The organism is Acidovorax sp. Leaf78 (assembly GCF_001422735.1).
Lineage (GTDB): Bacteria > Pseudomonadota > Gammaproteobacteria > Burkholderiales > Burkholderiaceae_C > Acidovorax.
Genome location: NZ_LMLZ01000001.1, coordinates 57,353 through 113,546 on the forward strand (window position 1 = coordinate 57,353; position 56,194 = coordinate 113,546).

At 66.2% G+C, this 56,194-nt stretch carries 53 protein-coding genes and 3 tRNA genes (2 of these 56 cut by a window edge); 30 read left to right on the forward strand and 26 right to left on the reverse strand.

Features of this window, described 5'->3' with window-relative positions:
- From ASF16_RS00250 to nudB, 14 genes are all read left to right on the forward strand, one after another.
- Positions 1-971 carry the end of an FAD/FMN-binding oxidoreductase gene (locus ASF16_RS00250; RefSeq protein WP_056161312.1) on the forward strand. The gene continues 2,968 nt to the left of window position 1, outside the view, so the window shows 971 of its 3,939 coding nt (coding positions 2,969-3,939); the start codon falls outside the window, past its left edge; its stop codon occupies positions 969-971.
- On the forward strand, positions 972-1,415 hold the full coding sequence (locus ASF16_RS00255) for an HIT family protein (protein WP_056161314.1): 444 nt from the start codon (positions 972-974) through the stop codon (positions 1,413-1,415).
- Between the two features lie 85 nt (positions 1,416-1,500).
- Entirely contained in the window at positions 1,501-1,923 is a 423-nt protein-coding gene (locus tag ASF16_RS00260) for a gamma-butyrobetaine hydroxylase-like domain-containing protein (protein WP_056161316.1), read from the forward strand.
- Positions 1,924-2,104: 181 nt separating this feature from the next.
- Positions 2,105-2,836, forward strand: coding sequence for a bifunctional demethylmenaquinone methyltransferase/2-methoxy-6-polyprenyl-1,4-benzoquinol methylase UbiE (gene ubiE / locus ASF16_RS00265; RefSeq protein WP_056161318.1), 732 nt, complete (start codon positions 2,105-2,107; stop codon positions 2,834-2,836).
- A 36-nt stretch (positions 2,837-2,872) separates the two neighbouring features.
- Positions 2,873-3,919, forward strand: a complete 1,047-nt coding sequence (locus ASF16_RS00270; RefSeq protein WP_056161320.1) for a Tim44 domain-containing protein — start codon at positions 2,873-2,875, stop codon at positions 3,917-3,919.
- A 55-nt stretch (positions 3,920-3,974) separates the two neighbouring features.
- A complete protein-coding gene (locus ASF16_RS00275) occupies positions 3,975-4,598 on the forward strand; it encodes an SCP2 domain-containing protein (protein WP_056161321.1) in 624 nt (207 codons plus the stop codon).
- Positions 4,595-6,178 carry a ubiquinone biosynthesis regulatory protein kinase UbiB gene (ubiB, locus tag ASF16_RS00280; RefSeq protein ID WP_056161323.1) on the forward strand — a complete coding sequence of 528 codons (1,584 nt, stop codon included), beginning with the start codon at positions 4,595-4,597 and terminating at the stop codon, positions 6,176-6,178. Before ASF16_RS00275 ends, ubiB begins: the two co-directional genes overlap by 4 nt.
- Positions 6,179-6,259: 81 nt before the next feature.
- Positions 6,260-7,705: a sodium:solute symporter family protein gene (locus ASF16_RS00285; protein WP_056161325.1), complete on the forward strand. Its 1,446-nt coding sequence runs from the start codon at positions 6,260-6,262 to the stop codon at positions 7,703-7,705.
- Between the two features lie 126 nt (positions 7,706-7,831).
- A complete protein-coding gene (locus tag ASF16_RS00290) occupies positions 7,832-8,194 on the forward strand; it encodes an FmdB family zinc ribbon protein (protein WP_056161327.1) in 363 nt (120 codons plus the stop codon).
- A gap of 12 nt (positions 8,195-8,206) precedes the next feature.
- Entirely contained in the window at positions 8,207-8,830 is a 624-nt protein-coding gene (locus tag ASF16_RS00295; protein WP_056161329.1) for a DUF502 domain-containing protein, read from the forward strand.
- Between the two features lie 41 nt (positions 8,831-8,871).
- Complete coding sequence (gene aspS, locus ASF16_RS00300; RefSeq protein WP_056161331.1) at positions 8,872-10,677, forward strand: aspartate--tRNA ligase; 1,806 nt, start codon at positions 8,872-8,874, stop codon at positions 10,675-10,677.
- Between the two features lie 146 nt (positions 10,678-10,823).
- Positions 10,824-11,633, forward strand: a complete 810-nt coding sequence (locus ASF16_RS00305; protein WP_056161333.1) for a curli production assembly/transport component CsgG — start codon at positions 10,824-10,826, stop codon at positions 11,631-11,633.
- A 168-nt stretch (positions 11,634-11,801) separates the two neighbouring features.
- The gene (locus ASF16_RS00310) at positions 11,802-14,474 is read left to right on the forward strand and encodes a cache domain-containing protein (RefSeq protein WP_082516661.1); all 2,673 of its coding nucleotides are present in this window, start codon (positions 11,802-11,804) and stop codon (positions 14,472-14,474) included.
- A complete protein-coding gene (gene nudB, locus ASF16_RS00315; RefSeq protein ID WP_056161337.1) occupies positions 14,474-14,953 on the forward strand; it encodes a dihydroneopterin triphosphate diphosphatase in 480 nt (159 codons plus the stop codon). Before ASF16_RS00310 ends, nudB begins: the two co-directional genes overlap by 1 nt.
- A gap of 33 nt (positions 14,954-14,986) precedes the next feature.
- On the opposite strand, the gene ASF16_RS00320 is transcribed toward nudB, so the two are convergent.
- Positions 14,987-16,738 carry a response regulator gene (locus tag ASF16_RS00320; RefSeq protein WP_056161339.1) on the reverse strand — a complete coding sequence of 584 codons (1,752 nt, stop codon included), beginning with the start codon at positions 16,736-16,738 and terminating at the stop codon, positions 14,987-14,989.
- Between the two features lie 115 nt (positions 16,739-16,853).
- Here ASF16_RS00320 and ASF16_RS00325 point away from each other — a divergent pair, with 115 nt between their 5' ends.
- From ASF16_RS00325 to ASF16_RS00350, 6 genes are all read left to right on the forward strand, one after another.
- Positions 16,854-17,591 (forward strand): endonuclease/exonuclease/phosphatase family protein, encoded by a 738-nt coding sequence (locus ASF16_RS00325; protein ID WP_056161341.1) that lies wholly within the window; start codon positions 16,854-16,856, stop codon positions 17,589-17,591.
- Positions 17,592-17,733: 142 nt separating this feature from the next.
- Positions 17,734-18,975, forward strand: a complete 1,242-nt coding sequence (gene clsB / locus ASF16_RS00330) for a cardiolipin synthase ClsB (protein WP_082516663.1) — start codon at positions 17,734-17,736, stop codon at positions 18,973-18,975.
- Positions 18,976-19,241: 266 nt separating this feature from the next.
- Positions 19,242-19,967: a GTP cyclohydrolase I gene (folE, locus tag ASF16_RS00335; protein WP_056161343.1), complete on the forward strand. Its 726-nt coding sequence runs from the start codon at positions 19,242-19,244 to the stop codon at positions 19,965-19,967.
- A 3-nt stretch (positions 19,968-19,970) separates the two neighbouring features.
- Complete coding sequence (locus tag ASF16_RS00340) at positions 19,971-20,393, forward strand: BLUF domain-containing protein (protein ID WP_056161345.1); 423 nt, start codon at positions 19,971-19,973, stop codon at positions 20,391-20,393.
- A gap of 246 nt (positions 20,394-20,639) precedes the next feature.
- The gene (locus ASF16_RS00345) at positions 20,640-21,521 is read left to right on the forward strand and encodes a DMT family transporter (protein WP_056161346.1); all 882 of its coding nucleotides are present in this window, start codon (positions 20,640-20,642) and stop codon (positions 21,519-21,521) included.
- Between the two features lie 4 nt (positions 21,522-21,525).
- Positions 21,526-22,425: a DUF429 domain-containing protein gene (locus tag ASF16_RS00350; protein ID WP_235507210.1), complete on the forward strand. Its 900-nt coding sequence runs from the start codon at positions 21,526-21,528 to the stop codon at positions 22,423-22,425.
- A 45-nt stretch (positions 22,426-22,470) separates the two neighbouring features.
- Here the strand turns inward: ASF16_RS00350 and ASF16_RS00355 are convergent, their stop codons facing one another.
- The 4 genes from ASF16_RS00355 to ASF16_RS00370 are packed head-to-tail and all read right to left on the reverse strand — an operon-like array spanning position 22,471 to position 26,557.
- On the reverse strand, positions 22,471-23,181 hold the full coding sequence (locus ASF16_RS00355) for a hypothetical protein (RefSeq protein WP_056161350.1): 711 nt from the start codon (positions 23,179-23,181) through the stop codon (positions 22,471-22,473).
- A 42-nt stretch (positions 23,182-23,223) separates the two neighbouring features.
- Positions 23,224-23,616, reverse strand: coding sequence for a response regulator (locus tag ASF16_RS00360; RefSeq protein ID WP_056161351.1), 393 nt, complete (start codon positions 23,614-23,616; stop codon positions 23,224-23,226).
- 23 nt (positions 23,617-23,639) lie between these two features.
- Positions 23,640-25,889 carry an ATP-binding protein gene (locus ASF16_RS00365; RefSeq protein ID WP_056161353.1) on the reverse strand — a complete coding sequence of 750 codons (2,250 nt, stop codon included), beginning with the start codon at positions 25,887-25,889 and terminating at the stop codon, positions 23,640-23,642.
- A complete protein-coding gene (locus ASF16_RS00370; protein WP_235507211.1) occupies positions 25,886-26,557 on the reverse strand; it encodes a biliverdin-producing heme oxygenase in 672 nt (223 codons plus the stop codon). Before ASF16_RS00370 ends, ASF16_RS00365 begins: the two co-directional genes overlap by 4 nt.
- A gap of 331 nt (positions 26,558-26,888) precedes the next feature.
- Here ASF16_RS00370 and ASF16_RS00375 point away from each other — a divergent pair, with 331 nt between their 5' ends.
- Positions 26,889-27,122, forward strand: a complete 234-nt coding sequence (locus ASF16_RS00375) for a hypothetical protein (RefSeq protein ID WP_056162445.1) — start codon at positions 26,889-26,891, stop codon at positions 27,120-27,122.
- Between the two features lie 122 nt (positions 27,123-27,244).
- Positions 27,245-27,916 (forward strand): histidine phosphatase family protein, encoded by a 672-nt coding sequence (locus ASF16_RS00380; protein WP_056161357.1) that lies wholly within the window; start codon positions 27,245-27,247, stop codon positions 27,914-27,916.
- 6 nt (positions 27,917-27,922) lie between these two features.
- Here the strand turns inward: ASF16_RS00380 and ASF16_RS00385 are convergent, their stop codons facing one another.
- The 10 genes from ASF16_RS00385 to ASF16_RS00430 form a co-directional block, all read right to left on the reverse strand.
- On the reverse strand, positions 27,923-28,828 hold the full coding sequence (locus ASF16_RS00385; RefSeq protein WP_156371819.1) for a hypothetical protein: 906 nt from the start codon (positions 28,826-28,828) through the stop codon (positions 27,923-27,925).
- Between the two features lie 197 nt (positions 28,829-29,025).
- Positions 29,026-29,985 carry a hypothetical protein gene (locus ASF16_RS00390; RefSeq protein WP_056161361.1) on the reverse strand — a complete coding sequence of 320 codons (960 nt, stop codon included), beginning with the start codon at positions 29,983-29,985 and terminating at the stop codon, positions 29,026-29,028.
- 223 nt (positions 29,986-30,208) lie between these two features.
- Entirely contained in the window at positions 30,209-31,555 is a 1,347-nt protein-coding gene (locus tag ASF16_RS00395) for a tetratricopeptide repeat protein (protein WP_056161363.1), read from the reverse strand.
- A 28-nt stretch (positions 31,556-31,583) separates the two neighbouring features.
- Complete coding sequence (locus ASF16_RS00400; protein ID WP_056161365.1) at positions 31,584-32,192, reverse strand: hypothetical protein; 609 nt, start codon at positions 32,190-32,192, stop codon at positions 31,584-31,586.
- 157 nt (positions 32,193-32,349) lie between these two features.
- On the reverse strand, positions 32,350-33,762 hold the full coding sequence (locus ASF16_RS00405) for an amidase (RefSeq protein ID WP_056161367.1): 1,413 nt from the start codon (positions 33,760-33,762) through the stop codon (positions 32,350-32,352).
- A 260-nt stretch (positions 33,763-34,022) separates the two neighbouring features.
- A complete protein-coding gene (locus ASF16_RS00410; RefSeq protein ID WP_056161369.1) occupies positions 34,023-35,513 on the reverse strand; it encodes an ABC transporter substrate-binding protein in 1,491 nt (496 codons plus the stop codon).
- Positions 35,514-35,621: 108 nt separating this feature from the next.
- A complete protein-coding gene (locus tag ASF16_RS00415; protein ID WP_056161371.1) occupies positions 35,622-36,521 on the reverse strand; it encodes an ATP-binding cassette domain-containing protein in 900 nt (299 codons plus the stop codon).
- A complete protein-coding gene (locus ASF16_RS00420) occupies positions 36,518-37,555 on the reverse strand; it encodes an ABC transporter ATP-binding protein (RefSeq protein ID WP_056161373.1) in 1,038 nt (345 codons plus the stop codon). The genes ASF16_RS00415 and ASF16_RS00420 overlap by 4 nt, the downstream gene beginning before the upstream one ends.
- 187 nt (positions 37,556-37,742) lie before the next feature.
- Positions 37,743-38,618, reverse strand: a complete 876-nt coding sequence (locus tag ASF16_RS00425) for an ABC transporter permease (RefSeq protein WP_056161374.1) — start codon at positions 38,616-38,618, stop codon at positions 37,743-37,745.
- Positions 38,619-38,624: 6 nt separating this feature from the next.
- A complete protein-coding gene (locus ASF16_RS00430; protein WP_056161376.1) occupies positions 38,625-39,587 on the reverse strand; it encodes an ABC transporter permease in 963 nt (320 codons plus the stop codon).
- A 216-nt stretch (positions 39,588-39,803) separates the two neighbouring features.
- Here ASF16_RS00430 and ASF16_RS00435 point away from each other — a divergent pair, with 216 nt between their 5' ends.
- On the forward strand, positions 39,804-40,061 hold the full coding sequence (locus ASF16_RS00435; protein WP_056161378.1) for a YfhL family 4Fe-4S dicluster ferredoxin: 258 nt from the start codon (positions 39,804-39,806) through the stop codon (positions 40,059-40,061).
- 269 nt (positions 40,062-40,330) lie between these two features.
- Here ASF16_RS00435 and pth read toward each other — a convergent pair whose 3' ends face one another.
- The 7 genes from pth to ASF16_RS00470 all read right to left on the reverse strand — a co-directional run bounded on the left by pth (position 40,331) and on the right by ASF16_RS00470 (position 46,299).
- Positions 40,331-40,951: an aminoacyl-tRNA hydrolase gene (gene pth, locus ASF16_RS00440; protein ID WP_056161380.1), complete on the reverse strand. Its 621-nt coding sequence runs from the start codon at positions 40,949-40,951 to the stop codon at positions 40,331-40,333.
- A 192-nt stretch (positions 40,952-41,143) separates the two neighbouring features.
- Positions 41,144-41,776: a 50S ribosomal protein L25/general stress protein Ctc gene (locus ASF16_RS00445; protein WP_056161382.1), complete on the reverse strand. Its 633-nt coding sequence runs from the start codon at positions 41,774-41,776 to the stop codon at positions 41,144-41,146.
- A 167-nt stretch (positions 41,777-41,943) separates the two neighbouring features.
- Positions 41,944-42,918 (reverse strand): ribose-phosphate pyrophosphokinase, encoded by a 975-nt coding sequence (locus ASF16_RS00450; RefSeq protein ID WP_056161385.1) that lies wholly within the window; start codon positions 42,916-42,918, stop codon positions 41,944-41,946.
- A gap of 47 nt (positions 42,919-42,965) precedes the next feature.
- Positions 42,966-43,042: transfer RNA gene (locus tag ASF16_RS00455), tRNA-Gln, on the reverse strand.
- A 30-nt stretch (positions 43,043-43,072) separates the two neighbouring features.
- Complete coding sequence (gene ispE / locus ASF16_RS00460; RefSeq protein WP_056161387.1) at positions 43,073-43,933, reverse strand: 4-(cytidine 5'-diphospho)-2-C-methyl-D-erythritol kinase; 861 nt, start codon at positions 43,931-43,933, stop codon at positions 43,073-43,075.
- Between the two features lie 45 nt (positions 43,934-43,978).
- Positions 43,979-44,521 carry a lipoprotein insertase outer membrane protein LolB gene (locus tag ASF16_RS00465; protein WP_082516664.1) on the reverse strand — a complete coding sequence of 181 codons (543 nt, stop codon included), beginning with the start codon at positions 44,519-44,521 and terminating at the stop codon, positions 43,979-43,981.
- The gene (locus ASF16_RS00470; protein WP_056161388.1) at positions 44,521-46,299 is read right to left on the reverse strand and encodes a tetratricopeptide repeat protein; all 1,779 of its coding nucleotides are present in this window, start codon (positions 46,297-46,299) and stop codon (positions 44,521-44,523) included. The genes ASF16_RS00465 and ASF16_RS00470 overlap by 1 nt, the downstream gene beginning before the upstream one ends.
- 29 nt (positions 46,300-46,328) lie before the next feature.
- On the opposite strand from ASF16_RS00470, the gene mutM reads away from it, so the two are divergent.
- The 3 genes from mutM (at position 46,329) to mutY (ending at position 50,283) form a co-directional block, all read left to right on the forward strand.
- The gene (mutM, locus tag ASF16_RS00475) at positions 46,329-47,144 is read left to right on the forward strand and encodes a bifunctional DNA-formamidopyrimidine glycosylase/DNA-(apurinic or apyrimidinic site) lyase (RefSeq protein WP_056161390.1); all 816 of its coding nucleotides are present in this window, start codon (positions 46,329-46,331) and stop codon (positions 47,142-47,144) included.
- A 110-nt stretch (positions 47,145-47,254) separates the two neighbouring features.
- Complete coding sequence (locus ASF16_RS00480; protein WP_056161393.1) at positions 47,255-49,216, forward strand: dynamin family protein; 1,962 nt, start codon at positions 47,255-47,257, stop codon at positions 49,214-49,216.
- Positions 49,213-50,283, forward strand: coding sequence for an A/G-specific adenine glycosylase (gene mutY / locus ASF16_RS00485; RefSeq protein WP_082516665.1), 1,071 nt, complete (start codon positions 49,213-49,215; stop codon positions 50,281-50,283). The genes ASF16_RS00480 and mutY overlap by 4 nt, the downstream gene beginning before the upstream one ends.
- A 42-nt stretch (positions 50,284-50,325) precedes the next feature.
- On the opposite strand, the gene rapZ is transcribed toward mutY, so the two are convergent.
- From rapZ to ASF16_RS00500, 3 genes are read right to left on the reverse strand one after another with little or no spacing between them, the layout of a single operon-like run.
- Positions 50,326-51,189 (reverse strand): RNase adapter RapZ, encoded by an 864-nt coding sequence (rapZ, locus tag ASF16_RS00490; protein WP_056161396.1) that lies wholly within the window; start codon positions 51,187-51,189, stop codon positions 50,326-50,328.
- Entirely contained in the window at positions 51,189-52,865 is a 1,677-nt protein-coding gene (gene recN / locus ASF16_RS00495) for a DNA repair protein RecN (RefSeq protein ID WP_056161399.1), read from the reverse strand. Before recN ends, rapZ begins: the two co-directional genes overlap by 1 nt.
- Before the next feature lie 2 nt (positions 52,866-52,867).
- Positions 52,868-53,764, reverse strand: coding sequence for an NAD kinase (locus ASF16_RS00500; RefSeq protein WP_056161402.1), 897 nt, complete (start codon positions 53,762-53,764; stop codon positions 52,868-52,870).
- Between the two features lie 28 nt (positions 53,765-53,792).
- Here ASF16_RS00500 and hrcA point away from each other — a divergent pair, with 28 nt between their 5' ends.
- From hrcA to greB, 4 genes are all read left to right on the forward strand, one after another.
- A complete protein-coding gene (gene hrcA / locus ASF16_RS00505; protein WP_056161404.1) occupies positions 53,793-54,797 on the forward strand; it encodes a heat-inducible transcriptional repressor HrcA in 1,005 nt (334 codons plus the stop codon).
- Between the two features lie 54 nt (positions 54,798-54,851).
- A tRNA-Ile gene (locus ASF16_RS00510) sits at positions 54,852-54,928 on the forward strand.
- A gap of 216 nt (positions 54,929-55,144) precedes the next feature.
- Positions 55,145-55,221, forward strand: a tRNA-Arg gene (locus ASF16_RS00515).
- Between the two features lie 78 nt (positions 55,222-55,299).
- Positions 55,300-55,866: a transcription elongation factor GreB gene (greB, locus tag ASF16_RS00520; protein ID WP_056161406.1), complete on the forward strand. Its 567-nt coding sequence runs from the start codon at positions 55,300-55,302 to the stop codon at positions 55,864-55,866.
- A 122-nt stretch (positions 55,867-55,988) separates the two neighbouring features.
- On the opposite strand, the gene ASF16_RS00525 is transcribed toward greB, so the two are convergent.
- On the reverse strand, positions 55,989-56,194 hold the end of the coding sequence (locus ASF16_RS00525; RefSeq protein ID WP_056161407.1) for a bifunctional (p)ppGpp synthetase/guanosine-3',5'-bis(diphosphate) 3'-pyrophosphohydrolase. 2,077 nt of this gene lie beyond the right edge of the window; only the last 206 of its 2,283 coding nucleotides appear in the window; its start codon lies beyond the right edge, outside the window; the stop codon is at positions 55,989-55,991.

The window sequence follows — 56,194 nt, forward strand, 5'->3', positions numbered from 1 at the left end:
CTGCGCCCGTCAAGGAGCAGGTGGTCCACTTCATCAACAAGAAGCTGCCCGGTGGCCTGCCCAAGAAGACGGCGCGCGCGCTGCTCGACATCGAGAACAAGGACTATGTGCCCATCATCCGCAACCCGGCCACCACCACGGCCGAGACGGAGGCGGTGTTCTACTTCCCTGGCTGCGGCTCCGAGCGCCTGTTCTCGCAGGTCGGCCTGGCCACCCAGGCCATGCTGTGGCATGCGGGTGTGCAGACGGTGCTGCCGCCGGGCTACCTGTGCTGCGGCTACCCGCAGCGCGGCAGCGGCCAGTTCGACAAGGCCGAGAAGATGATCACGGACAACCGTGTGCTCTTCCACCGTGTGGCCAACACGCTCAACTACTTGGACATCAAGACCGTGGTGGTCAGCTGCGGCACCTGCTACGACCAGCTGCAGGGCTACGAGTTCGGCAAGATCTTCCCGGGCAGCCGCATCATCGACATCCACGAGTATTTGCTGGAGAAGGGCATCACGCTGCAGGGCAAGGGCGCCTACCTGTACCACGAGCCCTGCCACAACCCGATGAAGCTCGGCGACTCGATGAAGACCGTGAAGGCGCTGGTGGGCGAGCAGGTCTTGAAGAGCGAGCGCTGCTGCGGCGAATCGGGCACGCTGGGCGTGACCCGGCCGGATGTGTCGACCCAGGTGCGTTTCCGCAAGGAAGAAGAAATCCGCAAGGGCGAAGCCAAGCTGCGCGAGGTCATGAAGGCCACCGGCGCGGGGCCGGGCGCCGTGGCCGCCCAGGACAACGTGAAGATCCTCACCAGCTGCCCGAGCTGCCTGCAGGGCCTGAACCGCTACCAGGACGATCTGCAGAACGGTTTGCTCGAAGCCGACTACATCGTGGTCGAGATGGCCCGCGAGATCCTGGGCGACAACTGGATGCCTGAGTACGTGCAGCGCGCCAACGGCGGCGGCATCGAGCGGGTACTCGTCTAGATGGCCACCGGCGTTGCCTGCCCCCTGTGCGCGGAAGACGGCGGTGCGCTGGTCTGGCGCGGCGTGCACCTGCGCGTGATCCGTGCCGACGAAGCCGGCTTTCCGGCGTTCTACCGCGTGGTGTGGAACGCGCACTTGGCCGAGTTCTCCGACCTGTCGGCCGCCGAGCGCAGCCACTGCATGGAGGCGGTGACGCGGGTGGAGCAGGCGCTGCGCCAGCATCTGGCGCCCACCAAGGTCAACATCGCAGCGCTGGGCAACATGGTGCCGCACCTGCACTGGCACGTGATTGCCCGGTTCGACTGGGACAGCCACTTTCCGTCGCCCGTGTGGGCCGCGGCCCAGCGGCCAAGCCCGGCCGAACGGGAAGACGCGGTGCGGCAACGGCTGCCGAAGCTGGAGGCGTCCCTGCTGCCCGTGCTGGAATCGCTGCAGCTGCCTTGAGGCGGGCCCTCGTTGACCCTGTCCCCCACAGGCATCGCTGCGGGCGCTCACAATCCACCACACAGTTTTCTCACAGGGGATATCCATGGCAGGTTTGAAAGCGGGTGCGCCCACACCGCAGGCGATCACGGTGCACGAGGCATCGCGGGTGCTGGAGGTCGGGTTTTCTGACGGCGCCACGTTCCGCATTCCGTTCGAGCTGATGCGCGTGTACTCGCCCTCGGCCGAAGTGCAGGGCCACGGGCCCGGGCAGGAAGTGCTGCAGACCGGCAAGCGCGGTGTGGCGCTGGTCAACCTGGAGCCGGTGGGTAACTACGCGGTCAAGCCCACGTTCTCGGATGGCCACGACAGCGGCATCTTCAGCTGGGACTACCTCTACGAGCTGGGGCAACAACAGGACGCGCTGTGGACGCAGTACACCGAGCGCCTGGCCGCAGCCGGCGTGGACCGCGACGCGCCGATGGCGCCCGCGGGTGGGGCAGGCGGGCACGCCTGCGGCGGCCACTGACGGGCGGCGTACAAGCCCTTGTTGACTGATGTGCTATTGAAAGAGGAGCTGCTGGCGCAATATAGGCAAGCGGTAGCGGCTGTTTTCTCTTCGATAGCGTTGTCCTAATTGCGACACAAGCCCCATTTCAGTGCGGGGTTGTCGCTGTACCTCTGGCGCTCGCGCGCCTAGCATGAAACTTATGAGCACCACACATTTTGGTTTTCAGTTGGTCGACGAGCAGGAAAAGGCGCGCCGTGTGCGCGGCGTGTTCGACTCGGTCGCCTCCAAATACGATGTGATGAACGACCTGATGTCGGCCGGCCTGCACCGCGCCTGGAAGGCCTACACAGTGATGGTGGCCAACCTGCGCGAAGGCAGCCAGGTGCTGGACATCGCGGGCGGCACGGGCGACTTGGCGCTGGCGTTTTCCAAGAAGGTGGGCGCCACCGGCCGTGTGGTGCATACCGACATCAACGAAGCCATGCTGCGCGTGGGGCGCGACCGCCTCATCGATGCGGGCGTGGTGCTGCCCACGATGGTGTGCGACGCCGAGAAGCTGCCGTTTCCGGATGCGCATTTCGACGTGGTGAGCGTGGCCTTCGGCCTGCGCAACATGACGCACAAGGACCAGGCGATTGCCGAGATGTGCCGCGTGCTCAAGCCCGGCGGCAAGCTGTTGGTGCTCGAATTCTCCAAGGTGGCCAAGCCGCTGGAGAAGGCGTACGACTGGTATTCGTTCAAGGTGTTGCCTCAGCTGGGCAAGCTGGTGGCCGGTGACGACGCGAGTTACCGGTACCTGGCTGAATCGATCCGCATGCATCCGGGCCAGGAAGAACTCAAAAGCCTCATGCAAAAAAATGGCTTTGGGCATGTGGACTATCACAACATGACAGGGGGCATCGTCGCCTTGCATGTTGGAATCAAGTGCTGAGTGGTTCACTCAGCGATTAACGGAGACGGAGAACTCATGATGAAACTTTGGTCTGTGGTGTTGGTAGCGATGCTGGCGTTTGCGCACGCGGACGCCGACGCCCGGCGTATGGGCGGTGGCAAGTCGGTGGGCAAGCAGTCCGGCAACGTGACGCAGCGCGAGTCGGCCACGCCACCCGCGACGCCTGGCGCACCGGCGCAGAACGCGACCAACGCAGCGGCTGCCAAGCCGGCTGCAGCGGGCGCTGCACCTGCCGCTGCGGCGGCCAAGAAGCCCTGGGGCGCCATGCTCGGTGGCCTGGCCGCCGGTCTGGGCCTGGCCTGGCTGGCGCATTCCCTGGGCATGGGTGCCGGGTTTGCCAATATCTTGATGATTGCGTTGCTCGCCGTGGCCGCTTTTGCCATCTTCAAGATGGTGATGCGCGCGCGCAATGGTGGCGGTGCCAGCAACGGCGGTGCAGCCGCTGGCGGCGCGCCGTTTGCCTTCCAGGGTGCAGGTGCGGGTGCCGGGGCTTCCACCCCTGCGGCCGCTCAGGTGCCACCGCAGTACAGCCCGAACAACGTGGGCAACGACGCGTCTGCTCGCCCTTGGGAGCGCAGCAGCATGGCGTTCGATGCCTCGCGGGCCGCACAGCAGGGTGGTGCGGGCACGGGCGTTGTCATCGGTTCGGGCCTGTCGGGTTCGCAGAACTGGGGCGTGCCGGCCGACTTCGACACCGACGGCTTCCTGTCCGCCGCCAAGCGCAACTTCGTCACGCTGCAGGCCGCCTGGGACCGCTCGGACATCAACACGCTCAGGTCCATGATGACCGACAGCATGCTCGATGAGATCCGCACCCAGCTGACCGAGCGCGAAGCGCACCGTGGCGTGCAGCCCAACCACACCGATGTGGTCATGATCGAAGCCCAGCTGCTGGGTATCGAGGACCTGGGCGAGGCCTACATGGCCAGCGTCGAGTTCTCCGGCATGATCCGCGAAGAGCCATCGGCAGGCCCGAGCCCCTTCCGCGAAGTGTGGAACATGACCAAGCCCAAGGCTGGCAGCAGCGGCTGGCTGGTGGCCGGCGTGCAGGCCCTGCAGTAATTAAGGGCATCGCCCCTCTTGGGGGCTCGCCCAGTTCAGGGAATAATCGGGGACTATGGCAACACCACAGTCCCCTTTTCCTTTTCTGAACGGCCTTTTCGAGCGCGTCGCGGCCGGCCCGCAACCCCCGCAATGGCTGGTGCATGAGGTTCAGCAGCGTGTGGTGCTGTTCCTCAACCACGTGCTGATGCAGGAAAAGGAGGCCATGGACCGCCTGGTGCGCCAAAAGGGCCGCATCGCCCGCGTTCAGTGGCGCGCTTACTCGATGGCCCTGGTGATCACGCCGGCCGGGCTGTTCAACGTGGCGCCCGAGGCCGCAACCCCCGACCTGCGGCTCGAAGTGACCGAGACTTCGCCCTTCGCGCTGGCCCAGACGGCGCTGCGCGGCGACAAGCCCACCATCCGCATCGAAGGCGACGTGCAGCTCGCCGCCGAGATCAACTGGCTGGTCGACCACGTGCGCTGGGATGTCGAGGAAGACCTCGCCCGCGTCATTGGCGATGCCCCGGCCCACACCGTGGCCCAGGTGGCGCGCAAGGCAGCCCAGGCTCTGCGCCAGTTCGTAGGCGCGCGCATGGCACCCTCGGCGGCTGACGCGGCCGTGGTTCCGGTGCCTGTGCCGCCCGTGCCGCCCGTGCACGACGTGCCCGCCAGCGGCCCAGACCGGTCCGGCGCATGAAGCAGTTCGTGAGGGGGGGCGCCATCCTGTGGGTGGTGTTCCGGTACGGCCTGGACGGCCTGTTGCTCGACAGTTTTCAAAAACCCTGGCTGCGCGCGGTGTCGCGCGTGCTGTCGGTGGGGCGCAATCTGGACGCACCGCGCGGCCAGCGCCTGCGCGAGGCGCTGGAGCAGCTGGGCCCCATCTTCGTGAAGTTCGGCCAGGTACTGTCCACCCGGCGCGACCTGCTGCCGCCCGATGTGGCCGACGAACTGGCCCGGCTGCAGGACCGCGTTCCGCCCTTCGATCCGGATATCGCGGTGGCCACCATCGAGCGCGCCTACCGCCGCCCCATCGGCGAGGTCTTCACCTCGTTCGACCGCGTGCCCGTGGCCAGCGCATCGATTGCGCAGGTGCACTTCGCCACGCTGCGCGACCGCCACGGCATCGAGCGCGAGGTGGCCGTCAAGGTGCTGCGCCCGGGCATGCTGCCCGTGATCGAAAAAGACCTGGGCCTCATGCGCATGATGGCCGGCTGGGTGGAAGGCCTGTCGGCCGACGGCAAGCGTCTGAAACCCCGCGAGGTGGTGGCCGAGTTCGACAACTACCTGCACGACGAGCTGGACCTGGTGCGCGAGGCGGCCAACGCCGCGCAACTGCGCCGCAACATGCAGGGCCTGGACCTGGTGCTGATCCCCGAGATCTTCTGGGACTTCTGCCACGCCGAGGTCATGGTGATGCAGCGCATGAACGGCGTGCCCATCAGCCAGATCGGCCGTCTGCGCGATGCGGGCGTGGACATCCCCAAGCTGGCCCGCGACGGCGTCACGATCTTCTTCACCCAGGTGTTCCGCGACGGGTTCTTTCACGCCGACATGCACCCGGGCAACATCCAGGTCAGTCTGGACCCCGCCACCTTCGGCCGCTACATCTCGCTCGATTTCGGCATCGTCGGTACGCTGACCGAATCGGACAAGGAATACCTGGCGCAGAACTTCGTGGCGTTCTTTCGCCGCGACTACAAGCGCGTGGCCGAGCTGCACATCGAAAGCGGCTGGGTGCCGCCCGAGACGCGGGTCAACGACCTGGAGTCGGCCATCCGCGCGGTGTGCGAGCCGTACTTCGACCGGCCGCTCAAGGAAATCTCGCTGGGCATGGTGCTGATGCGCCTGTTCCAGACGTCGCGCCGCTTTCATGTCGAAATCCAGCCGCAACTGGTGCTGCTGCAAAAGACGCTGCTCAACATCGAAGGCCTGGGCCGCGAGCTGGACCCCAACCTCGATCTGTGGAGCACCGCCAAGCCCTTCCTGGAGAAGTGGATGCTCGAGCAGATGGGCCCGCAGCGCCTGTGGCGCGAACTGCGCGCCGAGGCGCCGCACTACGCCAAGCTGCTGCCGGAGCTGCCGCGGCTGGTGTACGACTACCTGCGCCACAAGCCGCAGGACCACCGGCGCGAACTGATGGAGCTGCTGGCCGAGCAAAAGCGCACTAACAAGCTGCTGCACGCCATCATTTATGTGGGCGTGGGTTTCATCGCGGGCTTCCTGTTCTTCATGCTGGTACAACAGTTGCAAGTGCTGTACCGGTTCCGGGTGTTCTAGTCCCCACGTTTCTCGGCTTTCCCGGTTTCCCCCTTTTTCCGGTTTTATGACCTTCCACTTCGCGACATTGAGGAGCATGCCGTGCTGCTGACCCTGGTTATCGTTTACCTGCTGATCACCATCGGCATCGGCCTGCTCGCAGCCCGGCGCGTGAACAACGCCGCAGACTTTGCCATTGCAGGGCGGCATTTGCCGCTGTACATGATCATCACCACGACGTTCGCGACGTGGTTCGGTTCGGAGACGGTGCTGGGCATTCCGGCCAAGTTCATCGAAGGGGGCCTCGGCAACGTGGTGGAAGACCCGTTCGGCGCGGGCTTCTGCCTGATCCTGGTGGGGCTGTTCTTTGCGGGCAAGCTCTACCGCATGACGCTCTTGACCATCAGCGACTACTACCGCGAGCGCTACGGCCGCACGGTCGAAGTCGTCTGCTCGCTCATCATCATGCTGAGCTACCTGGGATGGGTGTCGGCGCAGGTCACGGCGTTGGGGCTGGTGTTCAACCTGCTGTCGGGCGACGCGATCAGCATTCCGGTGGGCATGGCGATCGGCGTGGTGTCCATCCTGGCGTACACGCTGTTCGGCGGCATGTGGTCGGTGGCGGTCACCGACTTCATCCAGATGATCATCCTGGTGGTGGGCCTGGCCGTGATCGCGGTGTTCGCTGGCAACATGGCCGGCGGGGCCGACAAGGTGATCGAGTTCGCATCCAGCCGCGAGCTGTTCCGCTTCCTGCCCGAGCCCAAGTTCCACGACGTGGTGTTCTTCATCGCGGCGGGCATCACCATGATGTTCGGCTCCATCCCGCAGCAGGACGTGTTCCAGCGCGTGATGTCGGCCAACAATATCAAGGCCGCCACGCGCGGCCCGGTGATCGGCGGCATCTGCTACATCCTGTTCGCCTTCGTGCCCATGTTCCTCGTGGCCAGCGCGCTGATCATCATGCCCGGCGAGACTGCGGCGCTGCTCAAGGAAGACCCCCAGAAGGTACTGCCCACGCTGGTGATGGCCAAGATGCCGTTCATCATGCAGGTGCTGTTCTTCGGCGCGCTGCTGTCGGCGCTCAAGTCCACCGCGTCGGCCACCTTGCTGGCACCCAGCGTGACTTTCACCGAAAACATCTGGCGCCAGTTCAAGCCCCACAGCACCGATGCGGAGCGCCTGCGCACCATGCGCATCACCACGCTGGTCTTCAGCGCCTGCGTGCTGGCCTATGCCATCTACATGCAGGGCACTTCCATCTATGAACTGGTGTCGGGCGCCTATCAGGTGCCGCTGGTCGGTGCCTTCGTGCCCCTGGTGTTCGGCCTGTACTGGAAGCGCGCCACCACGCAGGGCGCCATCGCGGCCATCTTGCTGGGCCTGGGCACCTGGCTGCTGTTCCTGGCCACGCCTGTGGGTGCCGTTTTCCCGGCACAACTGGCCGGGCTGCTGGCGGCGCTGGCGGGCATGCTGGTGGGCTCGCTCGCCCCGCAGGGCATCCGCAACAGCCACTCGCCGCACCACCCGCTGGTCGGCGCAGACTAAAGCGCGCCGGACCCTGTGCGTCGGGGCGCGTGCATTGCCGCAGGCGCCCTGCACGACGCCTCTGGAGGGTAGGGGTATGGCGCCGCCTATAATTGAGGGTTTTGCACTTTCCCTCCACACTCTGACATGCCTATTTACGCCTACAAATGCGGCTCCTGCGGCCATGCCAAGGATGTGCTGCAAAAAATTTCCGACACCCCCCTCACCGTGTGCCCTGCCTGCGGTGCCGAGGCATTCTCCAAGCAGGTGACGGCTGCGGGCTTTCAGCTCAAGGGCTCGGGCTGGTATGTGACGGATTTCCGGGGTGGCAACAGTGGCGGCGGAGCCAGTGCTGCGCCAGGCGCCGACGGCAAGACGGAGTCCAAGTCCGATTCCAAGTCCGATTCGGCAGCACCCGCCAGCTCTGGCGACGCCCCCAAGAAAGAATCGACGGCTGCCAGCCCCACGCCTGCCAGCACCGGCGGCTCCTCCACCTCTTCCACGAGCTGATCGAGCGCCCACATGTCTGCTATGCGCAAATGGCTGCTGACCGGCCTCCTGGTGATCGTGCCCGGTGTCATCACGGCGTGGGTGCTCCACTGGATCGTGAGCACGCTCGACCAGACCCTGCAGATCCTGCCGGTCGCGTGGCACCCGGACAAGGTGCTGGGCTTTCACATACCCGGCTTCGGGGTGGTGCTCACGCTGCTGATCCTGCTGGTGGTGGGTGCGGTGGCCAGCAACTTCGCGGGCCGCAAGCTCGTGCAGTGGGGCGACGCGGTGGTGCACCGCATCCCCGTGGTGCGCTCCATCTACTCCAGCGTCAAGCAGGTCTCGGACACGCTGTTCTCCGAAAGCGGGAACGCGTTTCGCAAGGCGGTGCTGGTGCAGTGGCCGCGCGAGGGCGTCTGGACCGTGGCCTTCGTTACCGGTGCGCCCAACGGCGAGGTCGCGGCCTACCTGCGTGACGAATTCGTGAGCGTGTACGTGCCCACCACGCCCAACCCCACGGGCGGCTATTTCGTGATGCTGCGCAAGAGCGACTGCGTCGAGCTCGACATGAGCGTGGACTCAGCCCTCAAATACATCGTTTCCATGGGCGTGGTCGCTCCGGCGGACCCCACGCTCGTTTCTCCGGGTAAGTGAATCCCTTTTAATGCGCCCCTCGGGCGCCGGAAGTTTCTGCCATGGCCATGCGTTCCCACTATTGCGGTCTTGTGACCGAAGCCCTGATGGGCCAAACCGTCACCCTGTGCGGCTGGGTGAATCGCCGCCGCGACCACGGCCAACTGATCTTCGTCGATCTCCGCGATCGCGAGGGCATCGTGCAGGTGGTGTGTGACCCCGACCTGCTCGGCGAGCAATTCAAGCGCGCCGAAGGCATGCGCAATGAGTTCTGCGTGCAGGTCAAGGGCGTGGTCAAAGCCCGCACGCCTGAGACCATCAACGAGAAGATCCCGAGCGGCAAGGTGGAAGTCTTCGCGGCAGAGCTGGAAGTGCTGAACCCGTCGGTCACTCCCCCGTTCCAGATGGATGACGAGAACCTGTCGGAGACCACCCGTCTCACGCACCGCGTGATGGACCTGCGCCGCCCGCACATGCAGCGCAACATGATGCTGCGCTACAAGACCTCCATCCAGGTGCGCAACTTCCTCGACAAGGAAGGCTTCATCGACATCGAGACGCCCATGCTGGGCAAGAGCACGCCCGAAGGCGCGCGCGACTACCTGGTGCCCAGCCGCGTGCACGACGGCCAGTTCTTCGCGCTGCCGCAGTCGCCCCAGCTGTACAAGCAGATGCTGATGGTGGCCGGCTACGACCGCTACTACCAGATCACCAAGTGCTTCCGCGACGAAGACCTGCGTGCCGACCGCCAGCCCGAGTTCACCCAGATCGACTGCGAGACCTCGTTCCTGGGCGAGGAAGAGATCCGCGCCATCTTCCAGCGCATGATCACCGAGGTGTTCCAGCAGCAACTGGGCGTGGACCTGGGCGAGTTCCCCATCATGACGTACCAGGAAGCGGCGTTCCGCTTCGGCTCCGACAAGCCCGACCTGCGCGTGAAGCTCGAATTCACCGAGCTGACCGAAGTGATGAAGGACGTGGACTTCAAGGTGTTCTCCGCCCCCGCCACCACCAAGGGTGGCCGCGTGGTGGCCCTGCGCGTGCCCGGCGGCTCGCAGATCTCGCGGGGCGAGATCGATGCCTACACCGAGTTCGTGAAGATCTACGGCGCCAAGGGCCTGGCCTGGATCAAGGTCAACGAAGTGGCCAACGGCCGCGAAGGCCTGCAGTCCCCCATCGTCAAGAACCTGCACGACGCAGCCATCGCCGAGATCTTGAAGCGCACCGGCGCACAGGACGGCGACCTGCTGTTCTTCGGTGCCGACAAGGAAAAGATCGTCAACGACTCCATCGGCGCGCTGCGCCTGAAGGTCGGCCACAGCGACTTCGGCAAGAAGAACGGCCTGTTCGAAAGCCGCTGGGCACCGTTGTGGGTGGTGGACTTCCCGATGTTCGAGCACGACGAAGAGAACGACCGCTGGGCCGCCGTGCACCACCCCTTCACGTCGCCGAAGGATGGCCACGAAGACCTGATGGACACGGACCCTGGCAAGTGCATTGCCAAGGCCTACGACATGGTGCTCAACGGTTGGGAGCTGGGTGGTGGCTCGGTGCGTATCCACCGCGCCGATGTGCAAAAGAAGGTGTTCGATGCCCTCAAGATCACGCCCGAAGACGCACAGGCCAAGTTCGGTTACCTGCTGGACGCGCTGCAGTACGGCGCGCCCCCGCACGGTGGCCTGGCCTTTGGCCTGGACCGCCTGATCACGCTGATGACCGGCGCAGAGTCGATCCGCGACGTGATCGCCTTCCCCAAGACCCAGCGCGCACAGGACCTGCTGACGCAGGCCCCTTCGCCGGTGGATGAAAAGCAGCTGCGCGAGTTGCACATCCGCCTGCGCAATGTGGACGCCGTCAAAGCGGCCTGAGCCCGGTAGAACGGCTTCACCCCTGTCATTGCCATGACCGGGCATGCCTGAGACAAAAGCGGTAGCGGCCCCAGGGCTGGTACCGCTTTTTTCATGGTGCTGCCCTTGTCGCATCTGAATTTCTTGAATCGAACCGAGGCTCGTTCATGCGTTCTTCCGTGAAGACATCCCTGGCCCTGGGCGCGGCCCTGGCCGCCTTGCTGGTTGCAGGCTGCGGCGAAAAGAAGACCGAGTTGGGCGAGGGCGGCTCGGTCGTGTCCGGCTCGGCAGGGCCTGCCGGTGCGCAGGGGGCCGACAAGGCGCTGACCACCTGCCCTGCGCCCGTGGCCACGCTCGCCCTGGCCGAGAACCCGAACGGCTACACCGTGTCCAGCAGCTACAACCTGCCGGCGTCGCCCGTGCCGCTGATCCGGCTCATCGCCCAGCAAAGCGGCTGCTTTCGGGTGGTGGACCGCGCGGCCGGCCTGCGCGGCACCATCAAGGAGCAGGAACTGAAGGACGCTGGCGTGCTGCGTCAGAACTCCACGGTGGCCAAGGGCAAGGGCTACGAGGCGCAATACACGCTGACCCCCAGCCTCACCTTCAGCGAGCAGGACGCGGGCCGCAGCATTGCCGGTGTGATCGCGATGATCCCCGTGCTGCGCGACATCGCGGGCCTGGCGGGTCTGGCCGAGCAGGTCAAATTCAAGGAAGCGCAGACAGCCTTGCTGCTCACCGACAACGAAACCACCGAGCAGGTGGCCGCCGCCACCGGTGCGGCACGCACCACCGACCTGGGCGCGGCCGGCCTGCTGTGGGGCCGCATGGGGGGCGCGGGTGGCGCGGGCTGGAGCAACACGAACGAAGGCAAGGTCATCGCCGCCGCCTTCTTCGACTCGCACAACAAGCTGGTGACCCAGGTGCAACTGCTGCAGGCCAAGGAGCTGCCGCCGCCGGTGGCGACGCGCAAGCCGTAGCGGTTGGGGGTGTTGGGGTAGCGCGGGTGTCGGGCCCTTCGCCGGCGCCTGCGCAGCGCAGAGACCGCACGATCTGCGGCCGTGCAACATGTCTGTTTGTGCTTTGCCGGGCAGGCCGCACAATGTTTGGCCAGGCGCTGTCGCACCCTTCGCACAAAGGACTTTCTCGTGTCCCAATCGCTGAACTCCCCCGAACAATGGTTGCGGTACATGCCCGCGGCGCAGCACCAGCGCCAGGAGCTGCGGCTGGTCGAAAACGCCTGGGACCAGTTGTCCTTGCTGTCGTCGTTATCGCTGCTGTCGTCCAAGGCATCGTCCGGGGGCGACTTGGCCCAGGCGCGCCGCGACTTTGCCGCGCTGTCCACCGACCTGATGCGCGGCTTGGCCAGCGAGGCCCTCAAAAACCGCACCGACGACCTTGTGGCCCGGGCCCAGGTCTGCATCGACGTGCTGGTGCGCAACCTGTTCGAGCGCACGGCGGACATCGGTTTTTTCGCCACTGATGGCGGCGTGGCCGAGTACCTCTGCGACCCGGCGCCCGACCTTCGCCCGGCTATCGAGTCGCGGCTACGCGAGTACGCCAGCAAGTACACGGTGTACGACAACATTTTTCTCTTCGACACCGCTGTGCAGCAGTGTGCCAGCCTGCATGCCGTGCCGCACGCGGGCGGCGGCCTGCAGGAGGAGGCCGACCACGCATTCCTGCAGTCCGTGCTGCGCGGCGATGTGCCGTACGTGGAGCACCACGCGGTGCACGGGTTTTGCGGCAGCGCCGAGCCCACCCTGGTGTACGCCCAGCGCGTGCTGTCTGGCGGCAGGCCGGTGGGCGTTATGTGCCTGGCGTTCAAGCTGGCCGACGAAATGCCGGCCATCTTCGGCTCGGTGCAGCTCGATGATGCGCAGGGCAGCGATGTGGTGCTGGCGCTGCTGGATGCGCGCGGGCAGGTGCTGGTGTCGGGCGATACGCTGCAGCTGCCCGTGGGCTGGCTGCTCCCTCAGGCCTCTGGTGCAGGTGTGCAGCTGGTGCGCCACGCCAGCCGGCGCTACCTGATGGCGGTGTGCGACACGCAGGGCTTTCAGGGCTACCGCGGCCCCGGCTGGCGCGGCGTGGCGCTGCTGCCGCTGGACCTGGCGTTTGACGAGTCCACACAACACGACGACCGCAGCGCATTGGCGGGCCCGGTGCCCGGCGAGCTGGCGGGCCAGGCCGAGCTGCTGTCGCAGGAGCTGCGCGAGATTCCACGGCGCTCGGCCGCCATCCAATCGGCGCTGGAGCGTTCGGTGTGGAACGGCCTGCTGGAGCTCAACCACCTGGGCACCGGCAAGGGCACGGATGCCGCAGACGCCGCGCCGCGCGAGCTGCTGTTCGCCAAGACGCTGCTGTCAGAGATCGGCGCCACGGCCCGCAAGACGGCCCAGGCCTTTTCCGGCGCGCTGCAGGATTTGTACGGCGTGGTCATGCAGTCGCTGCTGCGCGACGCGCAAAGCCGTGCGTCCCTGGCCATGCAGATCCTGGACCGCAATCTGTACGAGCGCGCCAACGACTGCCGCTGGTGGGCGCTGACCCCGCAGTTCGCGCACACGCTCGAGGCCGGCGTCGTGGGGTGTGACAAGGCTACGGCAGTGCTTGCTGAGATCAACGGCCTGTACACCGTGTACGCCTGCCTGGTGCTGTTCGCGGCCGACGGACGTGTGATGGCCGCGTCGCAGCCCGCGCAGGCGCATTGGGTGGGTACGGTGCTGGACGAAGACTGGGTGCGCCAGAGCCTGCGGCTGCGCGGCAGCCAGGGCTACACCGTGAGCCGCTACGAAGACAGCCGCTTTTATGACCAGGGCCCCACGTTCGTCTACGCCGCGGCAGTGCGCGGTGAACAGCGGGCTGGCACGGCGGGGCCCACCAGCAGCGCGCCGGTGCTGGGCGGGATCGCCGTGGTGTGGGACGCTGCCAACCAGCTGCAATCCATTCTGGACGACTGCGGCGTGGGCGCCACCCAACGCGACGCGCTGGCATTTGTCGATGCGGCAGGCCGTGTGCTGCGCGCCAGCGGCGATGTGCAGGCTGTCATGGCACCCGATACCGTGGCCGCCAGCCGCCAGGGCGATCGCACGGCGGCGCTGGCGGGCCACCTGTACGGTGTGGGCTTGGCGCGCGGGCAGGGCTACCGGGAGTTCCGCGTGAGCGATGGCTACGACCATGGGCTCAGCTGCCTGGTGCTGCGCCACCTGTGCGAACGCCGCCCGGCGTCACCTGCAGCGCTGCTGCTGGCCACACCGGTCGCTGCGGCGCGCATTGCGGTGGAGCACCGCGTGCAGATGGCGACCTTCCTGGTGGGATCGCACTGGCTGGGCGTGGATGCTGCGCACGTGGTGACGGCGGCGCCCGATGCGACGGTGCTCAATGCGGGCGGGGCGCGTGCGCCGTTCCTGGGGCTGGCGCAGATTGGCGAGCGGGTCTACTCGGTGGTGGACCTGCGCAGCGTGGTGGTGGCGGGGCCAGAGGGCGTGGCGGCCTCGCGCACGACGGACCCCCATCGGCAGATGGTGCTGGTGCGTGTGCCGGCACCCGAGGGCGGCAGCGCGCGCGAATTCATCCTGCGGGTCGATGCCCTGGGCGCCATGCTGGACCTGGACCGGCGCGCCGTCCGGCCGGTGGCCATGGCGGGTGGGGCGGGCTCGGGCGTGTCCCTCATCGATGCCGTGGTGCCTGTGCCCACTGCGGGTGACAAAGCAGGGCAGGGCATGCTGTGCCGCATCTCTGCGCAATGGCTGGAGCAGTGCGCGCTGGGCGCCCTGGCCGATGAGCCCGCGCAGGATGTGGACGCCCTGCTGGCCGCGGCGTGATGGCGGTGGCATCTGAGGGGGCGGCGGCGCAGCGGCCGTTCAAGATCCCGGAATCGGTGCTGGTGGTGATCCATACGGCAGCACTCGACGTGATGCTCATCGAGCGTGCAGACGGCATGGAGCACTGGCAGTCCGTCACAGGCAGCAAGGACCGCCTGGACGAACCCTGGGCAGAGACGGCAGCGCGCGAGGTGGGCGAGGAAACCGGCATCGACGTGAACGCCCCGGGCTGCGTGCTCACCGACTGGTGCCTGGAGAACGTGTACGAGATCTGGCCGCAGTGGCGCCACCGCTACGCACCCGGCGTGGTGTTCAACCGCGAACGCGTGTTCGGGCTGTGCGTGCCCGAGCACACGCCGGTGGTGCTGAGCCCGCGCGAACACGTGGCCTGCGCATGGCTGCCATGGCGCGATGCGGCCGACCGCTGCTTTTCAGCCTCCAACGCCGAAGCCTGCCTGCTGCTGCCGCGTTTTGTGTAGCGTGGCCGCCGCGCAGGGCATGCACGCGGTGCATCACGGTGGCCGCAGGCGCAGGGGATCGGACGGGTCCACCAGGTCTTCCGGCGCGGCCGCAAAGGTCAGGCTGTCTCGCGGTGCCGCCGCGATGCGCGAGGGCTCGTCCGCATTGCCGCGGGTGCGCAGCACCACGCCGCCGGGGCGGCGGTCGTTGTCCTGCCCCAAGGTGGCGCGTGACGGGGCTGTGCCCACGCGCACGCGGAGTGCGTCGATGGCGTCCTGCAGCGGGTCGGGCTCGGCCATGCGGGCGCGGTGGCGCAGCAGCACCTGTTGGGACATGTCCAGCAGCTTGGAGTTGAGCGTCTGCTCGGCATGCTGCATCAGCTGCGCCACAGCCCCGGCCGGGTCGCCGGCCAGGCTCTGGGCCATGGCGGTTTCGGCAGTCTTGTTCACTTGCTGCAGGCAATCGCGCACGATCTCGCTGTAGGGAGCGTGCACGTTGCAGGCGTTGGCCAGCAGCTCCGTCAGGCCGCGCGTGTTGGCGTAGCGCATGCCCAGCGCGCGCACCCAGCCTTCGCTCTCGGACAAGTCGATGGACGTGACCGCCAGCACGGCCAGCAGGCTGCCCAGGTTGCAGGCGGCCTCAAAGTCGAAGGTGCTGGAGGTGATCTCGGTTGCCATGCTGCGCACGGACTCCACCGCCTGCGAGAACTGCCGCTGCTGGATGAGCTGCAGTGTGCGCGCCACGCTGGCAAAGCGCTGGATGCGCACGCTCGACGGGTGGCGCTCCAGGATGCGGCCGAAATCGGCCATGCAGCGCTCGATGCCCTTGCGGTCGTTCTCCGCGAAGTACGCGAAGGTGAGCAGCACCAGCGACTGGAAGTCGAACAGCTTGGAGTCGATGCCCAGGATGGCCGCCCGCGCCAGCACCTTGGTCGCGGTCTCGCGGTCGCCCATGTAGTACGACATCATCCCCAGCTTCTGCAGCCGCACCACCGAGTCCGGGGTGAGGCCGCTGGCCGTGCGGTAGGTCTCGATGGCCTGCGAGAAGTTGCCCAGCTCCACCTGCGCCCGGCCCAGTACGTCGTAGGCGTCGGCAAATGAGGCATCGTCACCGATCAGCTCCTGCAGGGTGGTGACGGCCCGCGCCGCCTGGCCGGACTCGATCTGCGCACGCGCCACGCCCAGCTTGGCCCAGGGCAGGGCGCGCGCGGCGATCACGGCCTCGAACAGCGTGCGCGCCTCGTCGTGGCGCGACAGCCGCAGCAGCAGCTCTGAGCCGATGCGCGCCGCGTACAGCCAGTAGGGCTTGCGTGCCTCGAAGCGCTCCACGCACAGGCGCGCGGCGCTTTCGAAATCCTCCGCCTCGATGGCGTCGAAGATGGGTTTGAGGTGCACTTTGCGCAGGCGCGCCAGACTCAGGCGCTCGAAGAGGGCGCTCGGGGTGAAGGGCTTGAGCAAATAGCCGTCGAGCGCCGACTCCGCAGCCTCTGCCACGGCGGCGTAGGATGCCTCGGCCGTGACCATGAAGAACACCGTGGAAAAGGGCAGCAGCTGGGCGCGCCGCAGGTCGTCCAGCAGGGTCTGGCCCGAGTATCCGGCCTCGCCGAAGTACTGGTCGCACAGCACGTAGTCGAACACGGTGTGCTCCAGCCGACTGCGCGCGTCCTGCACGCGGCTGCATTGCACGATGCGGTTGACTCCGTACTCGCGCAGCTGGCCCACCAGGATGCTGCGCGATGTGGCATTGCTGTCGACAATCAGCGCCAGAACCGGAGCAGCGGCGGAGGAATCGTTTTCGGTAGCCAAGGTGTGTACCGAACCGCCGTGGCGGGAAGTTGTATGCAACCAAGTGTAAGGCGCGTCCGGTGGCCACGGTGTCGGACAAACCCGCAGCGTATGCGGCATGCGACACAATCGGGCCATGGAACACGACGACATTCTGCGGGTGGCCACCTACAACATTCACAAAGGCGTTCAGGGCATGGGCCCGGCGCGCCGGCTGGAGATCCATAACCTGGGCCTGGCGGTGGAACAGCTCGATGCCGACATCGTGTGTCTGCAGGAGGTGCGCAAGCTCCACCGGCGGGAGGCGACGTACTTCCAGCGCTGGCCCGAGCTGCCCCAGGCCGAGTACCTGGCGCCCGAAGGTTATGAGGCGGTGTACCGCACCAACGCCATCACCAAGCACGGCGAACACGGCAACGCGCTGCTGTCCCGCTGGCCGGTGATCGGGCACCAGCACGAGGACATCTCCGACCACCGCTTCGAGCAGCGCGGCCTGCTGCATGTGGAGGTGGACGCGCACGGGCGCCGCATCCATGTGATCGTCGTGCACCTGGGGCTCATTCCCGGCAGCCGCGTCCGCCAGATCGAGCGCCTGCAGCGCTTCATCGAGCGCGAAGTGCCGCCCGACGCACCCGTGGTGGTGGCCGGGGACTTCAACGACTGGGGCCTGCAGATCAAGCGCATGCTGGCGGGGTTTGCGCTGTACGAGTTCGACGCGCCGCGCGCCTTCACCTACCCCGCACGGCTGCCGCTGGCCCAGCTGGACCACGTGTATGTGCGCGGCCTCACCCCGCTGTCGCTGCACGTGCCGCGGGGCCGCATCTGGTGGCGCATGTCCGACCACCTTCCGCTCATCGCTGAATTCAGGCTGTGAAAGCCCCACTGAGTCGCTTCGCGCCTTCCCCCGCAGGGGGACGCCACCCGTGGCCTGGCGAAGCCAGCTCCACGGTGGCACTGGCGTGGGTCGCGCCACGTTCCACGATGGCTGGCGATCCGTTGCACGGTAGAGGGGTGCGATGAGAAAGAAGCTGATGTTTCCGGACAAAAGAACTGAGTTTTCTGACGACCACCGGGTGCGCCTGCTGCAGGGGGCAGAGGAGCTTTTCCCCGCGCTGGTCCAGGCCATGGATGCTGCGCTGTCGGACATCCAGTTCGAGACCTACATCTTCGACTTCACCAGTGCCGGGGCCGATGTGGCCCAGGCGCTGATGCGGGCTGCAGCGCGCGGCGTGCGCACCCAGCTGGTGGTGGACGGCGTGGGCACCGGCGCCCTGCCGCCCGAGTGGGCCGAGCGCTTCACGGACGCTGGCGTGCAGTACCGCGTGTACTCGCCGCTGGGGCCCCTGGGCCTGCTGCTGCCGCACCGCTGGCGCCGCCTGCACCGCAAGCTGTGCGTGGTGGACGGCTGCATGCTGTTTTGCGGCGGCATCAACGTGCTGGATGATTTTCACGACCCCAACTATGGCCGGCTCGATGCACCGCGCTTCGATTTTGCCGTGCAGGCCTCCGGCAGCCTGGTGACCAGCGCCAGCGAGACCATGGACCAGCTGTGGTGGCGCATGCAGGCCGTGCGCGACGCGCGCGAGCGCCGCCTGCCCGAGGCGCTGCAGGCCCTGCGCGTCGCCAGTGCCGCCAAGCATGCGGCCGAGGCGGCGGACGACGCCACGCCCCCCATGCGCGCCGCGCTGGTGCTGCGCGACAACGTGCGCAACCGCAGCCGCATCGAAAAGGCCTACCGCCGCGCCATCGGATCGGCGCGGCACGAGGTCATCATCGCCAACGCCTACTTCATGCCCGGCGGCAAGCTGCGCCGCGCGCTGGTGATGGCGGCGCGCCGCGGCGTGCGTGTGCGGCTGCTGCTGCAGGGGCGCTATGAGTACTTCATGCAGTACCACGCGGCGCGGCCGGTGTACGGCGCGCTGCTGGATGCGGGCGTGGAGATCCATGAATACGCGCCGAGCTTTCTGCACGCCAAGGTGGCGGTGGTCGATGCCATGGGCGAGCGGCCCTGGGCCACGGTGGGATCGTCCAACCTGGACCCCCTGAGCCTGCTGCTGGCGCGCGAGGCCAACGTTGTGGTGGAAGACGCCGCCTTTGCCGCCGACCTGCGCCAGCGCCTGGTGGACGCCATGCAGCACGCCGGCCGTCGCATGGACCCCGCGCGCTACGCGGGCCGCCCGCTGCGCCAGCGGGTGTTGGACCGCATCGCGTTCGGCCTGATGCGCCTGGCGCTGTGGATCACCGGAAAAAGTTATTGAAGCCTGTTGAGCCCCCTGAGCGGCTGCGCCGCTTCCCCCTCAGGGGTACGCCACCGGTGGCCCGGCGAAGCCGGTTCCACGGTGGCACTGGTGTGGGGGCGCGCCGGTTGCAGAGTTCGCGGGGAAGGCAATGTCCAGGAAGGGGTTCGGTACCTGTCTGTATGGAATGCTATGAATTTAATAGCTGCTAGCGCTTGCCTATCAAGCGGTAGAGGCCAAAACCCCTTGAAATCTGAGGTGTGTCATTCGCTGTTACGATTCTGGCCATGTCCAGCCCCACTGCCGCCGATATGACGCCCACTCCGCCGGATGAAGGCACGCCTGTCTCCATCAAGATCCGGGAGCGCCTCGCAGCGGCCCGCAAGCGCTTTCATGCCAACGACAACATCTCCGAGTTCATCGAGCCCGGCGAGCTGGAGAAGCTGCTCGACGAGGTCGAGGTCAAGATGCAGGGCGTGCTCGACAGCCTGGTGATCAACACCGACGGCGACCACAACACCAACAACACCGCGCGGCGCGTGGCCAAGATGTACCTGAACGAGGTGTTTAAAGGCCGCTACGTCGCCCAGCCGCCCATCACCGAGTTTCCCAACGCCGAGCACCTGAACGAGCTGATGATCGTCGGCCCCATCACCGTGCGCAGCGCCTGCAGCCACCACTTCTGCCCGGTCATCGGCAAGATCTGGATCGGTGTGATGCCCAACGAGCACACCAACGTGATCGGCCTGTCCAAATACGCGCGCCTGGTGGACTGGGTCATGGGCCGCCCACAGATCCAGGAAGAAGCCGTGGTGCAGCTGGCCGACCTGATCATGGAAAAGACCCAGCCCGACGGCCTGGCCATCGTGATGGAGGCCAGCCACTTCTGCATGTCCTGGCGCGGTGTGCGCGAGATGGACAGCAAGATGATCAACTCGGTGATGCGTGGCGTGTTCCTCAAGGACCCCGCGCTGCGCCGCGAATTTTTGTCCCTCATCCCCGGAAAGAACTGACCCATGCTCGTACGCCTGCTTTACGCCAGCCGCGCTGTGGACACCTCTCCCGCAGCCATCGAAGCCATCCTCACGCAATCGCGCCAGCACAACCCGGGCTGCGGCATCACCGGCGTGCTGTGCTACGGCGGTGGCGTGTTCCTGCAGGCCATCGAAGGCGGGCGCTCCGCGGTGAGCGACCTGTACGGCCACATCCAGAAGGATGCGCGCCACAAGAACGTGGAGCTGCTGCACTACGAAGAGATTGCGGAGCGCCGCTTCGGCGGCTGGACCATGGGGCAGGTGAACCTGTCCAAGATCAACCATTCGATCCTGCTCAAGTACTCCGAAAAGCCCGAACTCGACCCGTATGCGGTGTCGGGCAAGGTGTCGTTCGCGCTGCTCGAAGAACTGATGGCCACCGCGTCCATCATCGGTAGAGCTTAGGAACACCCCCCTGAGTCGCTGCGCGCCTTCCCCCCGCTCTCGCATTGCTGCGCAATGCGGGCAGGGGACGCCACCAGTGCGGCGGGGCGGCCCTTGCACGGTGGCTGCTGGCTGGGACAGCGCCAGTTGCATGCGCCGTGCGGGTGGCATGGCACGTCTCCTCACTGACTGTTCGCGCGCCACACGGCCGCAGTTCCAGACGGCGCTGCGGCTTTTTGCATTCATGTCCCTCGCTCCCTCTGAACCGTGACCCTCACCGCCTTCGCCCTTATCATCGTCGCCGGCCTTATCCACGCGTGCTGGAACATCGCCGCCAAGAAGGCGGGGGGCGATGCGCGCTTTGCGTTCTTCACCTCGGCGATCATGATGGTCTTCTGGGCGCCGCTGGGCTGGTGGCTGGGGCGCGATGTGGTGCCGCTGTGGGGTGCGGTGGAGTGGGGCTTCGTGGTGGCCAGCGGGCTGCTGCACGTGGCGTACTACGTGATCCTGCTGCGGGGCTACCGCAAGGCCGACCTCACCGTGGTGTACCCGCTGGCGCGGGGCTCAGGGCCGCTGCTGTCGTCGCTGGTGGCCATCACGGTGCTGGGCGAGCGCATCTCTGCGCTGGGTGCCGTGGGCATCGCGGGCGTGGTGGGCGGCGTGTTCCTCATCGCGGGCGGCCCGGGCCTGCTGCGCGCGGCGCACGACCCCGCGGCGCGCGAACGCGTGCACAAGGGCATTGCCTACGGGCTGCTCACCGGGGCCTTCATCGCCAGCTACACGGTGGTGGACGGCTATGCGGTCAAGATACTGCTGATGTCCCCCATCCTCGTCGACTACATGGGCAACTTCGTGCGCGTGGGCTTGCTCGCGCCGGTGGTGCTGCGCGATGTGCGCACCGCCCGCACGCTGTGGCTTGCGCAGTGGCGCTTTGCGCTGCTGGTGGCGGTGGTGAGCCCCGTGGCCTATGTGCTGGTGCTGTACGCCATGCGCGAGGCGCCCATGTCCCACGTGGCGCCGGCGCGCGAGGTGTCCATGCTGTTCGCCGCCCTCATCGGCGGGCATCTGCTGGGTGAGGGCGACCGGGCGGCGCGCATTTGCGGCGCGCTGTGCATTGCAGCCGGGGTGACGGCCCTGGCGCTGGGGTAGACCCATGGCGCCAGACGTCACCGCTCCGATGCTGCTGGGCTGCGATTTTTCCAGCAGCCCCAGCCGCCGCAAGCCCATCGTGCTGGCCCTCGGGCAGCGCCAGGGAGCGCGGGTGCAGCTGCAAGCGCTGGAGCGCTTCGACACACTGTCGGCGTTCGGCCAATGGCTTGCGCAGCCGGGCACCGGGTCTCAGAACGGCTCTCAGGACGCATCGCCGGGCGGCTGGGTCGGCGGCTTCGACCTGCCTTTCGGCCTGCCGCGCGAGCTGGTGGAGACCTTGGGCTGGCCCACCGACTGGCTCGCCTGCATGCAGCACTACCGCAGCCTGGGCCGCGAGCAGATCCGCACGCGGTTCGCGGCGTTCTGCGACGCGCGCCCCGTGGGCGGCAAGTTTGCACACCGCGCCACCGATGGGCCCGCAGGCTCCAGCCCGTCGATGAAATGGGTTAACCCGCCTGTGGCCTACATGCTGCACGCAGGGGTGCCGCTCCTGATCGATGCCGGTGTGCACCTGCCGGGCCTGCACGCGGGCGACCCGTCGCGCGTGGCGCTGGAGGCCTACCCCGGCCTGCTCGCGCGCGAGGTGCTGCAGCGGCGCAGCTACAAAAGCGACGACCGCACCAAGCAAACGCCCGACCGGCTCATCGCCCGCAAGGACCTGGTGAACGCGCTGGAGATCGGCCAGACCCGGCTGGGCCTGCGCCTGAAGCTCAGCCACGCGCAGCGCGATGCCCTGGTGGATGATGCCAGCGGCGACAGCCTGGACGCCGTGCTGTGCCTGGTGCAGGCCGCGTGGGCCCAGCAGCGCCATGCCGAGGGCGATGCGCTCTACGGCCTGCCTGCGGGGCTGGATGCGCTGGAGGGTTGGATCGTGACGGCGCCTGCCGTGCCCGCGGCAGGCTGAGTCGCGGCGCCACATCGGCAGGGCCGAGGGGCGGGGCCGTGCGCCTCAGCCGCCCGGCAGCGTGACGGTCACTTCAGACCCGCTGGCCTGCACCTGCACGCCCAGGGGTTGCGCCAGTTGCAGCAGCGCGGCCAGGTCCAGGGCCGGGGGCTGTGCCAGGCCGGCCGAACGCGCCGCGGTATCCGCGTCCATCAGCCGCGTGGCGGTGGATGCGCCCCGGGCCTGCACACGCACGCTGAAGGGGCCGGCAGGCGCCACGGTGATCTGGGCGGGCACCGGGCTCGATTGTTCCGCCAGGTGGTAGATGGCGCCCAGCACCACGTACAGCAGGGTGTGGGGCACCTGGGTGTCGTCGTCCCAGCCCGGCAGGTCCGCAGGCAGCGGCTCCATCTCGGTACCGCTGACCATCAGCGCGGGGCGGGCCAGCTCGATGGCTTCGTCCACCAGGGCGCGCACCTTGTGGCGGTCGTTGATCTGCAGGTCCCACAGCCGCAGGCGGCGGATGTGGTGGGCGATCTCGCCCAGTTGTTCCTCGATCTGCTCCACGCGCTCCACCGCCTGCTCGGGCGTCATGTCGCCCTTGGCCAGGCGGCGCTTGAGCAGCATGGTGCCCATGCGCATCACCGACAGCGGGCCGGCCACGTCGTGGCGCAGCACCGGGATGGCGCGCATCAGGATGGCGTGCTGCAGGCCGGCATCGGTCAGCGCGTCGGAAGACGGGCCCGGTGCGGAAGGGGGGCGTTTTTTGGTGGCCAAAGCGGGTGGGGGTATGGGGGGTGTCGGAACTGTCAGTGAGGATCAGGCGGCGGGCGGCTGCAGCGCTGCGGCGCACTGGGCGAGCACGTTGTCGAAGGCGTCGAAATCGAGCGGCTTGCCCAGGATGAAGTCGAACTGCCCTGTCTCCGTACCCACGCTGACGCCCGATGCCATGCCGGTGATGGCGATCGCAAAACACCGGCCTGCACCGTGGTCAGCCACCGTGGCCCGTAGCAACGGGAGCAGTTCGGAGCCCTGCATGTCCGGGAGGTTCTGGTCCACCAGGAAAATCTGCGCCGGCTTCTCGCGCGCCAGGGCCAGTGCCTGTGCGGCCGTGGCTGCAGTGCGGATCGCATGGCCTTCCATCGTGAGCAGCTCTTGCAGCAGCTCCGTGGCATCGAGGTTGTCGTCAACGAGGAGGATATCGAGCGGCATGGCTGTCTGGAGCGGGTGGAATATCAGGAGGTGGCGCTGACCGGGGCTGCGCCGCCAGCGTCCGTCTGCGGCAGGTGCACCGTGAACACCACGTGCGGCGGCTGGTGCGTATACACAATGGTACCCCCATGGCCTTGCGCGATCTGGTGGGCGATGTACAGGCCCAGGCCCAGGCCGGAGCGGTTGCGCTCGTTGCCCACGGACGAGGACTTGAAGGGAGTGAACAGGTTGGCGGCCACCGCCGGGTCGATGGGCGGCGCCACATTGCGCACCTCGATGAGCACGCCGTTTTGCGCGCCCCGTGCGTGCACATGGATGGGCTGGCCCGCATCCCCGTGGTGGCGGGCGTTGCTGATGAGGTTGGAGACCACCTGCGCAATGCGGTCGGGGTCGGCCTGTGCGTCCAGGCGCTCGGGCAGGTGGATCTCGATCTGCGTGCCGGGGTGGGCGGTGCGCGCCTCGTCCACCAGATCGGCGAGCAGTTGCACCACGTCGACGGTCTTGAGCTGCAGGTTCAGGCCCAGCCGGCTTTGCAGGCGGGACATGTCCATCACCTGGCTCACCAGGCGCTGCATGCGGTTGCTGGACGACTGGATGCGCTGGCCGATCCGGCCGGTGTTGCCGTCCGCGGCGTTGTTCTTCTCCAGCACCCGCGCGGCCATGCTGATGGAGTGCAGCGGGTCGCGCAGGTCGTGGCCGAGCACCGCCATCAGGTGCGCGCGCGCGTCGTTCAGCTCGGCATGGCGGGTGGTCTGGGCGCGCACCAGCTCGGCCAGCAGCTGGCGGGCGGTGTCGAGCTCGTCCGCCGTCCAGGGCTCGGACTTGGAGCGCACGATTTCCTTCCACAGGTCGAACGAGCCGCGGGGCGTGAGGCGCGGGCCCAGCGGGCCGGCACGCACTTCCTTTTCAGGCTTGCCGCCCCAGTTGATGGTCTCGATCTGCTCCTTGCGCAGAAACACCAGCCAGCTGCCCCGGGTACGGTCCAGCGGCAGGGCCAGCGCGCCGCACCAAGGGGCCAACTGCAGCCCGATCTCGGGTGCGTCCAGGGGCAGTGCATGCGTGTTGTAGATGCCGCTGCCGCCTTGCGTGGCATCGAGCCACTGCAGAAGGACCTTGGCAGCGGCGTCGGTCACGCCGCCTTCGGTGCACAGCTTGCTGTGTTCCGACACGATGATGGCGTCGGCGCTCATCGAGCAGGCCAGCGCGCCGGCGTGCGAGCACAGGGCTGTGAACTCGTCATCGGAGTGCAGCACCTGCTCCATCACCCGCATGCGCAGCTCGGTCACCTTCTGCTGGCGCGCGGCCTCCTTGCGCGCCAGGGCGGCCTGTATATTGGCGCCCAGCACCTGTGCCATCACGTCGCAGGCCATGCGCACGCTGTAGGGCACCTGGCGAGGGCCCATGTGGTGGCAGGCCAGCAGCCCCCACAGCCGGTTGTTGATGACGATGGAGATGCTCATCGACGCACCCACGCCCATGTTGGTCAGGTACTCGATGTGGATGGGCGACACGCTGCGCAGGATGCTGGCGCTCAGGTCCAGCGGCGCGCCGCCGACCGGCACCAGCGGCACCGGCGTGGCCCGCACATCGGCAATGAGGCGCAAGGTGTTGGCCACGTACAGCGCCCGGGCCTGCGCCGGGATGTCGCTGGCCGGGTAGCGCCGGCCCAGGTAGGCATCCAGAAAATCCGCACGCGACTCGGCCACCACATCGCCGCTGCTATCCTGGCGAAAGCGGTAGGCCATGACGCGGTCGAACCCTGTCAGGGTCTTGATCTCCTGGGTTGCCAGCTGCAGCAGGTCGTTGATGGCAGGGCGCGGGCGGCGCAGCTTCTCCATGGCGCGGTGGGCCTGCATCGCAAAGCCAGCCAGTGCATCGGTGGACTCCTGGCGTGCCTCGAACTCCAGCACCAGCAGCTCCTGCGACTGGTGCAGCACCACGTCGAAGCTGCGGCCTTCGGCCTCCAGCTCGGAAGGCATCGGCAGCTCGCCCGTGCCCGCCAGCGTGGCCAGGCCCTCGTCGAGCAGGTCGCGCAACAGCGCGTGGCGGGCGATCAGCGGCGTGTCGCGCAGTGCCTGTCCCGGGGCTACGGCGCAGCCCAGCATGGCTGCCACGTTGGTGCTGGCATGGCGCACCGTGCCCGCCTTGTCGACGGCGATCAGGGCGCCGTGGGACTGGATCGAGCCCGGGATGTGGATGGGCTCGCGGTCGCAGTTTTCCAGCGTCGGGCGTGCCGCGTCGGCGCCGCCGCCGGCGGATGCTTCTGGATTCATTGCGGCAGTCCTTCAGGGGCCGGAAAATGGCTTTGCAGCCCGGCAAAGGCTGCGGTGGCCCCAAGGCACGCAGCCTCCAGGGCGGCGGGTGATGGTGTCACGTGCTGGCGCAGCAGCGAGATGAACAGCTTCCAGCGCGCCCCGGTGGCGGCACCGTCGCCATGCAGATAACGCAGGGGGTGCGGCGCCAACCGTGGCGACAGCTGCCGGTACAGCACCTGTCCACCCAGCTGGGAGCCCTCCACCACATAGGCGAACCCCCACCGCACCGCGTGCGGCTGTGCCGGGTGGCGGGCCAGGGCCTGCGCCGCAAGCTGCCCAGCGGCAGCGCTGGGCAACGGCCAGCTTCCGGGCGTGCCGGTGGCAGTGGTGGTCAGTGGCGGGATGTCTTGCAGATCGGATTCCAGGGCAGCCAATCGGGGGGCTGGCATGAAAACAAAGCCCGGTATCGTCGCTTGAAGCATCTGCAGATGAGGCCACAGCGCCTGTAGCCACGCGGCCAGTGCACGGGCATGCGCCTTGTATTCTTCCAGCGATGCATCGGGTCGGCCAATGGCGAGGTGGGCATCGAGCCGGGCGTGCTGCGCGGCAGTGGCACTGCGCAGTGCCTGCAAGGGGTCCGCGCACGCAGTGGGCGGCAGTTCGGAGACTGGGTGGCTGGAGGGCACGAACGGGGGACCAGTTAGGAAGCGGATTGCATAAGCTCGGGGCACTGCGCTGGCCGTGATTCTAATGATTCGCCCGGACGGGCCCTTGGCACTTTGGCCCGTAGGTGTGTCGCGGGCGCAACCATGGTGCTGATTCGGCACACTGCGCGGCGCAGCGCCTTCTGCGTGGGAGGCCGGCCCCGGCAGTCACGGCGTGGCTGTGGGGGCGGCCGGGTGGCGATGTGAGGTGCCGGTCACGCGTGGCGATGCGGCATTCGCGCCGCTTTTCGGGCGATCGCGCCGCGCCGCGGGGCATACCATGCTGGTCATACCACCGGACCCCGCTTTCACCATGCCCGCTCTCAGCCATTGGCCCGCACTGGCCATCGCCACCGCCCTCGGCAGCCTGCTCGCCGCGCCGGGGCATGCCGCGCCGGCGCCCTGGTACTACTGGCGCAGCCTGGTCGATGGCGCGCGGGTGTGCGCGCAGACGTCCCCCGGGCAGGGCTGGGAGCGTGACAGCGCCGCCCATGAAGGCCCCGGCTGCCAGCCCCGGCGCAAGGTGCTGGTCATTCCCATGCGCTGAGACCGAGGGCGTGGCCGCACCCGCCTTGCTTTGTTATAAAAAGCATAGCTAACAACGCACGCCGCATAAGCGGTAGGCTGCAACTTCTTGGCATTGCTGTGCATGCATTCGATAATGCAGCCATGACCGAACTGATCCTGGTCCGCCACGGCGAAACCGACTGGAACCGCGAGCTGCGCTTTCAGGGCCACGTGGACATCCCCCTGAACGCCACCGGCCACGAACAGGCCCGCCGCCTGGCCGACCGCCTGGCCGCCGAGAAGCTGGCGGTGGACCACCTGGTCTGCAGCGACCTCATCCGCACGCAGGAGACCGCCTCCCCGGCCCTGCAGGTGCTGTTTCCGCAACTGCGCATTGACGCCCTCACCGACAGCAGCCTGCGCGAGCAGAACTTCGGCATCGTGGACGGCAAGCGGGTGGACGACGTCAAGCTCGACCATGCCGATGCGTGGAACCAATGGCTGCGCTTCGAGGCCGACTACGGCATGCCCGGCGGCGAGACCACCCGCCAGTTCCACACCCGCGTGATGGACGCCGTGCGCCGCATCGCACAGCAGTACCAGGGCCAGAAGGTCATGGTCGTGACCCACGGCGGCGTGCTCGACATGATCTGGCGCACCGCCCGCGGCACGGGTCTCGACGGCCCCCGCCAGAGCGACATCCCCAACGCGGGACTCAATCGCGTGCGGGTGAGCGGCGACGTGGTGGAGGTGCTGGACTGGGCGGACGTGCGGCACTTGGCGGCCTTGCCGGCGCAGCCGGTGTATGACCAGAAGAAGCTGGTGGTGCGGTAGGGCCGCTCACGGAGCCGCGTAGACGATGCCCGGGCGCGTTCCTTCCAGGTCATCCGTGAGGCGGTCCAACACAGGCTTAGGCTCGAAAGCCAGCCCCAGTGGAACAAAGCGGTAGTCGCCTTTCCGGTTGGTGAACACCGCGAGCCCTCCGGGCGAGACAGTGATGGCGTGCCAGTCGTCGGCCACACGCTCGTCGGTCAAGGTCTTGACCAGCTTTCCGTCTTCTCCATAGATGCGGATTTCGCCCGTGGCCGCCAGCTTCTGGCCGCCGTCGACCGGGGTCATCCTGTTGACTCCATGCAGCAGATATTTGCCCCCGGGCGCCAGGATGAGGGTGGGCTGTGGATCCGTGCCCGGCAAGCCGTCGATGCGCTGGACGCTGCGCCGTGCACGGTCGATCATTGCCACGGCGGCATCGTTCGTGTCGGTGGCGGTGTATTCGACGAGCACGGTATCGGCGGACCATGCCAGCGGATTGGCGAGCCCCAGGGTATCGCCACGTGCGAACTGGGAGGCCTCGGCGAGCATGTCCGCGGCGGCGTCCTTTTCTGGAGGGATCGCTTCCCATCGCTGGTCGGCATTGAGGGTGACGCGCGGTGGCGCTCCGTTGAGCACGTCGAACGAACCCAGGTCCTGCCGTGCGCGGAGCGTCCAGCCTGGCATATCAAAGGTGAGCAGGCTGTATGGCTTGCGCCCATCGGCGTCATTGCGCGACAGGCGGTCCGATGCAACGATGTGGACGGCCCCTGCGGAGCCAGCCTCCTGACCTTGGGATTCGGCAGGCCGTGCCAGGCAGCTGTCTGGGCGCACCCCAGGCCCTGGCAGCGGGGCTACGGCCGCGGGTGTGCCGCTGCGCGCAGAGAGCTGAAAGCTCCCTACCTTGGCTTGCTGCGACAGATCGAGCTGGTCCACCGTGCCGTTGCAGTACACGACATGGAGGAGCGGACGATCGGCAGCTTGCGCAGGTGCGCTGGCCGTCCCGGACGTTGTACGCGGAGTTTCTGCCTCGCGTGAGCAGCCCCCGAGAAAGACGACCAACGCAAGCGCAGCGGTCTGCATCAGGACTGCGCAGTGGCGAGGTGCGGACGTGGGCATTCGGAGTTCCACGGTCAGAAATCCGATTGGGCGAGCACGTTCTCGACGTAGTTGGGGTCTCCTACCGTGCCCCGGTCGGCCACCGGCACACGTTCCCACTCGGCGAAGCCGCGCGTGCCGCTGCCGTCGACGGTGACGAAGAGCACTCCGTTGTCCTGCCGCACGCGGTATTCATGCAAACCGTTGGCGTAGCCGTTGAACCCGCGCAGCGTGTCGAGTTCAAGCTGCTCGGGCGTGTAGTCCGGCAATTCAACGGGCAGTGCTGGAAGTCCCTGCGCGGTGCGAGCCCGATTCCATGCAGTCACCAAGTTTTTAAAACGCTCTCCGGTGCGTACGTTGCGAGGATAACTTTTCGCAATGCGCTCCTTCTCCTGGTACAGCGCCCAGCCTCCGCGCACATTGTCCTTCCAGTTCCAGGTTTGGTCCGCCGTAGGCGCCGGGCGGGTGAGCTGGCACAGGCCTACGCCGCCCAGACCGTCGCTGCTGTACTTGGGCCAGTTGCTCGGGGTGCGGAATTGCTGGAGGGAGCTCTCCTGCCGCATCTTCTTGCGAAAGACAGGGCGGTTGGCTCCGATGCTGTTGGCGAAGGCGCGTATGGCCGTACCCGTGGGGTTGGTGCCCACGACGGTCCAACTGGCACGCGCGCGCTGCTCAGTGGTTCCCACGCGCATGATCACCTGCACGGTCAGCAGGCCGCCGCGCACTTCGGTGAACGGAATGCGCCATGTGGGACTGAGTCCCGTCAGCGGTGCGATGCGGCTGTGCTGCGTGCTCCGCCCTCCACCAAAAGAGACGTTGGTCGGTGGAGCACTGCCATCGAACGCGAGCGTCGCCGACCACTCGTACGTTGGTGCCGGCCCGCTCGGTATGGGCTGGCCCTGCATTACGGCAGTGACCGTGACGGTGGGCATCGTGGCATCGTCTGTGATCGAGAATCGAGGTCCTGCGGGTTGGCTGGTGATGGCGAGCGGCATATGAAAAGGGCGGTGAATGCGTTGCTGCAGACGTCAACGTTGCGTTCGCTCTTCGATTCTCACGCGCCAATGTGCCAGCTTGTTCTGCGCGCCAGGCTTTGTTGTATCTTGATGTGAGTGGGTGCAGAAATCGCAAGACGGGTGGTGAAGCGCTGCGGGTCCCGCACACGGTGCGGGACCCGCGCCGCGGCAGCGGCTGACAGGTGCACAGAGGCTTTCTGGCTTAGAGCGCAGGCAACCCCAACGCCCCATTCACCACCCCCACCTGCCGAGCCAGCCTCACCGACTCCGGCTGCGCATTTGACAAGGGCTGCAGCAGGTTCTGCACCGCCGCCCACTGCCCGTTGCGCTGCAGCGCATCCAGCCAGATCTGGTGGAACAGGTCGCGCTGCGCGTGGCTGCCGCCGATCTCGGTCAGGCGGGGCAATGCCAGGCCCAGTTGCCGGGCCGCGGTGGCCCAGTCGCCCTGGGCGTGCGCGAGCAGGCCTTGCGCGGCGGGTACGCAGACCTGCTGCCAGACCGTGCGTTCATGGGACTCGGTGCGGGTGGCGGCGTGGGTCTCGATGTTGCGCAGCAGGGTGAGCGCGGGTGCGGTGCGGCCTGCGCGGGCCAGGCCGTAGAGGTACTGCAGGTCGAGAAACGGCAGCACGTGGTCGGACAGGCGCAGGGCCAGGTGGTCGGCCACGTCGGCCCAGCGGGGGCCCACATCGACGCCCGCCAGCTCCAGGCGCGCCAGCAGCGAGACGGCGTTGATCTGGTCCTGCGTGTATTCCTTGACCACGCCCCAGACCTGCTGGTCGTACAGCGCCAGCACGTCGGCATGGCGGTCCTGCTCCAGCAGGAACAGGGCCTGGTGCCACCAGTTGTGGGTGACCATGAAGGAGTTCAGGCCCGTCCAGGTGTCGCTCACGCCGGCCAGGAAGTCTGTGCCTTCGGTGATGCGCCCCTGAGTCAGCATCACGTGGGCCAGCGCGTGGTGGGCCCAGGGCTCCTTGCGGCACAGGGTGACGGCGTGGCGTGCGGCGGCCTCGGCCTCGGTCAGCAGGTGGCACTGCTCCCAGCCGAAGGCCAGCATGCCGTGCAGGTAGGGCACGTCGGCGGCAGCGGGCACGGCCTGCAGGGCCATGCGCAGCATGCCGGGCGAGTCGCCGCGGTTGAACAAGTGGTACTGGCCGAGCTTGAGCGAAGCCAGGTCGCGCGGGTGCAGGCGGGCCTGCTCTTCGTGCAGGGCGATGGCGCGGGGCAGGTCGCCCTCAACCCACGCCGCCACGGCGGCCACGAAGCGCTGTTCGCGCTCGCTGGCGTGTGGCGCGCTGGCGAGGGCCTGGTCGATGAAGGGGCGTGCGTTGTGCGATGCGTCCGCCGACTCGGCAAACATATGCAGCGCCGCGCAGCAGGCCTGCACGATGGCGCTGGTGTCCGCGGCCGCGCCGAGCACGTTCACCGCGCGGGCTTCGCAGGCGATGAAGCCTTCCACGAAGTCATTGAGCGCCGCCAGGCTGGCCGCATCGTGCAGCGTGGCGGGGTTGCCCAGGCTGTCGGTCAGGGGCGTGTGTGGCTGTGGCTGCATGGTGAGAGCATGGTGGCGGCCGCCGCGGTCAGCCGCCCTTGATCAGGGCCAGGTAGGCGTTGCGCGTCTCGGCCGACACGGAGGCGACGAGTTGTTCGTGCGGGGTCTGGTGGCGGGCCAGCATGCGGGCGGTGGCGATGGTCTTGGACTTGCAGAACCAGTGGCAGGTGTGCTGCATGAGGAAGAGCTCGGCCGTCATCATGTAGGCCCGGTCCTTGGGCGACAGGTGGCCGGTGTTCTGCACCACGTGGGCGATGCCGCGCGCGTGGATGGCCAGGGCCTTGCGCATGTCGAAGGTCAAGGCGGGCAGCACTTTTTCGACGAACGGAAAGGCCATGGACAGGCGGCTGACCCGCGTGCTTTCTTCGCTCATCTTGGCGAAGTCGGCGGCGAAGCGGTTGAACTGCTCGCTCAGCTGCAGCTCGGTGGTGCTCAGCAGGCTCCAGATCTGGCCGCGGCGTTCGTCGGTGCCTTCGCCCAGTGCGCGCAGGTAGCCGTCGGTCAGCGCCTCCATGAGCTTTTCGATCTGGTAGTTGGCCAGGTGGCTGCCCAGCAGCACGATGCGCTTGCGCTGCTCTTTGGCGTTGAGCATGAAGGTGCCGGTGGCGATGAGGATCGCCATGATGAGGATGTCCATGCTGTGGTGACGTAGTGCGTTGAGGCCCCGGTGTGCGCTGGCCGCAGAAAAAGAACACGCCGGACGGCCGGCGCCTGTGCCCCCCGAGCGTACCAACAACTGCGGCGCGCGAGGCACAGGGGAAGAACCTGTTCTCAGTCCAAGTCCAAATCCGAGTCTAAGCCGCAGGCGGCAGCGGCCAGGGGCGCTGCGGGTCGCGGATCTGCTCGAACGCGTGCGCCACCTGCAGCACGCCCAGGTCGTCGAAGCGCGCACCGGCGATCTGCAGCCCGATGGGCAGGCCGGTGGACGTGTAGCCGCAGTTGACCGACGCTGCAGGCTGCTCGGACATGTTGAACGGCACGGTGAAGCCGATGTGCTCCAGCGGGCGCAGCGGGTCGTTGGTGGGCGAGGGCAGTTCGGCCTGGAAGGCGGGCATGGGCGCCACGGGCGAGATCACGTAGTCGAACGCGCTGCAGGCTTTGACAGTGGCCACGCGCGTCAGGTGGAACTGGTGGCTGGCGTTGAAGACTTCGGTGCCGCTCATGCCGGCAGCGCTGTCCGCCCAGGTGCGGATGTACGGCAGCACCTTGTCGCGGCGCTCTGCGGGCAGGGCCTGCAGGTCGATGTGCGAGCGCATGCGCCAGAAGTGGTCCATGCCGTCGAGCATGGCCTGGGTCATGAAGGGCTGCAGGGGCACGATGGTGGCGCCCGCGGCCTCCATCAGGCGCGCCGCGCGCTCGATGGCGGCCTTGACTTCAGGCTCCACGGGCAGGCCGCAGCCGGCGTCCAGCAGCAGGCCGATCTTCAAGCCTTGCAGGCCGCGCGTGCGCTCGGCCCGCTGGTCGAACTGGCCCCAGGCGATGTCCTGCGCGGGCAGGCTCATGCTGTCGCGCGCGTCGGGCTGGCTGAGCACCTGCATCATCAGCGCGGCGTCGGCCACGGTGCGGGTCATCGGCCCCGCGGCGCGGCCGGTGTACGGTGGGTCGATGGGGATGCGGCCCAGGCTGGGCTTGAGGCTGAAGATGCCGCACCAGCTGGCCGGCAGCCGCAGCGACCCACCGATGTCGGTGCCGATGTGCAGCGGGCCGTAGCCTGCAGCGGCTGCCGCACCCCCGCCTGCGCTGGAGCCGCCGGGGCCCTTGCTGGTGTCCCACGGGTTGCGCGACAGCGGGTGGAAGGTGGACAGGCCCGAAGACAGCATGCCGTAGTCGGGCATGGTGGTCTTGGCGACGATGACGGCGCCGGATTCGCGCATGCGTGCAGCCGGTGGTGCGTCGGCCGACGCGGCCAGCAGTTCCACGGCTGCGGTGCCCAGGGGCGTCGGGTCGCCCTGCGTGGCGATGTTTTCCTTGATGGTGCTGGGCACGCCGTCCAGCAGGCCCTGGGGCTCGCCCTTGTGCCAGCGGGCTTCCGACGCACGGGCCTGTTCAAGCGCAGCCTCGGGCCGCAGCAGGTAGGTGGCCTGGATGTGGGGCTCCCAGCGCTCGATGTGCGCCAGCACTGCCTGCGTGACCTCTACCGGAGAGAGTGTGCGCTGGCGGTAGGCGGCCAGGAGTTCGTGGGCGGGCAGGTCGTGCAAGGCAGTCATGTCGGGAGTTCTACAAGTAAAAAAGGCTGCTACCGCCTGCTGGTAAAGCGCTAGCAGCTATTGTTTTGGGAGCAATTCACTACCGCTCGTTTTAGTGATCCATTGCGCAGCGCGCCGCCCTCAGCCCACGAAACTGGCGCGGCCATAGCCAGTGTCCCCGTGCAAGGGCCGCCCCGCCGCACCGGGGGCGTCCCCCTCCCGACTCGCGCAGCGAGTCGAGAGAGGGGGAAGGCGCGAAGCGACTCAGGGGGTGTTTAATCTCAAGACCAGGACAGCGACGAGATATCGTTCACGAACACCGGCATGTCTTTCCACAGGCCCTTGAGGTTCTTGTTGGCCACCGTGATCCACTGGTTGGAATACAGGAACGCGTGCACCGAGTCCTGTGCCAGCAGGCGCTGCGCTTCGCCCAGAAGGCGCGAGCGGTCGGCGGGGCGGGCGGCGTTCTTGATCTGGTTGAACAGTTCGTTGAACTTGGGCGAGTTGTAGGCCCAGTAGTAGTCGGGCTTGGCGAAGTTGCCCAGGTCGAACGGCTCGACGTGGCTGATGATCGTCAGGTCGTAGTTCTTGCTGCCGTAGGTGCCGCTGAGCCACTGCGCCCATTCCACGTTCTGCAGCTTGGCGACGATGCCGATCTTGGCCAGCTGGGCGGCAATCACTTCGCCGCCCTGGCGCGCGTACGGCGTGGGCGGCAGCGTGACGGTCAGCTCCAGCGGCGTCTTCACGCCCGCTTCGGCCAGCAGCTTCTTGGCTTTTTCCACGTCGTACGGGTTCACGCCCGTGGTGTCCACATAGCCGAAAGCGCCGGGCACGTAGTGGCTGCCGATGGGCGCGCCGTAGCCGTCGGCGGCGCCTTCGATCACGGCCTTGCGGTCGATGGCGGCGGCGATGGCGCGGCGCACGCGCACGTCATCGAGCGGTTTCTTGCCGTTGTTGATGGCCAGGATGGTCTTGGCGCGCGAGCCACTCACCACCACCTGGAAGCGGGGGTTGGACTTGAACTGCGGCACACTGCGGGGCGTGACGCGCGGGAACGCATCCACATCGCCCGCCAGCAGGGCGGCCACTTGGGCGGCCGGGTCGGAGATGAAGCGGAAGGTGGCGCGCTTGATCTTGAGCGCCTTGGCATCGCGAAAGCCTTCCCACGCCGTCAGCACGATGGACGAGCCCTTGTTCCAGGCGTTGAGCTGGTAGGGGCCGGTGCCCACGGGCTTGTTGGCGTTGCCGTCGGCGCTCTTGGGCTCCACGATGATGGAGGTGGCCTGGCCCAGCACGAAGAGCAGGTCGGGGTCGATGTCCTTGTTCAGGACCACGACGGTGAAGTCGTCCACCACCTGCGTGGTGAGGTTGGCGAAGGTGCGCTTGTCCTTGTTGGTGCTCTTCTCGCCCCCTGCGCGGTCGTACGAGAACTTCACGGCGGCGGCGGTGAAGGGCTCGCCGTTCTGGAACTTCACGCCGCGGCGCAGCTTGAAGGTGTAGGTCTTGAGGTCGGGCGAGACTTCCCAGCTCTCGGCCAGCAGGGGGGAGACGCTGCCGTCGGCATTGATCTTGGTGAGCGTCTCGAAGATGTTGTACTGGACGATCTCGCCGATGGCAGATGCCGCGCCGGCGGTCGGGTCCAGGCCCGGCGGCTCCAGCGTCATGGCCAGCGTGACCGCATCTTTGCGGCTCTGCGCCAGCGCGCCGAGCGGGGTGGACAGGGGCACTGCGGCGATGGCGCCGGTGGCAAGGACGGTACGGCGGTTCAGCATGTTCGGATACTCCAGACAAAAGACCTGACAAAAAACCAGAGGACGGGCCCGGTGCAAATGGTTACCAGGGCCCACAAAAGCTTTTTACACCATCACGTGTGCATGTGGTTATGCGGTTTTCGCGGTGGCTTGTGCGGCTGCCGCCGCGCGCCGCGCGCGGGCGCGGCCGGGCTGCACCTGCGGCACGGCACCCACCAGCGACTGCGTGTAGGGGTGCTGCGCGTTGCGGAACAGTTCGGCCGGCGAGCCGCGCTCGACGATGCGGCCCTGGTACAGCACCACCACTTCGTCGCACAGGTGGTTGACCACCGCGAGGTCGTGGCTGATCAGCATGTAGGTGATGCCGAACTCGTGCTGCAGGTCCTGCATGAGGTTGAGCACCTGGGCCTGCACCGACACATCGAGCGCGCTCACGGGCTCGTCCGCCACGATGAGGCGCGGGCGGGTGATGAGGGCGCGGGCGATGGCGATGCGCTGGCGCTGGCCGCCCGAAAACTCGTGCGGGTATTTGCCCAGGTCGTTGGTGCGCAGGCCCACCTGCGACAGCACCTGGGCGGCCTGCTCGCGCTGCTCGGCGCGGCTGGTCTGGCCCTGTGCCTGCAGCGGCTCGGTCACGATGCGCTCGACCGTCTGGCGCGGGTCCAGCGATCCGTACGGGTCCTGGAACACCATCTGGAAGTCGCGCCGGGCCTCGCGCAATTCGGCCGTGGGCAGCTGGTGTAGGTTGCGGCCCAGCAGGTGCACCGTGCCCGAGGTGGGTGCGTCCAGCGCCATCACCAGGCGCGCGAGCGTGGATTTGCCCGAGCCCGATTCGCCCACGATGCCCAGGCTGCGCCCGGGGGCGACCGAAAAGCTCACGCCGTTGAGCGCCTTCACCGTGCCCGGTGGGCGAAACAGATGTTCGCGCGGCAGCGTGTATTCACGCACGAGGTCCTGGACCTGCAGCAGTGCGCCATCGGGCTGTGCTGCGGAGGTGCCTTGCGTGGAGGGAGCGATGACGTTGTTCATGCGGCCACCTCCACGACCTTGACGGCCTCTGCGCTCAGGGCCGCGGCAATGGCCTCGCGGCGGATGCAGCGCACGACGTGGTCGCCGTCGGCATCGGTGGACACCAGCGTGGGGGCTGGCTGCTCGTGGTGGCAGGCGTCGATGGTGTAGCTGCAGCGGCCGGCAAACGGGCAGCCGGCGGGCAGGTCCACCAGCTCGGGCACCGTGCCGGGAATGGTGGACAGCCGCGGGCGCTGGCCCGGCGCATGCACCGCGCCCAGGTGGGGCCGTGCAGCGAACAGGCCGCGGGTGTAGGGATGGGTCATCGCGGAGAAGACGGACGCCGTGGAGCCGCTCTCGACGACGCTGCCGCCGTACATCACCATCATGCGGTCCACGTTCTGCGAGATCACCCCCAGGTCGTGCGAGATGAGGATCAGTGCCATGTTGCGCTCGGCCACCAGGTCGCTGATGAGGTCCAGGATCTGCTGCTGGATGGTCACATCGAGCGCAGTGGTGGGCTCGTCGGCTATCAGTAAATCAGGTCCGCAGGCCAGTGCCATGGCAATGGTGATGCGCTGGCGCTGCCCGCCGGAGAACTGGTGCGGATAGGCGTCGAAGCGCTGCGCAGCGGTGGGGATGCCCACGCGGTCCAGCAGCGAGATGGCTTCCTTGCGGGCATCGGCCGCGCCCATCCCGCGGTGCAGGCGCAGCGGCTCGGCCACCTGGCGGCCGATGGTGTGCACCGGGTTCAGGGCCGTCATGGGCTCCTGGAACACCATGCCGATGCGGTTGCCGCGCATCTTGCACATCTGCGCATCGGTGCGGCCCACGAGCTCTTCGCCGTCGAAGCGGATGCTGCCGGTGACCTGCGCGCTGTCGGGCAGCAGGCCCATGAGCGACATGGCGGTGATGGATTTACCGCAGCCCGATTCACCGATCAGGCCCAGGGTTTCGCCGCGCGCCAGCGAAAAGCTCACGCCGCGCACGGCATCGGCCGGACCGCGGTGGGTCTGCAGGCGGATGCGGAGGTTGGAGACTTCAAGCAAGGGCATGGCAACAGGTCTTCATCGTTCGCAGAGTTTTTTTCAGCTGTCTATCGTGCCGGACGCGGCCGATGCAAAGGCATGCGCGAGACCAGTGCCCCCGTGCAAGGGCCGCCCCGCCGCACTGGGGGCGTCCCCCTCCCGCATTGCGTAGCAATGCGAGCGAGGGGGAAGGCGCGAAGCGACTCAGGGGGTGTCATCTCTTCCTCGCCAGGCGTGGATCCAGCAGGTCGCGCAGGCCGTCGCCCAACAGGTTCAGGCCCAGCACCGCCATGGCGATCGCGACGCCAGGCCATACCGCGAGCAGGGGCGCCTGGAACATCAGCGTCTGCGCCTCGCTCAGCATGCGGCCCCAAGAGGGCTGGGGCGGCTGCGTGCCCAGGCCCAGGTACGACAGGGCGGCTTCGGCCAGGATGGCGATGGCAAACTGGATGGTGGCCTGCACGATGAGCACCGACAAGATGTTGGGCAGCACGTGCTCGATGGTGATGCGCCAACTGCCCTTGCCGCAGGCGCGCGAGGCCATGATGTATTCGCGCGACCACACCGCATTGGCCGATGCGCGGGTGACGCGCGCAAACGTCGGGATGTTGAAGATGCCGATGGCGATGATGGAGTTGACGATGCCGGCGCCGAACACCGCCGTCATCATGATGGCCGAGAGGATGGCCGGGAAGGCGAAGGTGAAGTCGGCCAGCCGCATGATGAGCTCTTCGACCCAGCCCCGCTTGGCCGCAGCCAGCAGGCCCAGTGCCGTGCCGATGGTGAGGCCAATGCCCACGGCGATCACGCCCACCAGGATGGAGTTGCGCGCCCCCACCAGCAACAGCGACGCGACATCGCGACCGAACGCATCCGTGCCCAGCCAGTGCTTGGGCGAAGGCGCCTGCAGCTTGGAGGCCAGGTCCATCTCGTAGGGCGACCAGGGCGTCCAGACCAGCGACAGCGCTGCGGCCAGCAGGAGCAGCAGCGACAGCACCGCGCCGATGACGAAGCTACGGTGGCGCAGCGCACGGTGCAGCCAGCCGGGTGCGGCCGTGGCGGAAGGGGAGGGGGAGATGACGGCGCTCATGGGGGATCAGATGTCGGAGGCCTTCACGCGCGGGTCGATCACGGCGTACAGGATGTCCACGACGAAGTTGACGATGACCACCATGGCGGCGAGCAGCATCACGCAGTTGCGCACGACGATGAGGTCACGGTTGGAGATGGACTGGAAGATCAGCCGGCCCAGGCCCGGCAGGTAGAACACGTTCTCCACCACGATGGTGCCGGCCAGCAGGTTGGCGAACTGCAGCCCCATCACGGTGATCACCGGGATCATGGCGTTGCGCAGAACATGGCCCCACAGGGCGGCGCGCTGCGACAGACCCTTGGCACGCGCGGTGCGCACGAAGTCTTCGCGCAGTACCTCCAGCACCGCCGAGCGGGTGATGCGCGCCAGGATGGCCGCCTGCACCACGGCCAGTGCAATAGCGGGCAGCAGCAGGGCCTTCAGGGCCTCGAGCGGGCCGCCGCCGGCATCTTCCGTCCAGCCCGGAAAGCCGCCGGCCGAGAACCACTGCAGCTTGACCGAGAACAGCAAGATCAAAAGGATGGCAAACCAGAAGTTGGGGATGGCGATGCCGATCTGCGCCAGGCCCATCACGCCCACGTCGCCCACCTTGTTGTGGCGCGAGGCGGCATACACGCCCGCAATGAGTGCCAGCACCGTGGTGATCACCATGGCCATCAGCGCCAGCGGCACGGTCAGGGCCAGGCGTTCGAGCACCAGCTCCAGCACCGGTGTGCTGTAGGCGTAGCTGTTGCCCATGTCGCCCACCACCAGGCCGCTGATCCACTCCCAGTAGCGCTGCATGGCCGGCTGGTCGAGGCCGAGCTTGGTGGCCAGCGCTGCCACGGCATCGGGCGAAGCGTCGGGCCCCATGAGCATCTGCGCCGCGTTGCCCGGCAGGATCTCCAGCACCATGAAGACGACGACGGAGGCGCCGATCAGCGTTGCCAGGAGCGTGATGAACCGCTTGAGAAAGAACAGACCCATGGGAGGCAAGCGTGGATGAGGGGTGGCTACGCAGGCGCGTCAAAATTAATGTGTATACACAGCATAACGGCAAAACATCCCCGTCAGCGGTGTTGGGTTGCGCTGTGGCATGCAAGGCACATGCCATGGGCACGGGATAATACGGGCTATGAAAGCCGCACTGCCGTTGTATGCCATCGTTTCCCGCGCCACGCCTGACGGCGCACAGGAGGCCGCATGGCGCTGATGATCACCGACGAGTGCATCAATTGTGATGTGTGCGAGCCCGAATGCCCCAACCAGGCGATTTATCTGGGGCAGGAAATCTATGAGATCGACCCCCACAAGTGCACGGAGTGTGTGGGGCACTTCGACGAACCTCAGTGCGTGCAGGTTTGCCCGGTGGCGTGCATCCCCGTGAGCCCACAGCACGTGGAGACACGGGAAACGCTGTGGCAGAAGTTTCAGCGGCTGCAGGGCCCGGTTTCTTCCTGATGGTTCCTGTCGCCCGGATGGCGCTGGGATTTGGATGTTTTAGGCTGCTACCGCTTGGCTGGTAAGCGCTGAATGCTATAAAAAATGCAGCATTCCTGTGGTGTCGGAATAACGAGCTCTTGGCGGATCGATTCCATCAACAGCAACTTTGCAGCACTTTCTGCGGTTGGCACCTGGTGCTCACGCAGCGCACCGCGCACAACGCATTCCCCATGCTGCATGTCCCATGGGGTGCCTCATTCCGGTGCGTCACGTCCACCACGTGGCCACTACGTGCCTGGTACTGAATTGACGGGCCGCTCTGGCTTGGGTCGGGGTGGTTTCGTGGTGTGGATGAGCAGCGTGGCCTTGTCCATCTCGCCGGCCAGCAGGGCCGGGTAGGCCTTGAGCGAATGGACGATGCTGTCTTCGATCAGCGTGCGCTGGTCGGGTGCGGGCTTCTTGAGTACCCAGTTGGCCACTTCGCTTTTCACGCCCGGATGCCCGATGCCGATGCGCAGGCGCCAGTAGTCGGGCGATCCCAGCTGACCGTGGATGTCGCGCAGGCCGTTGTGGCCGGCGTGGCTGCCCCCGCGCTTGAGCTTGACTTGGCCGGGGGGGAGGTCGAGCTCATCGTGCACGACCAGGATTTCTTCGGGCAGGATTTTGAAGAAACGCGCGAGCGAGGCCACGGACTTGCCCGACAGGTTCATGAAGGTCTGGGGCTCCAGCAGCCAGACGTTCTGACCGTGCACCGTGGTGCGCGCCATCAGCCCGTGGTAGCTGCGCTCGGGCACCAGCGTGGTCTTGAGCTCGCGCGCCAGGGCGTCAATCCACCAGAAGCCCGCGTTGTGGCGGGTGGCTTCGTAGTCCGGCCCCGGGTTTCCAAGGCCTACAAACAGCTTGATCATCTGTTCGATTATCCGATGGTTGAAGGGAGGGGCAGGGCACTCACGCGTTGGTCCTGCACCAAACAAAACGGCCCACTTGCGTGGGCCGTTGTGCGGCGGGACGGCCTGCCGAGACAGGCGGGCCTTGTGCCGTGTGTGCTGACTGGCAAAAACCACCTGACCGGTGGCCTTCGTCGGTCGCAGAGCGAAGAATTACTTCTTGCCCTTGCCCTTGCCCTTGGCGTCGGCTGCAGGAGCGGCTTCTGCGGGGGTCTCGACCACCACGACAGGCGGCGTCACCGACACCAGCACGGGGTTGGTCTGGTTGCCGCGGATCTTGGCGGTCACGCCCTTGGGCAGCTTGATGTCCTTCAGGGTCAGGGACGAGCCCTTTTCCAGCTTGGACAGGTCCACAGCGATGAACTCTGGCAGGTCCGAAGGCATGCAGGTCACGTCGAGTTCGTTCACGATCGGGTTGACCATGCACTTGTCGACCTTGACGGCGTTGGACTCTTCAGCGCCGCTGAAGTGCAGTGGCACCTTCATGTGCAGCTTGGTCTTCTCGTCCACGCGCTGGAAGTCGATGTGCAGCACGAGTTGCTTGTAGGGGTGGTATTGCACGTCGCGCAGCAGGACCTTGGCGGTCTTGCCGGCCACTTCCATGTCCAGCACGCTGGAGTGAAATGCTTCCTTCTTGAGGGCGTGCCACAGTGCGTTGTGGTCGATCTCGATCAGTTGGGGTTCCGTAGCACCACCGTAGACGATGCCAGGTGTCTTGCCCGAAATGCGGAGACGGCGGCTCGCACCCGTGCCCTGCTTGGCGCGCTCAAAAGCGACGAAGTTCATATTTAGCTCCTGATAAGAGGCGACCGCGACCAGTCATCCCCTGTTTTAAAAAGGCTTGAGGCCACATGCCGCAAGCCTGCAAGTTGTTCCCGAACAAACAAACAACAAGCCTCCCGAGGGAGGCCTGTGTGCAGAACCGCTGCTGCCGTGCTCCCGAAGGAGCTGGGTCAGAACAGGTTTTCTTGGTCCGAGAACAGGCTCATCACCGACTCGCCCTTGGCAATGCGCTGGATCGTCTCGGCGATCAGCGGGGCCACGGAGAGTTGGCGAATCTTGGTGCATCCCTTGGCGTTGTCGCTCAGGGGGATGGTGTTGGTCACTACCACTTCATCGAGGGCCGAGCCCTTGGCGATGCGTTCAATGGCAGGGCCCGAGAAAATGGGGTGCGTGCAGTAGGCGTACACCTTCTTGGCGCCGCGCTCCTTGAGCACCTCGGCCGCCTTCACCAGCGTGCCGGCGGTGTCGATCATGTCGTCCATGATCACGCAGTTGCGGCCTTCGATTTCGCCGATCACGTGCATGACTTCGGACACGTTGGCCTTGGGGCGGCGCTTGTCGATGATGGCCAGGTCGCAGTTGAGCTGCTTGGCCAGCGCACGGGCACGCACCACGCCGCCCACGTCGGGGGACACGACGATCAGGTCCTCGTAGTTCTTCTGGCGCAGGTCGCCCAGCAGAACGGGAGAGGCATAGATGTTGTCGACCGGGATGTCGAAGAAGCCCTGGATCTGGTCGGCATGCAGGTCCATGGTCAGCACGCGGGCCACGCCCACGGTCTGCAGCATGTTGGCCACCACCTTGGCCGTGATCGGCACGCGGCTGGAGCGGGGGCGGCGGTCTTGCCGTGCATAACCAAAGTAGGGGATCACGGCGCTGATGCGTTCAGCCGATGCGCGCTTGAGCGCATCCACCATGATCAGCAGTTCCATGAGGTTTTCGTTGGTGGGAGCGCAAGTGGACTGCACCACGAAAACATCGCGTGCACGCACGTTCTGCTTGATTTCAACGGTGACTTCACCGTCAGAGAAACGACCCACGTCGGCAGCGCCCAGGGTGGTACCCAGGTGCTGGGCGATTTCAGCTGCCATGCCAGGATTGGCATTGCCGGTGAAAACCATGAAGTCGGGGTGATTGGCTTGCATGAGAGTCCCAGCAGTCTGAAAATAATGCCCGTACGCGAGAAGATATTTGGCAGGGGAAGAAGGATTCGAACCTTCGCATGCCGGAATCAAAATCCGGTGCCTTAACCAGCTTGGCGACTCCCCTACACAGGTCAATTGCCGAAGGCAACCAACCTTAATTCTCGTCCGATGCCCAACCCGCAAGAGGGTGAATCATCAGATTTTCACATGCCTTGACCTGCCAGCCCTGGGGGGCTCCATCCAGATCAACTGCATGAGACATTTGCGCAAACACCGCACTGCCTGAGCCTGTCATCCTGCCTTGCAATCCGCGTGACCTGAGCCATTCGAGGGCTTCGGTAACTTGCGGGCAAAGAGCCTGGGCAACTGGCTGCAAGTCATTTCGACCGAAGTCAAAGTGTGCTGCAGCAAAGCCTAAGATTGTAGCACTATCTGAATCACGTTTCAAACTTGGCGACGAAAAAATTAATTTTGTCTCCAGGCCTGCTGCAGGCTTCACGATCGCGAAGCTTGCGGGTGGCAGCTGGTGCACTTTCTCAAGCGGCGTGATTGTCTCACCAATTCCCTCCACAAAAGCGTTACGGCCGCGTAAAAAAAACGGAATGTCGGCGCCGAGCGTGATGCCGATCTTTTCCAGCGCGGCGCGGGGCAGGTGCAAGCCCCACAGCCGGTTGAGCGCCAGCAGCGTCGTGGCAGCGTCGGAGGAGCCGCCGCCCATGCCTGCCTGCGCGGGGATGCTCTTGCCCACGGCAATGTGCGCGCCCTGTGTGCAGCCCGTGGCCGCCTGCAGGGCGCGGGCTGCACGGATCGTCAGGTCCACGTCGGGCAAGGCGGGTCCCAGATCTTCGCGCGTGATCTCCGGGCCGGTGCCGCGGCGTTCGAAGTGCAGGGTGTCGCACCAGTCCACCAGCATGAACACCGACTGCAGCAGGTGATAGCCGTCGTCACGCCGGCCCGTGATGTGCAGAAAAAGATTGAGCTTGGCCGGAGCCGGCACGTCGTATAGGGCTTGCATGAACAAAAAAACGGGGGCGGGCAAGGGGCGTGCGCCCCGCGCAGATCAACGGGTCAGTGCAACGCGGAGTGTGGCCTGGGGCTGGGGGTCGTCCCGGTGCGCGACCAGGCGGCCATCGGCAACCCCCGACAGATCGGCGCGCCAACCGGGTGCAGTGGCTTGGTTGCCCTGCAGCCAGCTGAACAATGCCGTCACCGGAATGCGCGTGCCGGTCACTTCCTGCAGCAGCATGTCGAGGGAGTCGGAGGTGCGGGTTTCCTGCGAGCTCACCAACTGGGCGTGGCCGTCCTTCCAGTCCAGCTGCGCAAGCCGATTGCCCAGCGGGCTGAGCAGCACCAGCCCGCCCACTTGGGCATTGCCCCGCAGCTCGAACATGGCAGAAAACGACTGCGAGTCCTGGCCCTCGACCTGCAATGCCAGGCGGCCGCTCCAGGTGTTCTCATCGGTCGCCACCTTGGGCAAGGGTTGTGCACATCCGGCCAGCCACATGGCGCAGATGGCCAGCAGCAGACGCCAGCCTGTGATCACACCGTGGCTTGGCGTTGCGGCAGCCGCCGACGGCAGCGTGGCACCGTACCAGCCGCGCATCAAAGCTTCACTCCCAGGCGCGCCAGGGTTTCCTTCAGTGTTTCGTTGTCGGGGCTCACGCGCTTGCTCTCCGTCCAGACCTTCAGGGCGGCGTCCTTGTCGCCCAGGCTCCAGAGCACTTCACCCAGATGCGCGCCGATCTCGACATCGGGGCGCCCCTTGTAGGCGGCTTCCAGCAGCCTGCGGGCTTCGGCCTTGTTGCCCAGGCGAAACTCCACCCAGCCCAGGCTGTCGGTAATGAACGGGTCGTTGGGTGCGAACTCCAGCGCTTTCAGGATGAGCTGCTTGGCTTCGGGCAGGCGCTGGCCACGCTCGGCCAGCGAGTAGCCCAGCGCGTTGTAGGCGTGGTGGTGGTCCGGCTTCTGGGCGATGACCTGGCGCAGCAGCCGCTCCATGGTGTCCAGCTGGCCGGCCTTTTCGGCCAGCATGGCCTGGTCGTACACGAGTTCGGTGTCTTGCGGAGCCAAGGCCACGAGTTCGGTCTGGACCTTGTAGGCCTCCTGGTACAGCCGCTGGTCGCGCAGCAGTTGCACTTCTGCAGCCAGCTTCATGCGCTTGTCGTCGGCCGAAGTGCCCGGCAGGTTGCGCAGCAAGGCGCGGGCCTGCTCGATCTTGCCCTGGCGCGCCAGCAGCGACGCACGGCGCATCTGGGCGCTGAAGACCTCTTCCACGTTGTCGATGCGCTTGAGCCATGCCTCGGCCCCGGCGAAGTCCTGCTTCTTTTCGGCGATCTGCGCGTACAGCAGGTACGCCTGCGTCATGCCGCGCTGGCGCACCTCAGCATCGTCCAGCGAGGACAGCAGGTCCATGTAGCGCTTGAGGTCGTTCTCGGCCGCGGGAAGGCGGTTGTCCTGCAGGTGGAGCGTAGCCAGCACCAGCCAGGCTTCCACCAGGTCGGGCTTTTCCTTGGTGGCGGCTTCCAGCTGCCGGGCCGCGTCTCCATAGCGTTGCTGGCCCAGCAGTACCCGCGCATAGGCCATGCGCAGCTCGGGAACAGGCTGCTTGGACAGGGCCTGCACGACCAAGGGTTCTGCTTCGGGGCTGCCATCGTCCATCAGCTCCAGCGCCAGTTGCGCCGAGCTCTCGCTGCCCACGTCCAGGGCCTGGGCCTTGCGGGCGGCTTCCAGGGCGCCGGCCTTGTCGCCTGCGGCCAGCCGCAGGCGGCCCAATGAAACCCATGCCACCGGACCGGTGGCAGGATTCGTGAGTTCGTTGACGAGCGCCGCTTCGACGACCTTGGCGGCCAGCGCCTTGTCGCTGGCGCGTCCATACACCTGGGGCAGGGCCGACAGCATGGCCGCCTTGCTGCGGGGTGGCGACAGAGCCAGCTCCAGGCGCAGGAGGTCCGGGGTTTCGCCAATGCGGTTCAGGGCGACCAGGATCTGGAGCACGTAGCGGTTGGCCTCGCGCGACTGAGGCAGGGCTTCTTTCCAGGCCTGCGCGGCTGCCAATGCGTATTCGCCCGAGCGGGATTGCAGCGCGATGTCGGCTGCGCGCTGGTACAGCTGGCCGTCGGCACTGCGGCGGGCCGCTTCGAGCATGAAGGCGTACCCGGCACCCGGGTCTCCGGTGCGGGCGCTCACCTCGCCCAACAGGATTTCGTAGAACAGTTCCGCGTCGAGCGCGGGGTTGGAGACCACGGGCTCCTCGGCAGGCGCAGGCGGGGTGTTGGCACCCGGCGATTGCGCATACGCTGAACAAGCCGCAACCGCGATCGCTGTTGCCAGGGCGGTGGTCCGAAATCTGTGAAATAACACCATCGGGTCATAATAATCCATGCCCGTTAACCCGATGTAGGTCGCGTTCTATGCCTGAGTTGCCCGAAGTGGAAGTCACGCGCCGCAGTTTTGCGGCGGCCATTGCCGGGGCGAACATCGAAGGCGTTGCGATGGGCAAGCCGCTGCGGTGGCCGCTCGGGTGCGACCCCGGGGATCTGGTGGGGCAGCAGGTGCTGGGTCTGCGCCGGCGGGGCAAATATCTATTGGCAGATACCAGCCAGGGCCTGCTGCTGCTGCACCTGGGCATGTCCGGCAGCTTGCGCTTTGGCCATGGCCTTCCTCCGCCAGGCGTGCACGACCATTTCGACATGGCCACCAGCCACGGGACGCTACGGCTGCATGATCCGCGGCGCTTCGGCGCGGTGGTCTACACCCAGGGCGAGCAGGATCCGGTCGCGGTCAAGCTGCTCGATGCGCTGGGCATGGAACCGTTGTCGGATTCCTTTTCTCTGGCCACGTTTCAAGCCGGGCTGAAAAAGAGCCGCACGCCCATCAAGCAGTTGCTGCTGGGCGGCAAGCTGGTGGTGGGGGTGGGCAATATCTATGCTTCCGAGGTGCTTTTTCTGGCGGGTATCCGCCCGACCACGGTGGCGTCGCGCATCGGCCCGGCCCGGGTGCGCAAGTTGCACGAGGCCATCGTGGCCGTGCTGGCCCGGGCGGTGGAAATGGGGGGCAGCACGCTGCGCGATTTCTCCAGTGCCGACGGCATGGCCGGACACTTCCAGACGCAGGCCAATGTCTACGGGCGCGAAGGTGCGCCCTGCCATGTTTGCAGCACCCCCATCCGGCTGCTGCGCCAGGGTCAGCGAAGCACTTACTTCTGCGCGCAATGCCAACGCACCTGACGGCGGTGTGGAGCGAACTTTGCTTTTCAGCACAGTCTGTGGGCGGTCAATGCTATATTTTGTGCATGCCTGCTTCGTAGGCCCTATATATAGATATCTCCGGGAGCACAGTGGGACCCTCATTCAACGAACAGTTCGACCAGCATGGCGTCTGGAGACGTGAATTCGCCCAGCAGCTCAAGCGGCTGGGCGACTGGATGTCTTCGCATGACCTCATGGACTCGGCGGTGCGCGAGCGCCTGCACAGGCTGGAAGAACAGGTTCGCAGCGACAAGGTCATGGTGGCTTTTGTCGCGGAGTTCTCGCGTGGCAAGTCCGAGCTGATCAACGCCATCTTCTTCGCCGACTACGGCCGGCGCATCATGCCGGCCAGCGCCGGGCGCACCACCATGTGCCCCACGGAGCTGGGGTATGAAGCCAATGTGCCCCCGAGCCTGCGGCTGTTGCCCATCGAAACCCGGCTGCAGGTGCAAAGCCTTGCAGAATGGCGGATGAAGCCGGAGCGTTGGCACGAGATACGGCTGGATGTCGGCAATGCCGACCAGATCGCCAAGGCGCTGGAAAAAGTGGCCGAAGTGCGCAAGGTCAGCCTGGACAACGCACGGGCGCTGGGCTTCTGGCACGACGACCTGGTCGACGAGAACCCCGTCCCGGACGCCCACGGCATGGTGGAAGTGCCGATGTGGCGCCACGCCATCATCAATATTCCGCATCCGCTGCTCAAGCAGGGCCTGGTCATCCTCGATACGCCAGGTTTGAATGCCGTGGGCGCCGAGCCGGAGCTGACCGTCAACCTGATTCCCCAGGCCCATGCGGTGGTGTTCATCCTGAGTGCGGACACCGGCGTGACGCGGTCCGATCTGTCGATCTGGCGCGAGCACCTGGCCATCTCTGCCGACAGCATGGACGCGCGCCTCGTGGTGCTGAACAAGATCGACACCTTGTGGGACACGCTCAATTCCGCCGAGCAGGTACAGGCCCAGATAGAGCGCCAGTGCCAGACGTCTGCCGAGATGCTCGGCGTGCCGCTGGAAAGAGTGGTGCCTGTCTCCGCGCAGAAGGGCCTGGTGGCCAAGATAACGGCCGACGACCTGTTGCTGGAAACGAGCGGCCTTCCGGTGCTGGAGGAGGCGCTGGCCAAAGGCATCATGGGCCAGCGGCAATCCATCTTGCGGTCTGCCGTGGCCCATGGCGTGGCCAATTTGCGCACCGAGACGTCGCGGGTCATCAATATCCGCCGCCGCGACCTCGATGACCAGATGGCCGAGCTGCGCAGCCTGCGCGGCAAGAACGCATCAGTGATCGAGTCGATGCGCCACCGCATCGAGCAGGAGCAGCGCGAATTCGACCTGAGCACCTCCAAGATTCAGGCCGTGCGGGCTGTGCACCTCAAGCTGTTGCGTGATGTGTTCCAGCAGCTGGGCGCCAAGTCGCTGAAGGGCGAACTGTCCGAGCTGGCGCAGACGTTGCAGCAAAAAGGACTCAAGCTGGGCGTCAAGAAAATATATGTCCAGACCTTCGACAAGCTGCGCAGCACCATGGACAAGGCCCAGGCATCCGGCACTGAGATCCAGGCCATGCTGGGCGGGACTTTCCGGCAGTTGAATGCCGAGTTCGGATTTTCGCTGCAGGTGCCGCCCCCGCCGCAGTTGGAGCATTTCACGCACGATCTTCACCAGATCGAACAGAGCCACCTGCAGTACCTCGGCATGGGCAATGCCCTAAAGTTGGCACAGCCCGAATTTGCAGAACGATTGGTGCGTGCGCTGGCCATGCGCTTGCGCACGGTCTACGAGTCCGCGGCCAATGACCTGGAACTGTGGAGCAAGTCGGCCACCGCGCAGCTGGATGCCCAACTGCGCGAGCGCCGCCGCAGCTTCGCCCGCCGCATGGAGGCAGTCGACCGCATACAGCAGGCTGCGAGCGGCTTGGTCGAGCGCATTTCCGAGATCGAAGCCGGCGAAGAAGAGCTGGGCCAACTGGAGCAAAAGCTCCACGAGTTGACCTCCAAGCTGGTCGCGCCTCCTGCCGTTGAAACCCTGGATGCCGACAAGCAACTCCTATCGGCATGAGTGAGGCAATGGGCGGCAGCGTCGCCGAGCGTGTGGTGGCCTGGCAGATGGCCAGTGGCCGCAATCATCTACCCTGGCAGCAGACCCGCGACCCTTACCGGGTGTGGTTGTCAGAAATCATGCTGCAGCAGACCCAGGTCAGCACGGTGCTGGATTACTACGCGCGGTTCCTGGCCCGCTTTCCGGATGTCGCGGCATTGGCCGCAGCACCGCAGGACGAAGTCATGGGCCTGTGGAGCGGCCTGGGCTACTACACCCGCGCCCGCAACCTGCACCGCTGTGCGCAGCAGGTGGTGTCAGAGCATGGCGGGGCGTTTCCCCGTACGGCGGAAGTGCTGGCCACCTTGCCTGGCATCGGCCGATCCACCGCGGGGGCCATTGCCGCTTTCTGCTTTTCAGAACGTGTCCCGATCCTGGACGCCAACGTGCGCAGGGTGTTGACCCGGCTGTTGGGGTTCGATGCAGATCTGGCGTCCGCCAAGAACGAGCGTGTGCTGTGGGAGCATGCCCAGGCGCTGCTCCCTGACCGTGATCTTGTGAACGCCATGCCTCGCTACACGCAGGGGTTGATGGACCTCGGGGCCACGGTGTGTGTGCCGCGGGCGCCGCGCTGCGAGGTGTGCCCGTTGAACCAAGTCTGCGTGGCTTTCAAGAACGGCGATCCGGAGCGCTACCCGGTCAAGACCCGCAAGCTTTCGCGCCGTTCTGAATCCTGGCAGTTGCTGGTGCTCAGAAACCCGCAAGGGCAGGTGTGGCTGCAGCGGCGTCCGGGGGCTGGCATATGGGCGGGCATGCACTGCGTTCCCATTTTTGAAGACAGTGCGTCGTTGCATCGGTGTGTGCAGACCTTGCAGGCTTTCCGCGGCGTGTCGGTGCAGGAGTTGCAGCCCTTCGTTCATGTGCTGACGCACCGCGATTTGCACCTGCATCCTGTGCTGGTCACTGGCGTGGGGACGTCCCAGCCGATGGACGACGGCGAATGGCTCGGCGCTGGCCAGTGGAGTTCCGTCGGGCTGCCTGCGCCCATTCGCAAGCTGCTGGATACGACCCAAGCCTCGCTGTGGTGAGGTCGGGGCAGGCAGGCATGAAGACGCTCGGGTCGCCGCGTGTCAGCGACCGTCCAGCTCACGGTGCCTGCGCAGGGCAGTCCATCGGTCGCTGAACACCTCCGCAAGCCTTTCCACCAGGTACACGGAGCGGTGCTGGCCCCCGGTGCAGCCGATGGCCACCGTGACGTAGCTGCGGTGGTTGCGGTCCAGGAACTCCAGCCAATGCGCCAGGAACTGCTCGATGTGCGTCTGCATCAACGACACCTCTGTCTGTTGGCGCAAGAAGCGCGCGACAGGCTCATCCAGGCCCGTCAGTTCGCGCAGCGCAGGCTCGTAGTGCGGGTTGGGTAGCATGCGCACGTCGAACACGTAGTCCGCATCCATCGGTATGCCGCGCTTGAATGCAAAGGACTGAAAGACGAGGGTCAGTTGACCGTGCGTCGTGGTCATCAGTCCCTTCACGTAGCTTTGCAGCTGCGATGACCTGATGGTGCTGGTGTCTATCACGTGCGACTGATCGCGCAACTCGGCCAGAAGCTCGCGCTCCTCCTCGATGATCTGCACCAGTGCCTTGCGTCCTTGCTGCAGGTCTGCGTGCGACAACGGGTGGCGCCGCCGCGTCTCGGAAAAGCGCCGCACCAGCGTGTCGATGGTGGCATCCAGAAAGATGGATTGCACTGATACGCCCTGGCTGCGCAGCCGGGCCAGCTCCTGCGGGACCTGGTGCAACGATGTGGCACTGCGCACATCCATGGCGATGGCCAGGCGGTGGCCGTGGTGGTGGTGTTCCAGGGCGACGAATGCGGGGAGCAACTCAGGGGGCAAATTGTCGACGCAGTAGTACCCGGCATCTTCCAGCGCGTGCAGGGCCACGGACTTGCCGGAGCCCGACATGCCGGTGATCAGGACGATTTCCAACGCCATCAGCGGGCCCTTTCCTGGGGCGCTGCGGCGGTCGCCAGGTCCAGCATCTCGCGGGCGTGATTCAGGGATGCATCGGTGGATTTTTCACCGCCCAGCATGCGCGCAATCTCCGCCACACGGGTTGTGCCCTGCACGGCGACCACCGAGCTCGTCGTTCCGTCCGGGCTCTTGCGCTTGGCGACCTTGAGGTGGTGGTGGGCGCAGGCGGCCACCTGCGGCAGGTGGGTGACGGCCAGCACCTGGCGATCGCTCCCCAGTTGCTGCATGAGCCTGCCCACGGTTTCGGCCACGGCCCCGCCCACACCCGAGTCCACCTCGTCAAAAATCAGCGTGGGCGCCAGCCCGAGTTCACTGGTCGTCACGGAGATCGCCAGCGAGATCCGCGACAGCTCCCCGCCCGAGGCCACCTTGCCAATCGGCTTGGGCGTCATGCCGGGGTGTCCCGCCACCAGAAACACCACATCGTCGATGCCGTGGGACGACGGCTCTGCCGACTTGCTCACGGAGACTTCGAACTTGCCGCCTTCCATGCCCAGCCCCTGCATGGCCTGCGTAATGGCCAGAGACAGCTTGGGCGCCGCCTTGGCCCGCCCCAGCGACAAGGCGCGGGCCGCCGCCTGATAGGCCTTTGCACTGGCGGCTTCGGCCGCTTCCAGGCGCTCCAGATCGGTCGCGGCATCCAGCTGCTGCATCTCGCCCTTCCAGCCCCTCAGCAACGCCGGAAGCTCAGCGGGTGTGCGCTTGTACCGGCGCGCGAGCGTCATCCATTGCGAGATGCGCGTGTCGAGCTCTGCCAGACGCTGCGGGTCGATTTCTGCGTGCCGCAGGTACAGCTGCAGCGAGTGGGCCACGTCGCTCGCCTGGGCGAGGCTCGATGCCAGGATATCGGCAAGGCTTGCGAACTCGGGCTCGATATGTTCCTGCCCATGCAGCAGTGCATGGGCACGGCCAATGCCGGCCAGTGCGCCCGTGTCGTCGTCCTGCAGCGCATGCAGCGCACCCTCGGCACCGTCCAGCAAGGCCTGGGCATGCGACAGGCGCTTGTGCTGGGCGTCGAGTTCTTCCCATTCGCCATCGGCGGGCGAGAGCTTATCCACCTCGCCGATCTGCCATTGCAGCCGTTCGCGTTCCTGCTGCAAGTTGGCTTGGGCCTGACGGGCCTGCTCCAGAGTTTTTTGATCGGTACGCCACCGCGTCCAGCGCGTCGACGTGTCGGCGCTGTTCAGCCCTGCGAACGCATCCAGCAGCCCGCGCACGGAGTCCGGCCGGGTCAGGCTTTGCCAGGCGTGTTGACCGTGGATGTCCAGCAGCAAGTCTCCCAGCGAGCGCAACTGCGCCGCTGTGGCGGGCGTGCCGTTGATCCAGGCGCGGCTCTTGCCCTGCACATCGATGGTGCGGCGCAAGAGCAACGGCCCGTCGGTCTCGAAACCAGCATCTTCCAGCCAGGGCGCGATGTGGGCAGGGTTGTCGAATTCGGCGCAAAGGTCCGCCTTGGTCGCGCCTTCTCGAACCGTGCCGGCATCTGCGCGCGAGCCCAGCACGAGCTGCAGCGCGTCGATGAGGATGGACTTGCCTGCACCGGTCTCACCGGTCAGCACAGTGAACCCGGGGCTCAGTTCCAGCTCCAGCGACTCCACGATGACAAAGTCACGCAGGGTGATGCGTCGCAGCGCCATGGTCAGGAGCCTCCTTCGTTCCAGCGCAGCTTCTTGCGCAGGGTGGCAAAGTAGTTCCAGCCCAAAGGATGCAGAAACCGCACGCAGTGCTCTGAGCGTTTGACCAGAATGCGGTCGCCGTGCAGCAGCGATGCCAGCGACTGCATGTCAAAGTTGGCGCTGACATCCCGGCCGCTGACCACCTCGACGGCCACCTCGGTGGCATCCGACAGCACAATGGGTCGGTTGGACAAGGTGTGGGGCGCGATGGGCACGAGCACCCAGCCCGGAATGGAAGGGTGGAGCATTGGTCCGCCGGCGGACAGCGAATACGCCGTCGACCCGGTGGGTGACGCGATGATGAGCCCGTCGGCACGCTGGTTGGCCACAAAGCGCCCGCCCACCTCGACGCGCAACTCCACCATGCCCGATGTGGCCCCGCGGTTGACGACCACGTCGTTCATCGCCAGCGCCTCGAACACCACTCTTTCATCGCGCACGACCCTGGCGTGCATGAGCGGCCTGAGGTCCTCTTCGTATTCGCCCCGCAGCATGGGCGCCAGCGTGGCCTGATAGGCATCGAAAGGAATATCGGTGATGAAACCCAGGCGCCCCTGGTTGATGCCGATCAGCGGCGTGCCGAAGCGGGCCAGCCGGCGACCGATGCCCAGCATGGTGCCGTCGCCCCCCACCACCAGGCCCAGGTCGCACTGGGCGCCTATCTCGTCTACAGTGAGTGCTGGGTAGTGCGCCAGGCCCATGTTGCTGGCAGTCTCGGCTTCGAGGGCCACTTCGCAGCCCTGCTGTTCTAAAAAGTGAGCGATACCTTCGAGTGCCTGGCGCGAAGTGTCGCCTGCAGAGCCCGCTGATGAAGCCTGGTACTTGCCTATGAGGGCGACATGGCGGAAATTGGAGGTCATCACGAAATTACATCATTAAAATCATTCCATGCTCGATGACCGTGCCAAGTTGTTGCTCAAAGCCCTGGTCGAGCGTTACATCGCCGACGGGCAGCCCGTGGGCTCAAGAACTCTGTCGCGCGCGTCGGGGCTGGACCTGTCGCCCGCGACCATCCGCAACGTGATGGCCGACCTGGAGGAGCTGGGCTTGATCGCCAGCCCGCACACCTCTGCCGGACGCATTCCTACTGCGCGGGGCTACCGGCTGTTTGTGGACACGATGCTTACCGTGCAGCGCGACTCATTCATGCCCGCGCAGCTCGCGCCGGAGCAGCCTCAGAAGGTCATCGCCAACGCGGCACAGCTGCTGTCCAACCTGTCGCAGTTTGTCGGCGTGGTCATGGCGCCCAGGCGCACCTCTGTTTTTCGGCACATCGAGTTTTTGAAGCTGTCAGAACGGCGCTTTCTGGTGATCATCGTGTCGCCGGAAGGGGATGTGCAAAACCGCGTGATCTTTACCGAGGTCGACTACTCCGCATCGCAGCTGATAGAGACCTCGAATTTCTTGAATGCTCACTACGCGGGCCTGGCCATGGAGCAGGTGCGCGAACGCCTGAAGTCCGAGGTGGATGCGCTGCGGGGCGAAATCGCATCGCTCATGCAGGCCGCGGTGAATGTGGGTTCCGAAGCCATGTCGGCGGCGCAGGACGAGGTGGTGATATCCGGCGAGCGCAACCTGCTGGCCGTGAGCGATTTTTCCAGCGACATGGGCAACCTGCGGCGGGCCTTCGATCTCTTCGAGCAGAAGACCCAGATCCTGCGTCTGCTGGACATCTCCAGCCAGGCAGAAGGCGTGCGGATCTACATCGGCGGCGAGAGCCACGTGGTGCCGTTCGAAGAACTGTCGATAGTCAGCTCGCCCTACGAAGTGGACGGCAAGGTGGTCGGCACGCTCGGCGTGATCGGCCCTACGCGCATGCCGTACGACCGGATGATCCAGATCGTGGACATCACCTCCAAGCTGGTGTCCAACGCGCTCAGCCACCGCAAGTAAGCCCCTACAATACGGCGCTTGCCCCGTTGTGTATGCAGCGCAGGAGCATGGCTTGGGGCGTTAGCTCAGTTGGTTAGAGCAGAGGACTCATAATCCTTTGGTCGTTGGTTCAAGTCCAACACGCCCTACCACCACCATCCACCATCGATGCGTGGGCGGTGTTTGCAGATCAAAGCCATTTTTCTTGCCGGCTTCAGCCCGTTTTCCTTTTGGACGTGCTGCAGTGCATTACAATCTCGGCTTGCGCTGAATTGTGCTTTTGTTGATGTGCTGCTAGCAGCAAGGGTCAGCAAGAAAATGATGATTTTCAAGGGCCGCCAAGAAATCATGCTATAATTCAAAGCTTAGCGGCTGTAGCTCAGCTGGATAGAGTACTTGGCTACGAACCAAGGGGTCGTGGGTTCGATTCCTGCCAGCCGCACCAATGTTTAAAGCCTGCAATCGCAAGATTGCAGGCTTTTTCATTTGTCCCAGCGTTTCTCGCTGACAGGGGAGATCTGCGATGAGCAAGGCCTTTACCAAAGAAACCGATGCGTCCGATGACGACGAGTTGGTACTGCCAGCGTTACCCGCTGGCGGCAAGAACTACATCACCCCGGCCGGATATGCGCGGCTGCGGGATGAGTTGCTGGACCTGATCGACAACGAGCGCCCCAAAGTGGTGGAGGCCGTGCACTGGGCTGCCAGCAACGGGGATCGGTCTGAAAACGGCGACTATCTCTACGGCAAAAAACGTTTGCGAGAGATCGACCGGCGCATTCGCTTTCTCACCAGGCGGCTCGAGATTGCCGAGGTGGTGGACCCCAGCCTGCACGTGGGCAGCGACCAGGTGTTCTTCGGCGCCACAGTCACTTACATCGATGACGAAGGGGTTGAGCGCACGATCACCATCATGGGCATCGACGAGGCGGACAGCCGCGAGTCGCAGGTGAGCTGGATCTCGCCGGTGGCGCGTGCGCTCTTGAAGGCACGGGTGGGGGATGAGGTGCAGCTGCCTACGCCCGGTGGCGTGCGAAGCCTTGAAGTGGTGGCGGTGCAGTACCCCCAGCGCATCGAAGCCGCCGGCTAGCAGCATCAACAGCGCGGCATCGTTACGTCACTTCAGGTCACGTCAATTCGATCGTTCGCTCACTAGCTCCACCTCACACCAGTTGACGCTGATGCGGCGCACAGCGCAGCGCTGGCGCCCGCTCAGGCTGCCTGCGGCGTGATGCGAACGGCGCGAATGACGGCCTGCGTGCGCCGCAAGTTGCGCAGCGCAGTTTCGAGGTGGATCTGGTCGCGCACTGCCACGATGAAGCGCAAGTCCGTGGTGTCCAGGGCTGCCTCGTCATCCATGTCCACATGGGTGATGTCGGCTTCCGAGCTGGCCAGTTCTGCGGCCACGCGGGCGAGCA

Excerpts from the sequence above, each read along its gene's own strand:
- ASF16_RS00255 (WP_056161314.1), top strand. The coding sequence starts at position 972 with ATGGCCACCGGCGTTGCCTGCCCCCTGTGCGCGGAAGACGGCGGTGCG.
- ASF16_RS00260 (WP_056161316.1), top strand. The coding sequence starts at position 1,501 with ATGGCAGGTTTGAAAGCGGGTGCGCCCACACCGCAGGCGATCACGGTG.
- ubiE (WP_056161318.1), top strand. The coding sequence starts at position 2,105 with ATGAGCACCACACATTTTGGTTTTCAGTTGGTCGACGAGCAGGAAAAG.
- ASF16_RS00270 (WP_056161320.1), top strand. The coding sequence starts at position 2,873 with ATGATGAAACTTTGGTCTGTGGTGTTGGTAGCGATGCTGGCGTTTGCG.
- ASF16_RS00275 (WP_056161321.1), top strand. The coding sequence starts at position 3,975 with ATGGCAACACCACAGTCCCCTTTTCCTTTTCTGAACGGCCTTTTCGAG.
- ubiB (WP_056161323.1), top strand. The coding sequence starts at position 4,595 with ATGAAGCAGTTCGTGAGGGGGGGCGCCATCCTGTGGGTGGTGTTCCGG.
- ASF16_RS00290 (WP_056161327.1), top strand. The coding sequence starts at position 7,832 with ATGCCTATTTACGCCTACAAATGCGGCTCCTGCGGCCATGCCAAGGAT.
- ASF16_RS00295 (WP_056161329.1), top strand. The coding sequence starts at position 8,207 with ATGTCTGCTATGCGCAAATGGCTGCTGACCGGCCTCCTGGTGATCGTG.
- aspS (WP_056161331.1), top strand. The coding sequence starts at position 8,872 with ATGGCCATGCGTTCCCACTATTGCGGTCTTGTGACCGAAGCCCTGATG.
- ASF16_RS00305 (WP_056161333.1), top strand. The coding sequence starts at position 10,824 with ATGCGTTCTTCCGTGAAGACATCCCTGGCCCTGGGCGCGGCCCTGGCC.
- nudB (WP_056161337.1), top strand. The coding sequence starts at position 14,474 with ATGGCGGTGGCATCTGAGGGGGCGGCGGCGCAGCGGCCGTTCAAGATC.
- ASF16_RS00325 (WP_056161341.1), top strand. The coding sequence starts at position 16,854 with ATGGAACACGACGACATTCTGCGGGTGGCCACCTACAACATTCACAAA.
- clsB (WP_082516663.1), top strand. The coding sequence starts at position 17,734 with ATGAGAAAGAAGCTGATGTTTCCGGACAAAAGAACTGAGTTTTCTGAC.
- folE (WP_056161343.1), top strand. The coding sequence starts at position 19,242 with ATGTCCAGCCCCACTGCCGCCGATATGACGCCCACTCCGCCGGATGAA.
- ASF16_RS00340 (WP_056161345.1), top strand. The coding sequence starts at position 19,971 with ATGCTCGTACGCCTGCTTTACGCCAGCCGCGCTGTGGACACCTCTCCC.
- ASF16_RS00350 (WP_235507210.1), top strand. The coding sequence starts at position 21,526 with ATGGCGCCAGACGTCACCGCTCCGATGCTGCTGGGCTGCGATTTTTCC.
- ASF16_RS00360 (WP_056161351.1), bottom strand. The coding sequence starts at position 23,616 with ATGCCGCTCGATATCCTCCTCGTTGACGACAACCTCGATGCCACGGAG.
- ASF16_RS00365 (WP_056161353.1), bottom strand. The coding sequence starts at position 25,889 with ATGAATCCAGAAGCATCCGCCGGCGGCGGCGCCGACGCGGCACGCCCG.
- ASF16_RS00375 (WP_056162445.1), top strand. The coding sequence starts at position 26,889 with ATGCCCGCTCTCAGCCATTGGCCCGCACTGGCCATCGCCACCGCCCTC.
- ASF16_RS00380 (WP_056161357.1), top strand. The coding sequence starts at position 27,245 with ATGACCGAACTGATCCTGGTCCGCCACGGCGAAACCGACTGGAACCGC.
- ASF16_RS00390 (WP_056161361.1), bottom strand. The coding sequence starts at position 29,985 with ATGCCGCTCGCCATCACCAGCCAACCCGCAGGACCTCGATTCTCGATC.
- ASF16_RS00395 (WP_056161363.1), bottom strand. The coding sequence starts at position 31,555 with ATGCAGCCACAGCCACACACGCCCCTGACCGACAGCCTGGGCAACCCC.
- ASF16_RS00400 (WP_056161365.1), bottom strand. The coding sequence starts at position 32,192 with ATGGACATCCTCATCATGGCGATCCTCATCGCCACCGGCACCTTCATG.
- ASF16_RS00405 (WP_056161367.1), bottom strand. The coding sequence starts at position 33,762 with ATGACTGCCTTGCACGACCTGCCCGCCCACGAACTCCTGGCCGCCTAC.
- ASF16_RS00410 (WP_056161369.1), bottom strand. The coding sequence starts at position 35,513 with ATGCTGAACCGCCGTACCGTCCTTGCCACCGGCGCCATCGCCGCAGTG.
- ASF16_RS00415 (WP_056161371.1), bottom strand. The coding sequence starts at position 36,521 with ATGAACAACGTCATCGCTCCCTCCACGCAAGGCACCTCCGCAGCACAG.
- ASF16_RS00420 (WP_056161373.1), bottom strand. The coding sequence starts at position 37,555 with ATGCCCTTGCTTGAAGTCTCCAACCTCCGCATCCGCCTGCAGACCCAC.
- ASF16_RS00425 (WP_056161374.1), bottom strand. The coding sequence starts at position 38,618 with ATGAGCGCCGTCATCTCCCCCTCCCCTTCCGCCACGGCCGCACCCGGC.
- ASF16_RS00430 (WP_056161376.1), bottom strand. The coding sequence starts at position 39,587 with ATGGGTCTGTTCTTTCTCAAGCGGTTCATCACGCTCCTGGCAACGCTG.
- ASF16_RS00435 (WP_056161378.1), top strand. The coding sequence starts at position 39,804 with ATGGCGCTGATGATCACCGACGAGTGCATCAATTGTGATGTGTGCGAG.
- pth (WP_056161380.1), bottom strand. The coding sequence starts at position 40,951 with ATGATCAAGCTGTTTGTAGGCCTTGGAAACCCGGGGCCGGACTACGAA.
- ASF16_RS00445 (WP_056161382.1), bottom strand. The coding sequence starts at position 41,776 with ATGAACTTCGTCGCTTTTGAGCGCGCCAAGCAGGGCACGGGTGCGAGC.
- ASF16_RS00450 (WP_056161385.1), bottom strand. The coding sequence starts at position 42,918 with ATGCAAGCCAATCACCCCGACTTCATGGTTTTCACCGGCAATGCCAAT.
- ispE (WP_056161387.1), bottom strand. The coding sequence starts at position 43,933 with ATGCAAGCCCTATACGACGTGCCGGCTCCGGCCAAGCTCAATCTTTTT.
- ASF16_RS00465 (WP_082516664.1), bottom strand. The coding sequence starts at position 44,521 with ATGCGCGGCTGGTACGGTGCCACGCTGCCGTCGGCGGCTGCCGCAACG.
- ASF16_RS00470 (WP_056161388.1), bottom strand. The coding sequence starts at position 46,299 with ATGGATTATTATGACCCGATGGTGTTATTTCACAGATTTCGGACCACC.
- mutM (WP_056161390.1), top strand. The coding sequence starts at position 46,329 with ATGCCTGAGTTGCCCGAAGTGGAAGTCACGCGCCGCAGTTTTGCGGCG.
- mutY (WP_082516665.1), top strand. The coding sequence starts at position 49,213 with ATGAGTGAGGCAATGGGCGGCAGCGTCGCCGAGCGTGTGGTGGCCTGG.
- rapZ (WP_056161396.1), bottom strand. The coding sequence starts at position 51,189 with ATGGCGTTGGAAATCGTCCTGATCACCGGCATGTCGGGCTCCGGCAAG.
- recN (WP_056161399.1), bottom strand. The coding sequence starts at position 52,865 with ATGGCGCTGCGACGCATCACCCTGCGTGACTTTGTCATCGTGGAGTCG.
- ASF16_RS00500 (WP_056161402.1), bottom strand. The coding sequence starts at position 53,764 with ATGACCTCCAATTTCCGCCATGTCGCCCTCATAGGCAAGTACCAGGCT.
- hrcA (WP_056161404.1), top strand. The coding sequence starts at position 53,793 with ATGCTCGATGACCGTGCCAAGTTGTTGCTCAAAGCCCTGGTCGAGCGT.
- greB (WP_056161406.1), top strand. The coding sequence starts at position 55,300 with ATGAGCAAGGCCTTTACCAAAGAAACCGATGCGTCCGATGACGACGAG.